This window comes from Staphylococcus sp. HMSC069E10, assembly GCF_001809205.1.
Taxonomy (GTDB): domain Bacteria; phylum Bacillota; class Bacilli; order Staphylococcales; family Staphylococcaceae; genus Staphylococcus; species Staphylococcus hominis.
In genome coordinates, this window is the sequence record NZ_KV796471.1 from 1 (window position 1) to 57671 (window position 57671).

Below are 57671 nucleotides of genomic sequence, written 5' to 3' on the forward strand. Positions count from 1 at the left end.
GTCATTCAGTTTTCAATGTTCATTTAAAATATAATCTATTAAATTATATCAACTTCAATTTCGAAAGTCAATAACTAATTTCGATTACTTTTAATATTTTATATCGTTTTTCAAGATTTTGCAATGGTAAATTTTACACCGAATTTACATTTTTTAAAATGTATTAACACTTCTTGAAAACGACTTTTATATCTTATCAAACAATTCATTTAGTGTCAACAAATTATTTTAATAATTTTATTTTTGTTTTAAGCAATTCTTCTAACTTGCTCACAAAAAGATATTCTATCAGAATTTTTATATTTTGCAATAGAAAAAGCGCTCGAAATGATATTTTTTTCGAGCACTTTTACACTAATGTTTATTTATTATTTTATTGTTGCAGCAATTACTTTTTGCGCAATTGTTTTATAGATTTTTCCTAATCGATCTTCTTCTTGATAAATAGATGGTGAAAAGTCATTAGGATTCCAAGAAGGTTGTTCAAGAGGTAGTTCGCCTAACAATTGGGTATTGAGCTCGTCCGCAAGTTTACGTCCTCCACCTTTACCAAATACATACTCTTTTTTTCCAGTTTCTTTACTTTCGAAATAACTCATATTTTCAATAACACCTAAAATAGAATGCTCTGTATGCTTAGCCATAGCTCCAGCTCTTGCTGCTACAAATGCTGCTGTTGGATGTGGTGTAGTTACTATTATTTCTTTACTACTTGGTAACATTGAATGAACGTCAAGAGCTACATCCCCTGTTCCAGGAGGTAAATCAAGTAATAAGTAATCTAACTCTCCCCATTTAACTTCAACAAAGAAATTCGTCAACATTTTTCCTAACATAGGACCACGCCAAATAACTGGTGCATTTTCTTCAACGAAAAATGCCATTGAAATCACTTTAACACCATGACGTTCTACAGGAATAATCTCTTTTCCTTGAACACCAGGCTTTTCATCTATCCCCATCATATCTGGAACACTAAAACCATAAATGTCAGCATCTATGAGACCTACTCTTTTACCCTCTCTCGCTAATGCTACTGCTAAGTTTACGGCTATAGTTGATTTCCCTACTCCACCTTTACCAGAAGCAATTGCAATAAACTCCACTGGATTATTCTGTGATAATAATCCCTCAATTGTCTTAGGTTTCTCTTTTTCTTTTCCTGTATATTTTTCCACAACTTCAGCAGGTAGTTCCTCAAAACGAATGCCCACTGTATTTGCTCCGTTTTCTTTTAAAGCTTTAACCACTGACATTTGCAAATCAAGCTGTGGTTGTCCTCCTAATTGAGCCATAGCAACTTTAACACTTACATGTTGAATTTCTTCTTTTATTTTTACTTCTACAATTCCCTTTGTTTCTTTTAAAGGCACATTAATAATTGGGTCTTTTAAGTCTCCCACTATTTTTTTTACTTGTTCTACCGTTAACAACTCATTATCCCCCTTAAGTTTCTTTATATTTACATTTTAACAAATTTACTTATAATCTGTGTTGAATTTATCAAGAATTTATAGCTTATGTTTACTTCTTATCATTCAAGTCTTCGCTATCTGGATAAAAAATCATTTTACATAAATATAGTATTCCAATAATTAATGCAATAACCCAAAATTCAATTTTAATATATACGTAATGAATATGAATAACAAAATAGAATAGAATAGTCGTAATCACATATGAAATTAAATGAAATAGTGTTCCATTAAAATATGGATTATTAGGTAATTGCTTTCTAAAATAATCCATTAAATGCTCAATAGCGAATAGCAAAAAGTATCCAAATACTATATAGCTACCGTAATATACTAAATTGCTGAATAAATCCTTATTATATGTAAAGAATCCTAATTTTAAAAAAATAAGAATTCGACTTAATCCAAATAACCCAAATCCTAAAAATATTAAAAATATACAACCTGATAGAATAAAAATAAGAAGAATAAGAAGAGTCGGAAAGATACCATTAAATTTTTGATTAGAAAATTTCATTTCTCTCTTTCCTCCTCTTTTCATCCATACTTTATAATGCCACTTTATCATTTATATATAGTAACTTAAAATTATTATTTTATACCTTCTTTATTCTCTTCAAATAAAAATACCCACATTAAAATTAATATAAGCGCAACAATTGTGCTTACAGTTAATATATTATAGAAGTTACCTCCTAATAAACCAAATTGAAGTGCATATAATGACCCCATCAATGTAGATCCTATAGATGATCCTAAATTTTTAGTTAATGCATAGAATGACATCATTTTTTTCATATATTTAGGACTTGTTTCTTCTTGAACAATCACACTGTCTTTAGTATAAACAAAGCCAAAACTCAATCCTGCAAGAATCACAGCTCCCGCAATAATAAGAGGAATATGAAGTCCAAATACTAAAATCATATTACTTAAAATTAATGATATGAAAGCTCCTATATATAGTTTTTTTCTTGAAAATTTTGATTCTACTTTAGCTAAGTTGAAGTTTAAAGCTAACCATGCAACAGAAAGTGGAAATATCACTAATCCACTTTGTAGTGGAGATAATTTTAAATAATCTTGTAAATAAACAGGTATATATAAGTTATACCCCATTAGACATATTGCTATAAGTAAATCAGTTATAAATACCAGTGAAATTGATTTATTAAATTCACTTATTGGTAAAAAAGGCATATCTGTTTTATTTTCATATTTGAATAAAACGAATAATATAACTATTGCTAGTATTAATGCAATAATATTAAAAGTAACACCTGTTTTATTTAATAAACTAAACATAAGAAGTCCAATAAAAATATAAAACAAAGATAATCCTTTTACATCAAAGTGTATATGTTGTACTTCCGCTTCTTCTGGAAAATGAAAAGTAAGAAAAGCTAAAACAATAGCTATCAATGCAATTGGTATGTTGATATAAAATAACCAATGCCATGTTGCAACTTCTAATATTCCACCACCTAATAATGGTCCAAGAATACTTGAAATTCCCCAGACACTTCCAACGATGCCCATTATTTTGTAACGAAGCGGAATTTCAAATGCTAGTTTTGGTACAATTTGAGTCAAAGACATCATAACTCCTGCGCCAAGTCCCTGGATGGCTCTTGAAATAATTAACATTATAAACGTCTCACTCATGCCTGACATAAAACTTCCAATACCAAATAATAGTATGCCGACTACAGCTATATATAGAATCTTAAATCTTGTGAGAAGTTCACCCACAATAGGATTTGCTACTACAAGTGCTATAAAATAAACGGTAAAGACTAATGGCACTGCTGTACCAGCATTCAAATCTTTACGAATGGTAGGCAATGCTAGTGAAATAATTGAACTTTCAATTGCTGCCATAAACATTGTTAAAACCAAAGTCACTACAATACCTATTGATTTTAATTTCATCTTTGCCCTCCTATATATTTAAAAAGTTCATAATATAGAATATCCTTAATTATATTCATAAACAATTTTAATGTATTATTAAAAAAAGAAAAAACAGGATAGAATTCTTTTTGAATTCATAGTCCTGTTTCTAAATAAGCACTTAATAAACTAAGTTATTCTCAATGATATAACCTTTCAACTAGGTCTACATAAAATATACGATTCCTATAAAATGAAAGAGTGATGCAATAACGATAAAAATATGCCATATCATATGAAAATATGGACGGTTTTTTTGTGCATAAAACCATGCTCCAATAGTATAAGAAAGACCACCTAATACGATAAATAAAATAAATAACCAAGATGTTCTAATAATAATCACAGGTAAAAATATAATACCAACCCATCCCATAACTAAGTAAACAATTAAGCTTAATTTGGAATTTACATGAGTTGAAATTGACTTATATAGAATACCCCATATTGTTGTTCCCCATAATAACAAAAAGACCAGCCATCCTAACCAACCTCCAACAACTGTTAGTAAGACTGGTGTATACGTTCCAGAAATTGCTACATATATCATACTGTGGTCAATAATTCTTAATATATATTTATGCGATGTATTATTTTTCATTGAATGATATACAGTAGAGGAAATAAACATCATGAAAATACTAATAACAAAGATAGAGACACTAATAGAACTTAGTGTTCCATACTCATTATAACTATGTACTGCTGCATAAGGCAGTAAAAATAAAGTCATTAGTGCAGCAACACCATGTGAGGTTGCATTACCAATTTCCTCACCAAAAGATAGTGGAATGATGTCTTTAAATGATTCAATTACATTATCTTTTGTATGCTGAGATGATTTAGACATCGTATTCCACCATCCTTTAAATTACATTCATTCGTTTTAAATCATCAGTTGCAGTTTCTACACTGTCTTTTCCCTCTTTATTTTTCAAGGGTGAAAATTCTTCTTTTCTTGGAACTTGTAATGTAATAAAACTATTCGCATATCGGAAAATATCAAAATAAAATAGTTCAAATTTTAAAGATGTTTTTTCAATCAAACCAAAGTCATCATCCAGTTGTTTCAATTTTTTAATGGCTAAATGATATGGTAAATCATTATTTACCGCTTGATTTATAAATGATAACTTAAATGCGTGAATGCCAATATTTGCATTATCAAATGTATTCGCTACATTTTCATCAAGTTCTGAATATTCAAGTACAGTATCTTTATTATCTTTACTAACTAATCGTCCAACACTTTCACCCTTTTTAGGTTGAATAGATTTAGATGTGATATCTTTATCATTTACTACTGTAAATCCTACAAATACTGGATCAAGAACTTTTACTAACACATTGTCAATATTATTTAAGAAAATGAACTTTACGCCATCTTTCTCCATTTTATCTAAATAACCTTTATGCTCTAGCGATTTAAATATCCCACCATTACCATTAGGTGTTTCCATAATATAGCCTTTTTCATTAAAAATCAGTCTACCATTTTCACTTAGAGCCACAATGTTGTCTTGTTTAAAAAAGTGAATACGTTCTGGGTTATAACCAAAATAATCATGGTTTTCAAAGTAACGTAATGTTTCCTCATGATTAATATCACTAGTCATAATATACCAATTAATACAATGTCCTGTTTCATTTTTTAGATGCAATAGTTGTCTTGCTTGAAGTTCAAATAAGCTTACACCTTCAATTTCAAAAGAACCTTTAGGTCCCTTATAACCTAAACGTGTGCCTTGACCACCAGCCATAAGAACAACAGCAAATTCTCCATTTCTTATTGCTTCTATTCCTTTATGTTCATAATATTCACGATCTTGTTCAGTGAATGCTTCCTTAATTTTATAATCAACTTCAGAAACTGCAGTAACATCTGTAATTGTTTTACGATTAACATATAAACTTTGATAAAGTTCTTGAATAAATTCTAAATCTAATGAGTTCACTTTTTCATCTAATTGCTCTTTTTCATTACTACTCATCATTTTCTCATATTCAATTAAATGTTCTTGATTGTATTTTTCTAATTTACTTTGATCTAGCATTTATAACTCTCCTTATAGATAGTTCGTGTCATTCAAATATATTTATCATATTAATTATAAATTTGATATTAAGACAAGAAAGATGATCCATCATATTCATTGATATCATCCGGACAATGAATGGCTCACATATTTCAAAATTTCATTTATAAACTCTTGAAATATTATGTATATTGCTCCAATACTAAAAGCTGTTGATAAGGATGCATCTAAAAAACCACCAGTTTTGAAAGTAAAAGGAAACTTAATCGCTAAAGGTATTGGATAAAGTAACTTTACCCCTCTAGGTGTCAACATATCTAGTATAACATGAGAAGCCATTGCACCGATAATAGTAACTAAATAATAAGTCGGAGTTTGAATTAAAATAAGTAAAAAACCTATCATACCTAAGAATAACAATGAATGCGTAAATGTTCGATGCCCAAAGATAGTACTAACGAGCAAACTAAGAATTTTAAATTGTCTTCCAATCTTACTTCTTGTATGACAAATATCTGGAAGTAAACTTCCTGCTATTGCTAAACAAATTACTGTTACAGTAGAAAATAGATCTGTATGATAATGGTCAACTGTTATTGCTCCTACAAGCAAACCAGCAGCTACATGCGTTTTTCCTGTCATTTATCTTCTCCTTTATTAAAGATATATTAACATAAATAGTCTTAAAATACGAACATATTTTCGGTATATAGATACCTTTCTTTAAACGTTTATTTTTCTTATTTATTACATGTGTTTTATTTGATATATCTTTGAATTTGTATATTATTAAAATAAATAAGCAAGGAGGTCTGACTATGTTTGTTGTTACAAATCGTATTACTGTAAAAAAAGGATTTGCTGAAAAAATGGCACCACGTTTCACTAAAGGTGGTAAGATTGAACAACTAGACGGTTTCAGAAAAATTGAAGTTTGGCAAATTGACAATACTAATGATGCTGAAGATATGTATGTTAATACATGGTGGGACAATGAAGAAAACTTCAAAGCTTGGACCCAAAGTGATGCGTTTAAAGAAGCACATAAAAATACTGGAAAATCTTCAACAGAAGATTCACCAGTAGTAACAAGTGAAATTGTAAAAGCAAACGTACTATCAACTTTAGAATAGAAAAAGAAGCAGGAAGGAATTGGAATTGCATTCATCAATCCTTACCCTGCTTCTTTTTTATAGTAATAAATGTGCCATTAAAGCAATAATTGGTAATGTGATTGCAGTTCTAATTAAAAATATCATAAATAACTTTCCGAGACTGACCGGAATTTTAGAACCTAAAATCACACCGCCCACTTCAGATAGATAAATTAATTGAGATATACTTAAAGCACCAATCACAAATCGTGTCAATTCACTGTGCACCGTCGCTATTAAGATAGAAGGTAAAAACATATCTGCAAAACCAATAAGTAAAGTTTCGGATGCTTTTGCAGCTTCAGGAATTTGAAGTAATTGTAATATAGGAATAAATGGCTTTCCTATGATTTCAAATACTGGTGTATAATTTGCTATTATCGTAGCAATAGTCCCTATACTCATAACTACTGGTAAAATAACAAACCACATATCAATCACCGTTTTAATTCCCGTTTTAAAAAATTCTTTAACTCCTGGTGCTTTTAGCCCTACAATTGTAGCTTCATCAAAACCGTGAGCTAATGCAGTTTTTCCTTCTGGAAGTTTTTCAAGTCGTGTACTTTCAGATACTTCTTTCGTAAAATCATCCGGAATTTGATTTAGTGGCCATATTCTTGGCATGATCATCGCTGCAACTAAGCAAGAAACAATTACTGTTAAATAAAATACAAAAAACTTTTGTTGTAATCCAATAGTTTGAGCAATAACAATAGCAAATGTGATCGATACAACACTAAAAGTTGTAGAAATTACTATTGATTCTCTTTTTGAATAAATACCTTTTTCATATTGACGACTTGTAATAAGCACGCCTACTGTTCCATCTCCTATAAATGAGGCTAAATTATCAACTGCTGATCGTCCTGGTAAAGTAAATAATGGTCTCATGATTGGTCTAAACAATGGTCCTAAAAATTCTAATAAACCGTATTCCATTAATAAAGGTAAAAATAAGGCAGCAAAAAGAAATACTGCTACTAATGTAGGTAATAAGTCATTAAATACTAATCCACCCGTATCTTCTGAATATATCACTTTACTTCCAATTTTAAAATAAGTCATCCAGGCAAATACAACTGCAAGTACTCTTAGTATCATCCACACTGGGCCAACTTGAAATGCATTCGCGATAAGACCACCTGGTTTTACTTTATCCTTTAAAATTGTTGAAAATAAAATAGTCAAAATAGTCGATAACGTAATGATTGTCATAATGAGAATTGACATTGCAGGTCCTAATAAATCTTTTAACCAATTTGCCAAAAATGCCACTGGTAATGTTGTTTGTTTCTCCCCATCTTGTACAATTGGAATGGGTATTAAAAATAAAATAATACCAATGATTGACATCGATATAAATTTTATTCTTCCTTTTATTTTCTCCTGTTTGTTATAATTCTCCAATATTCACCCTTCTTTCTATTTGTATAGGTAATTGTATTTATTCATTTGTTTTGTATTTTCATCGAAATTAACGCCTATTAATTATATAAATATAACTTTATATGTATTTTTATAAACAATATGTACTTTACTATATCTTATTTTCAAATAACTTGCAATATACAAAAGTTTAAAATTTCACAAAAAATGTGAGATCGTATTCACTGTGAATACGATCTCACTCTTTAATATTTAAATTCTTCTAAGTAACAATAAAAAGTATGGAACACCAACAATGGCAATAACTACGCCTACTGGTATATCAAGTGGCGGATGAATACCTCTTGCTAATCCATCACTAAATAAAATGAGGATTGCTCCAATTAAACCAGACATCATTACGACGTGAACATGACGATATCCGACGATTTTTCGAGCTATGTGTGGCGCAATCAATCCAAGAAAACTGATTCCTCCAACTATTGAAATAGATGATCCTGCTAACATCACTGATAAAATCAACAGTATCATTTTAATACGTTTTATTCGTGTACCTAATGCTATCGCTATTGAATCTCCTAGGTTTAAGATATCGAGTTGATGACTTAAAGCAATGACGATTGGAATCGTAATAATAAACCAAGGTAAAATTGAATATACATTTTCTATCGTATGACCATAAAGACTACCTGTTAACCATATAAGCGCATTATTTGCATCCATGGGATTTCGTATTAGTAAAAATTGTACAATTGCTGTACATATAGTACCAATTGCTAAGCCAATTAATGCCAAGGTAGATCCTTTAATATTAAATTGAGATATTAAAAAAGATAAAATTAAACTGATTATTAATGCACCAACAAATGAACCCATAGGTAAAATGATTAAAGGAGCATTGGGAAAAACCATAATAATTATAATCGCTGCTAAACTTGCACCTTTAGTCATTCCAATAACATCTGGAGAAGCGAGAGGATTTTTTACTACCCCTTGTATGATTGTTCCTGAAATAGCTAAACTACTTCCTACTATTAATCCTAAAAGTGTTCTAGGTATACGATATTCATTTAGAATAAAATCATCTTGTATCAATAAACTATTTATTACTTTAACGGGATTATACATTGTTGCGCCGACGCATAAGCTAATAAATATACTTATGATTAATATCGTAACGACAAGTGCATAACGAATAGCTAATGAGTGGTGTGTCATATTCGTTTCACTCTCCTTAAAGTAATAAATAAGAAATAAAATGCTCCTATAAATGAAGTAACAATTCCAACTGGTGATTCATAGGGATATGTAATTAAACGACTCAATGTATCAGATAATAACAATAAATTTGCGCCAACTATAAATGTTAACGGAATTAAAATGAAGTAATTATGCGGTGCATAACGTTTTACTATATGTGGCACGATTAATCCTATAAATCCAATAGGTCCTACAATAGAGACAGATGTCCCAGCAAATATAATAACAAGTAATCCGATAATGATTCTTATCACTTCAGTTTTTTGACCTAAACTTTTGGCTAGTGTATCACCTAATTCCATTATTGTAAGTTGTCTTGCAAATGCAATTAGTATGATAAGTCCCATAAGAATCCAAGGACAAATTATCATTACATCTTTCCATTTCATTCCATTTAAAGAGCCAACTAACCAAAACATAACAGTAGAATTAGAATCTTCATTAAGTAAAATAATACCTTGTGTAAGACTACTAAAAAACAAATGTACTGCCATTCCTGCTAAAGCTAATTTCACTGGTGTTATTTTTTTCGTAGAACCAGATAATAAATACACAGTTAACCCACCAATAAATGCCCCAATAAACGCTAAATAGGTTGCATAGTTTCCCATCGTAGGCATTAATACTGTCACTAATACGATAATAAATGAAGCACCCGCATTTACCCCAAATATTTGCGGAGATGCTAATGGATTTCTAGTTATAGATTGCATGAGTAAACCAGCCAGAGCTAAGGCACCTCCCACAAGTATGGCAACAATCATCCTTGGCATTCTAACACTTTGAATGATAAACGTCTGCTTGTTTTCAATTGAAGTAAAAAAGTAATGATACATATCTTTAGTTTGAATATTTAAAGTTCCAGTGGCTAAATTAAGATAAACAAAAATAACAAGAAGGCAAACACTCACTGAAAAGGTGAGTGTCATACGCTTCTTGATTGATCTTTTATTAGCAGAAAGACGATTACTTTTTTGTATAGTCATTGTCAATCCATCCTATTTATTTCTATCTTTTTTTGAGATTTCTACGATTTCTTTAGCCATTTCTTCTGAAGAGATTAAACCACGTGCGCGGGCCCATGTATCACGATCAACCACATCTATTTTATGATTTTTAACTGCATCAAGTTTGTTCCAAATAGGATCTTTTTTCAATTCTTGATAAGAAGGTTCATTAGAACTTGCACCATTTGTCATAATAAACATGCGTTCTGGATTGATTTCAGATAATGTTTCTGAATTGAGTTGTAAATAAGGTCCTTGTAAATATTTACTTAATCCTTTCGTCACATCTTTATTTAATGCTTCTTTAAAACCTAATTCACCTAATAACTGTCCCACATAAGATTCACTTGGATGCGCTAGTAACCCAGACTTAGAAGCTACAGCTGGAAGTACTTTTTCATTTTTATCAAATTGAATCTCTTGTTTATATTGAGCTATTTTTTTCTTATGTTCGTCTAAACGTTTTTTACCCTGTTTCTCTTTATTAAGAGATTTAGCTATAACTTTAAACGCTCCGATATTTTCATTATAGTCGCCGTCGAAGCTTTTTAATTCTATTGTTGGAGCAATTTTACTTAATTCCTTATAAATTCCTTTATGTCGATTACTGTCAGCAATAATTAAATCAGGTTTTAATTTACTTATTTCTTCTAAATTTGGTTGTTTACGCGTACCAACAGATGTATAATTTCCAATTTTATCTCTTAACGGTTTAATTATTCTATTCTTTTTATTATCGTCTGCTATTCCTACAGGCTTAACATCCAAAGCTACTAATGCATCAACAAATGAAAATTCTAAAGCTACTACTCTCTTAGCATCTTTAGGTACTTTAGTTGTTCCTAAATCATGTTTAATCTCAATAATATCTTTAGATGACGAAATTTGATTAGATGAATTTGATCCATTGTTACTTACCTTTCCACATGCAGTTGTTAATACTAAAGTCAATAATATTGAAATGATTCCAAAAATTGTTGTTCTTTTCATGATGACACTCCTTAATATGTATTGAGGTATATCTTCATTTTATCGATAACGATTATCATTGTCAATAAAATATAAAAATAAAGATTGGCACAGAATTTATTTTGAATTCGTTGGCCCATCCCGAAAATGTTGACTACTAACGCATAAAGAAATCTGAGACACTATTGATGTCTCAGATTCTATATAATAAGTTATATGTTGTTGATATATTTTGATTGCTTCAAATTGTTAATACGTTGAGAAATAGCTTGTTCTTCACTATAATATTTTTCCATTCTCTGATGATACATTAGTTGTGATAGCGCTTCGTATTCTAATGAAAATGGTATGCAATCTCCTACTTTATAGTTAATTTCTTCTTTTAAATCTATCATTAAATGATCACTTGAAGCGCCCATAATTTCTATTCGATGATTGAGTGGTTTTATTTTTTCAATCACAGTATCAATATATCCCACATCTACAATAGCTTGTAAGTAACTTTCTTTTGTCTTCGTATACCTAGGTTTAATTTCAATAATTTCCGCTTCAAGTAATATTGCATTTTGAAATAACTCGGGTATATTTTGATTAGTAGTTGTATCCACACCACGAAATAATGTTTCTCCTATTCTCAACTCATTAATACATCCTAAATCATATTGTTTTAATAATGGAAGCATACTTGAGTTACCTCCAGAAATAACTTCAAATGATACTCCTGTTTCGTATTGTACATGATGAACAAATTGATTTATTTCGTCGATATCATTTAATGTTGGAGCTTTAGACTTAAAACACATGAAATTAAATGCAAGACCTAAAAGTTTTATATTATTCATTAGTTTTATTTCATGAATATATTCAACTATATCATAAGGTAATACACCTTCACGTTGATCTTTCCAATCGACCATCAATATAACTTGATGTTGATGACTCATTTCATTTGCAATATGATTTAACTGATGTATTGTTGCCATTTCTGTTTGAATACTTACGTAACTCTTTTTAATCAAATCTTCATACTGATGCTTTAAAGGAGATCTCAAAAGTAAAAATTGACAATCTTTTGTAAATTGCTGAGGAATATTTTCTAGTCGAGATTCTGCAAAGTAGTTAAATCCTACTTTCATTAATCGTTTAATGATATGTTCATCTCCAGCAATACTTTTTATCACAGGTATCATGGCTATATTTTTGCTGTCAAACAACATTTTTAATACATGTGCATTATATTCAATCTTTGATAAATTGATTACAATACGAGACACTTAATTCACCTCTCTTTTTATTGGATTATCTAAACTAATATTCAGATATTTTTTCACTTTCTTTTTCATTCTCATTTTCAACAATGCTTTTACTGTAATTGTAGGTCCAAATAAAACTTTTCTTAATGTATCTGCATGAGGCTTAGTATCATTAATTGCTACTTCTATTTCTTCTTGAATTATATTAAAAAGTTCTTCTTCTTTTATAAATTCATACTTTTTAAAATGAAAAATTAATTCTGCTAGTTGATTTTGAACGACTGCGTGTTGAAATTTCATAATGACTTCTTCAATTGAGTCTGCAAGTAAACTTTTATTTTCCACTTCTATATGCTTTAATCTTTGACTTAGGGTTTTAATATCTATTCGAGAGCCACCGAGATCTCGCACTATAAATTGTATTTGATACTTTGGTCCTAAATGCACTAGTGTATTTTGCATATGTGCTTCTAAAGCTATACCATAATCTTGTATTAAAGCTAATAAAGGTGTTACCAGTTGACGAGTATAATTTCGCATAAACTGATGAATGGTATGTTGATTGATGTCATCATTAATCCATTTAAGGTAACTATCTACGGTGATTTCATTATCTACTACATTTTTATTTACTAAAGCACCTGTAACTAATAAAATACCATCGTCCTTTGTAAAAGGCTTTTCACGAATAATACAAGCAAGTTGTCTAGCATCGTCACTATCTGTTTTAGCAAATAAACCATAGGGCTCAAGTGCAACATCTAATTGTGTATACTGATTTAATTCACGATGTAATGCTTGACTTAATTTGGGTCCATCAATTGTTGTTTCTGGAGATACTGTCCTAACTGCACTAGTAGCTTGAACATTGACTGGTAATTTCACATGATAAGGATGATTAATTAGCGACATTGTTCTAAAAGAAGATGTTGCTTTAGATGGAACATGAAATGGAGTAGATATCAAAATATGATTTTGTAGCCACTCCTTAAATTTATTACGAATAGTATGTTCATATTGCCATGGGTGAACTAAAATGACTTTATAGTCTTTAAGCAAACGTTCTCTATTATTCATGAATGTATATAATTCATCAAGATATTCAGGAATAACCTCATTTAAAATGAACTGAGAATGATCAAGAATGGTTGTAACATTTACATACTCATTATGTATTAACATCACTTTCAAATTAATAATCTTTTCAAATTCTGGCGAATAGGTTCTCACTTCTTCCATTGATAAAGGTAATTTTGTTTTAGTAAGTGGATGTGTAGGATGACCTTCAAATATTAAGCTTTCAGAATATAGTACGTCATCTATATCATTATTTTTTTTCAACTTTTCTAGCCAAGTAAAAAAATTTAATCGTTCTGAGTCATTTATATATTTATCATGTCTTTGAAGATACTCATGACGTGTATCAAATTCTTTATATACTTCAATAAAACTATCTCTGCTATGAATAAGTTCACTTCTTAAATGGAATGGGATATCAATATGAAAGTCTGTTACTAGTATGTCTAATAGGTTTTCTAGACTATCCACTGATTCTTTATGTTGATGATTCATATATATTATTGGCCCATCAAATTCATATCGAGATAATGCACTTTCGTATTTATAATGAACGTTTAGAAGCACTTGTTCAAACTCAATCGTTATATAATGATTTTCTTTAAAAATGGTAGTTGAATGAGTCCATATATTTTCCTTTATTAGAGCATTTATTACTCTATATTGCATATTTCGATCTGCATGCTTCCACTCGTTTAACATTTTTAAATCCTCCGCCTTATCATTCATTTTCATAATTAAGTTTAACTAGTTTAATAATTATAAATTTAATTAAGGTTACTAGCAATGACATGAACTTAGAATTTATTAAAATATTGTGTCTTAAATTTAAACTATCTTTTAAAAAGGTTTAATTTTAGAGTTAGATATTATACAAACTATTTATAATTTTGTAGAATGTGGATGAGGTGTTATATGAATAAAAATACAACCATTAATAATCATAACTTACAACTTACTAATGAAGAATATGATGTTTATACATATTTAAATGAATTTTATCCTGATTTAATCAATCATTTTAAACAATATATTTTAATAGGTAGAGATAAAATTTCTCAACGTCTTATTACATCTTTATATCGTGAAAACTTAATACACGCTAAAGATAATAGTCAGATTATTAGACCTACCAAATTAACCATCTCTATGTTTTCTAAAGATAAAGACGTATTATGTATTCATTTTCCAAAATCAAATATCGATATTTACAGTCAAATAAAAGGTAGATATGCCTTCGACCGGGTAGATGTGGAAGGTCCTTTTTATATCTTAAAACATCATAATCATGAATATGAAAGAATCCAACATCCAAATGATATTCTAGATTTAATTTTAGCTGAAGAGCCAAAACTTGATAACGCTGCTAGTGAACAGTTTAGAGAAGATTTAAATAATAGTGCTGCTAATATGATTCTGGCACTAAGTTATCAAGCTAAACATATGCATTCAAACTACGAGTCCTTATGGGAATTGATTGCAAAAAGTGACGATAGTTATTTACGTTCGGAACAATCAGTTATAGAAGGTCATCCCCTTCATCCAGGCGCAAAGCTTCGTAAAGGGATGAGTGCTAAAGAGAATATTCATTATAGTTCAGAATACGGTCAAGAAATCCAGTTAAAATGTGTATTCATACATAATAGTATAGCAAATGTTCAATCCTTATCTTCAACCTATAATGATATGCTTCAACAATCTTTTCATAAATTATTTACTCACCTTTTAAATAAATATAATGATATAAGAATTGAAGATTATCATTTAATGGTTGTCCATCCTTGGCAATTCGAACATATTTTACTTAGTCAATATCAACAAGAACTAGATGAACAACTTATTATTCCTATTGATATGACCTTACCTTATTATGCTGGCTTATCATTCAGAACATTAATGCCAAAATATCCTAAACTATTCCCGCATATTAAACTTTCTACAAATGTTCATATTACTGGGGAAATACGGACGCTTTCTGAACAAACAACGCATAATGGACCTTTAGTTACTAAAATTGTGAATGATATTTTAAAAAACGACCCTGATTTTCAACCTTATCGCATAGAAACATTAGATGAAATTGCTGGCATTCATTTTTATAATTCTAAAGATTATTCAACAATCCAGACTGAACGTAGTGAACAACTAGGAACATTATTTAGAGAAAATATTTATACATTAATCGAAGAAGATACAATACCTGTCATACCGTCTAGTCTTGTTGCTTATTATCCAAACAATACTGAACCGCCAATTGAAAGCTTAATAAAACGATATCAACATACACATCAATTTAAGACATTTGAAAAAGCGGCTTATGCATGGATTCAAGATTATGCGACTCAATTATTAGGACTAGTTATTCCACTATATGTAAAATATGGAATCGCACTAGAGGCACATTTACAAAATTCTATTGCTACATTTAATCAAGATGGTTGTTTAAGTAAAATCTATATTCGAGATTTCGAAGGATTACGTATTGATGAAACTCAATTAAACCAAATGGGGTATAAAACATCACATTTCCATAAGAAATCTAGAATTCTTACTCAATCTACTACCTCTGTTTTTAATAAAGTATTCTATTCAACTGTTCAAAATCATCTAGCTGAATTAATATTAACAATTACTGAAAAAGTAGAAAATATAAATTTTGAAAAAATAATGTGGCATCATATCAGTCATATTATTCAAGATATATTAGCTAAGTTGACTGACGTTGATACAGAACGTATGCAAAAGATTACTCATACTTTATTTGCTGAAACAATTGATTATAAGTGTGTAACCACTATGCGTTTAGAAGATGAAGCACATCATTACACTTATATTAAAGTTAATAATCCACTACATTAAAATTAAGAGACGGAATAATGATATTCCGTCTCTTGTTAAAAAATGATATTAACCATAAAAAAAGACCTTGGAACATTCCAAGGTCTTTTTTTCAATAAGATTATTGTAAATCTGATCTTTCAAAATTATTATTGTTGTTATTATTGTTATTGTTGTTATTATTTTTTTGGTTTTTTTGTGCCCATTCTTTTTTAGTCATTACGTCGTCAACTTGCATGTTAACTTCAACAACATCTAAACCAGTAATGTATTTAACTTGTTCTTTAACTAAGTCAGTTACTTTACGGAAGATTTTTGGAGCTGATTCACCATATTCTAAGATGACTTTTAAGTCTACAGCCGCTTGTTTTTCACCAACTTCAACAGAAACACCTTGTGTTACGTTGTTACCGCTTGAGAATGCGCTAGAAATACTGTCAGTGAATCCGCCTTTCATATCTAAGATACCTCTTACTTCACGAGCAGCGATACCAGCAATTTTTTCGATAACTTCATCAGAGAACGTTAATTTATTTTCAAAATGTTGTTGATTATTTTGACGTTCTTCTCTGTATTGTTGTGCTTGTTCTTGACGTTCTTCTCTTTCTTTTTCATTTACTCCAGTTTGGTTATTATACGCTTGTTTAGCTTTGTTATTATCTACAGCCATGTGAATTCTCCTTTTTAAATAAAATTTAATTTTTAATACTTAATTTTTTAATTTATATGAATTCTTAAATAATGAATGTTAACTCCATCGATTTAAGAAGTTCATGAAATCTTGTGTACGGTCTTTCATATACCCAACGCCAATTCCGATTAAACATAAAACAATAATTAAAATTGTTTTCCAGAACCCTAAAGTCAGGAATAAGATTGCAATAATTAAGAATGCAAAGAAACCTATAATTCGCCATTTATACGACTTTAGGAAGTCGATAATTTGTTGAGTAGAATCTTGACTATTTTGATTATTATCAGCCATGTTATCCCTCCCTTATAGTACGCGTTGTCCGGCAGATTTTTGATCTCTAACATTAATTTCTAATTTTCTAACAGGCATTTCAGTAAAATGCTCAACATTATGTTTAATGTCAGATCTAATGCTTTCAGTTAATGATTTTACTTGCACATCATTAGGTACTAAGAAATCAGCTTTAATATCAATGTAAGAATTGTTTTTCTTATTGTAAAGTTTAGTAACCACGTTTGGTTGTCTGATTTCATCGTATTTAGTTAATGTATCGTATGCAGACTTTTCGACTGCTTTACGTGATACATAAATATGTCCATCATTATAATCTTTATAAAGACCTGGTTTTCTATATGTTGGTTTAAAGATGCTAAATACCAATATAATACCAATTAATACGAGTAAAGCAGATAAACCAATTAATAGTGGTTGGAACCAATTGAATTGTAAGAAATAGTCTTGATAACGCTTAATACGACTATCATCTATGTACATAAACAATAAGAAACCAACAATCGCAACTATTAATAGGCCAAGGATAAAGTTTTTAAATCTATGCACCTCTAAACACACCTCCTTAGTCATTGTTGAAATTATTTAATTATAAAATTTAAGTACCCTTTAAAAATTTTTTAAAACGTTAACATTAAAATTTTTTATTTAATTTTTTTAAATTTATTAAAGTTTACCTTCTAGATTAAATATTCCCAAATTTAACACAATAAAAACCTGTTTTTCATAATTATTTTCGCTTTTTTATATTATTCGTTTTTTTGTATTTTAAATTATCTTTTTTCATTAAAACATCTTTCTTTGATACCCGCGGATGATCTGAACTCAACGTTTTAAATAAAGACCATATCATAAGAATAATAACTACGGAAAATGGGAGTGCTGCAATAATTAATAAGTTCTGAATTGCTTGTGTTCCTCCGGTGTAAATCATTATCATCGCAAATAAGGCCATAATAATACCCCAACTTACTTTAACGAAAGAGTTAGGATTAATATCTCCTTTACTACTTAACATTCCAAGTACATAAGTAGCCGAATCTGCAGAAGTTACAAAGAAAATCATAACAACGATTAAAGTAACAATACTTAATACAAATCCCAATGGAAAATGCTCTAAAGTGGCAAATGTTGCAGTTTCTGCTGCTTCTTTAGCAATATTAGCAATTCCACTATGCTGAAGATACACTGCTGCTCCTCCGAACACTGCAAAGAAAAAGAAAGATACAAGAGCTGGAGCAAATAACACTCCTAAAATAAATTCTTTAATTGTTCTACCACGTGATACACGTGCAATGAATATTCCTACAAATGGTGCCCAAGACACCCACCATGCCCAGTAAAATATAGTCCAATTTTGTACCCATTGAAATTTTGCGCCACCATCCATTGGAATACGCAAACTCATACTAAAGAAATTAAAAATATAATTTCCTAATCCGTTAGTAAATGTATTTAAAATATATAAAGTAGGTCCTACTAGAAATAATCCTATTAATACAATAAAAGCTAAAATCATATTAATATTACTTAAAGTTTTTATTCCCTTATCAATTCCGGACCATGCAGACCAACTAAATAAAATAGTTGCAATAATAATAATGATGACTTGTGTGCCGAAATGACTCGGTACTTTAAACAAGTAGTGAAGACCTTCATTAATTTGTAAAGCACCAAAACCTAAGGTAGCTGCTACACCTGTAACCGTTGCAATAACAGCTAAAACATCTATAGCACTTCCGATTGGTCCTCTCATTCTTTTTTCTCCAAAAATTGGAACAAGCGTTGCGCTTACTAAACCTGGATACCCTTTATGAAAATTAAAATAAGCAAAAACTAATGCAACAATGCTATACACTGCCCACGCATGAATTCCCCAATGGAAGAAAGCAAACTGGAACGCATCATTAATTGCTGCTTGTGTACCAATTTTATGTATAGGCGTTGCTTTATAGGCATGACTAACTGGCTCAGCTGTAGTCCAAAACACTAATCCTATTCCCATTCCTGCACTGAACAACATAGCAAACCAAGAAAGTAATGAAAATTCTGGCTCTTCTCCTTCCACACCTAACGTAATGGATGCATATCTTGAAAATAATAAGTATACGCAAATAAAAAATATAATTAAAACTAGTAAAAGATAATACCAAGAAAAATTAACTGCAATAAACGATGTAATATTTTGCGTGATTGCTTCTAATTGCTTAGGTAATATCGCTCCATACACTACAAATAATGTACAGATAGCTAATGCAATCCAAAATACAATGCTTATAGATTTTTTTCGCATTATATTATTCTCCTTTCTGATAGTTAGAAATTCTATACCCTATTCATGTTATATCTAACGATATATTGGAATTTTTATAATTAATCAAATTGATATATTATAAAATAATAAAAACGCCTCTTAATGTCTTATTTATAGACACTAAGAGGTGTTAAATCATTCTCTATTCTTCTACATTTATAACAAGTTTTCCTATCATGGAATTGGATTCTAATATTTGATGTGCTTCATATAAATGTTCTGCTGTTAAGCCATTGATGACTTTTGTCGTTGTATTTTGATACGTACCATTCTCAATTTTTTTAGCAATATCCTCTAAATAATAATGATGTTTAATCATGTCTTCTGTTTGAAAAATAGGTCTTGTAAACATAAATTCATGTGTAAAGGAAACACTTTTTGTTTTTAATAAATTTAAATCTTGTGATCCTTTAAAAGCTACAATCGTAGCAACATGTCCTCTTGGTTTCACTATATCTATCATTGTTTCATAATACATGTCTGTATCAAACGTGCAAAATACGAAATCTACCGCTTCAATGTGCTGTTGTTCTAATTGAGATTTTAAATCTTCTTTATGATTGAGTACGATATCTGCACCCATCTTTTTTGACCAATCGATTGTTTCTTGACGTGACGCAGTTGTAATGACTTTTAGACCATATGCCTTAGCAATTTGAGTCGTAATGCTTCCAACACCACCTGCGCCATTGATAATAAGTAATGTTTTCCCTTTATTTTGATTTGGATTCTCTGAAATTTTAAACACATCAAATAAAGTTTCTGACGCTGTAATACCAGTTAACGGAAGACTAGCAGCTTGTTCTGCCGAAAGATTTTTAGGTGCTTTTGCGACTAATCGTTCATCAATAAGTTGATATTCCTGATTTGAACCATGTTGATTAGGCGCACCAGAATAAAATACAATATCGCCTTCCTTAAACATTGTAACCTCTATTCCAGTTTTTTGAACCGTCCCTACTGCATCAAAACCTAAAATTCTCGGAGAATTTTTAACTTCAGTAAGGCGTTGTTTTGTATCAACCGGATTTACACTTATACTTTGTATTTTAACAAGCAACTCTCTAGAAGATGGCTGGGGCATATCTAATTCAAATGGTTCAAATACATTTCCTTCTTCTAATTTAAATGGTTGTTTAAATCCTATAGCTTTCATAAGTATATACCTACCTTTTACTGAATTTTAAATTATACATTCTCTGACACTTTAACGATCTGTTTGCCAAAGTTTTCACCTGTAAATAAGTTTCTGAACGCTTTTGGTAAATATTCAAATCCTTCTTCTATAGATACTTTTGTTTTAATTTTTCCTTCTTGTATCCACGTTGCCAGTTCTTTACTTGCATGTTCAAAGTCATCGGAAAATTCCGCTACCAAGAAACCACGCATCAGTGCTTGATGTTTAATTAATGTGCTTTGTACACGTGGACCTTTTTCTTGTTCAGTATTATTATAATTAGAAATCGTATCGCAAACAGGAATACGTGCATGACGGTTGAGATGTTTCATAACTTCATCGGCTATTGTGCCACCTACATTTTCAAAATAAACATCTACGCCATTCGGTACGGCTTTTGCTAATGCTTCTGCAAAATCATCCTTTTTATAATCAATGCCTGCATCAAAACCCAATTCTTCTGTTAGATAATTCACTTTTTTATCTCCACCAGCTATACCTACTACTGTAGCACCTTTGATTTTAGCAATTTGACCAACCACAGCACCTACTGCACCAGAAGCTGCTGAAACTACTACAGTGTCGCCTTCTTTTGGTTGACCAATCTCTAATAAACCGTGATAAGCTGTTTGACCTGTCATACCTAACGTACTTAAATATAAATAAAGTGGTACATCTGTATTAGATATTTTACTTACATTCTCTTCATTTACTGTATTAATACGCTTCCATGGTAACATACCTACAATAATGTCATCTTCATTAAATTTTTCAGAATTTGATTTAATAATTTTGCCTACAATGTGACTTTGAATAGGTTCGCCAATTTTAAAAGGCTCCACATAAGAATCAGCTTGAGTCATTCTTCCACGCATATATGGATCGACAGATATATATAAAGATTCAATTTGAATTTCATTTTCTTTCGGATCAACTATGTCAATATTTTCATATTTAAATGTATCATCTTGGGGGATACCTTCAGGATATTTTGCTAATAAAACTTGCTCATTATTCATTATAAAAGACTCCTTTCAGTATTCAAAAACAGTGTCATATCACAAACAATTTTATCGCAATTCAACTGCTTTCACTTTATAATGTCTAGTATGATAACACTTAATACTTTATTATACCAAGCAAAGTGAGGTCTTAAACTTGAAATTAAGTATCTTAGACTATGTACCACTCTTTGAAGGTGATACACCACAAGAAGCTTTAAATCATTCAATTGAACTTGCTCAACTATCAGAGAAACTTGGTTATGCACGTTATTGGGTAGCAGAACATCATCAAGTTCCTTCTGTTGTATCAAGCGCTCCTGAAATCGTAATGGCTATGTTACTTGAACATACACACTCTATTCATATTGGAAGTGGCGGTGTGATGCTCCCCCATTATAGTGCTTACAAAGTTGCAGAACAATTTAAAATTATGGAAGTCAAACATCCTGGCCGAATTGATATGGGAATTGGGCGATCTCCTAGCTTCAAAAATGTAAACGAAGCGCTAAATGAATTTAAAACTCAAAAACCCAAACTATCTCAACAAATAGATGATTTGAACAAATACTTTACGAATGACACTATTCATTCACATCGTTTCAAAACTTTAGAAGCCACTCCATACACAGAGCATTCACCTGAGATGTTTATTTTAGGAATGAGTGAACAAAGTGCTGAGCTTGCCGCAAAAAAAGGCTTACCTTTTGTGATTGCTCATATGGGTCAATCGCACGCAAATTTAACACATGTCATTCAACATTATAAATCGCGTTTTACAGAGTATCATGGTCATTCGCATTCACCCTATATTATTTTAGCTACTTTTGTCGTTACGGCAGAAAATGAATTAACGATTAAGCAATTAGTAGATACATTAAATTTGTGGTTAATACGTATTAATTATCTTAAACAACCTAAAGTATATCCTTCTATTGAAACAGCACAGCAACGTCATTATTCTGAAAGAGATCGAGAAAAAATAGAAAAAAATAAACGTCGAATGATTAGTGGCTTACCACATGAAGTAGCTCAGCAGTTAATACAATTACAAAACGAATTAGAAGTCGATGAAATCATGATTCTTCCTAATGTATACGGACATACTCATCGTACTAAATTAATTGAACTTATAGCTCATGCTTGTCTAGATAATTAGGAGAGTCAGTATTATGAACGCTCCTAATTTTTATTTGTTTCATAAACTTTAATGTTTTTATTTGCAACATCTTTATTTTCATGAAGTTGGCTATGTTGAGTCGTTGATTCTATATATTAAGAATTTTTATACGTTTTTGGACTTGCTTCTAACAAAGATTTTAATGGCCGAGACGAGCTATTAGATACTTTAACGTCAAAATGCATACCATTTTAATTATCTTCATAAATGTTTAAATCTTCTATTTGTTTACCTTTATAAATAGTTTTTAATCCAAGTCACTTTTTATCATCTTCACTCATTTTGTTTGGTTTGCCATTTTGATCAACTTGAATTTCATTCACCTTTTCATTTAAATTAAGAATGCCATTATATGTTCTAGCAATATTGACTTCTTTTTTAGTGTCGGAAATAGCAGATGATTATCATCATTTTTCTTAAAATACGTGAAAGATAAATACTCCATAGAATATACGAGAAAATTATACTCCTTATTTTTTAATACTAGTATCTCAATAAAATAAGAAACAGGACAGAAATGAAAATTTCTGTCCTGTCAAATTTATAAAATTACTTAATTTCTTTAGATTCAGCTAATGCTTTATACCAATATGCACTTTTTTTCGGATAACGTTCTTGTGTGTCAAAATCAACGTAGAATAGACCATAACGTTTTTCATAACCATTAGACCATGAGAACACATCCATAAGTGACCATAAGAAATAACCTTTTACATTGGCACCATCACGTATCGCATCAGCAATGACTTCAAGATGTTTTTTAACATAGTCGATACGTGCATCATCATCAACTGTCTTACGTTCTTCGTCGAATTCATCTTTATAACCAAGTCCGTTTTCAGTAACATAAATTTTGTGATAGTTAGGATAATCTTTTATAACACGCATAATTTGATCATAAAGACCTTGTGGATAAATCATCCAATCCCAATCAGTACGAGGAACATCTATGTCAAATTCACGTTGTCCTACACCTTTAAGTTGATACTTAGAGCCACCTTTATCTCCAGTAGCATTGTGTGTAATTTCTGATTCTCCTTCATATCCTCTCATCCAATCACTCATATAGTAATTGATACCTAAGAAGTCATTTAAATCTTTTGCAGCATCTAATGTAGCATAATCTTCATCGGTAATATCTAATTTACCGCCATTGACAGAAAGAATATGTTGTACACCTTCCATAGTTTCACGAGAATATTTTCCTAAATATGTTGCATCTAAGATAAATTTATTATGAATAATATCTTCAAGTTCTGCTGCTCTTACATCTTTCGGATTTGAAGGATCATATGGATACTTAGTTGGTAATGCATGAACTACTCCAATTTCCCCATTATATCCATTATCTTTAAATAATTTAACTGCTTTTGCATGTGCGACCATCATATTATGATGAGATTGGAATACTTTTGCAAAATCATATTTAATTCCTGGTGGGAATTTACCGACTAAATACTGGCCATCACCAATAGGACCAATTTCATTAAAAGTAGTCCAATAGTTGACTTCAGTAAATTCTTCAAAGCAGAATTTTGCATAGTCTACAAAATAATCAATCGTTTTACGGTTTAAGAAATCTCCATCACTGTGAAGTGTTTCTGGAGTATCAAAATGATGTAATGTAACAAACGGTTCAACGTGTCGTTTATGACACTCTTTAAATAAATTGTGATAGAATTCTACACCTTTTTGATTAACTTCTCCATAACCTGTTGGAAAAATTCTTGACCACGCGATAGATATACGGATACCATTAACACCAAATTTTTCACTTAATTCTAAATCAACTGGATATTTATGATAAAAGTCACTTGCAGGTTCAGCTGTATACCAATAGTTTTCTTCTAGATAAGTGTCCCAGGCTACACGACCTTTTCCGTCTGTTTGAGTCGCACCTTCTGCTTGATAAGCTGCTGTTGCACCACCGAAAATAAAATCTTCTGGTAATTTTTTCATTATACTTTCATCTCCTAATTATTTTTCAAATTGTTGTTGAACGAAGTCTAATGCTGCTTTGCCATCACGAGTTAAGTTAATGTATTCAACACCTTGAGTTTTTGCTAATTTAATACCTAATCGATCTGTATCTTGTTTTATATCTTCATAGTTAGAAGCAACTTGAGGCGCTAAAATAATTAATTGATAGTCTTTCATAATATCCATATGTGCACCATAACCACCAGCTGCCGCTTTTACAGGTACCTGATATTCTTCAGCAGCCTTGTTTAACGCATTTGCAAGTAATCCACTTGTACCGCCACCGGCACATAAGACTAAAACGTTAGTTTGTTCGTTAATTGAATTTGATGACTCTTTAGCCGATACTTCCTCATCGGAAGGTGCTGATTCATTTGTTGTCGCTTCATTTGCACCAGCAGTTGCTAAAATTGCATCTGCTTTTTTCGTATCAAAGTTTGCTGATACTTTTTCTTTTAATTCATTATTTACTTCTTTATTGCCTCGTTCTTCTTCAAGAATTTGTTCATCATATACTTTTAAAAATGGATAATAAATCATAACGTCAACTACGATTAATACAATCGCTAACACAAATGACCAAAAAGCAAAGCCTGTACCCATCACAATACCAAGAGGCCCTGGTGTCGTCCATGGTAAGAAGATGCTAAAACTATTCATTTTAAGTACATCAACAAAGAATTTAAAGATCCATACGTTTACTATTGGTGCAAAAATAAATGGTATGAAAAATACTGGATTTAATACGAGTGGTGCACCAAATAAAATTGGTTCATTTACTCCAAAGAATGTTGGTACAACCGATGCTCTACCAATGGCTTTATTTCTTTTTGATTTAGTTAACCACATAAACATAAATGGTACGACTAATGTAGCACCGCTACCCCCCATAGTTGCAACGAACATTTGTGTACCAGGTGTAATAATTTTATCTGCATGTTCTCCTGCTTGAATCAAATTTAAGTTTGTTTCAAGATTTGCATAAGTAATTGCAGCGATTGCTGGTTCAACAATAGATGGACCATGTATACCTACAAACCAGAAGAATGCGAAAGCACCGAAGATAAGTGTGACACCAATCCAGCCATCTGCCGCAGTAAATAATGGTTCAAAGATTTTTAATACGGCGTTCGCTACATTTGTATGAATAAATGTTCTTGATAATAAATCTAATGCATAAATAATGATAATAACCGCTGACAACGGGAAGATATCTTTAAATACCTGGGAAATATTTGGTGGTACTTCTTTAGGCATTTTTATTGTAATATTTCTTTTAATAAAGAAATTATAAACAATTACGGTAATAAAGGCTGAAATAAAAGCTGTTAATAATCCTTTTGTGCCCATAAATGCACTTAAAAATCCACCCTCTTTAATAGGATCTGCTGCTAAGAATAAAAATCCACTCATCGCAGCCATCATTGTAGAAATAAAGTTAATTTGATTGGTTTTATCTAATTTCCTGTTGTAGGAATCGGTTAAAGACTTAGCTGTTGTTCCAGCTACAATCAAACCAACAATTCCCATGGTATAGTTATATGGTTTCATCAATATACCTTCCATCGTTTTACTCCAAGTAAAGCCAAACACGTTAGGTACATATGTGATTAAAATAAATATACTTGAGAACAAGATAATTGGAATTGCTGCAATAAATCCATCACGAATCGCTCTTAAATAAATATTACGGGATATTTTTTCAAAGAACGGCTTTCCTTTTTCTATCCATGCTATTAACTTATTCATAGGGGTCAGCTCCCTTTTTTGTATAATTCAATTAAATGCTTCATTAAATCTTTTAATAATAACGTTGTCATTAAATGGTCTTGTCCGTGAATCATTGTAATACTAAATGCAATGTCATCACCTTGCGCTTCTTGAGCTAATAAGTTTGTTTGAGCTTTATGTGCATTTGCAATACATTCATTTGCTTCCTCGGTAAGTTGTTCAGCTTTTTCAAAATCACCTTCATTAGCAGCGTTTAAAGCCTCTAATAATTTTGAACGTGCATCTCCTGCATATGCGACAATTTCAAAACCAAGTAATTGTACTTCTTCTCTGTTCATATGAATAACCTCCCCTAAGTTATTTTGCTTTCCAAGATGTTGCAGTTGTTTTTAGTACTTTATTTAAATCATCAATGTTTTTATATCCAGTTGTACGTAACCATTCTCTTGCGGCTTGTTCTCCTTGTTCAATATAAACTTTAACTGCACCAGACCATGTCGCACGTCCGCATAACACACCATTGAAATGTGCACCTGCATCATGTGCAAATGTTAATGTTTCTTGGAATAATTCAGCTGATACACCAGCACTTAAATAAATATAAGGTAAATGTGTCGCTGCATCTTGATCACGGAAATGTTGTGCTGCTTCTTCTTTTGTGTATACAACTTCACCCTCTGTAAATCCTTCGACAAAATTCATATTTACGGGTACTTCAACTTTAAGCACATCAACATTGAATCGCTCTTCTGAGAATAACTTCATTGCTTCATTTACTTTACGAGGTTTTACTTTTGCAAATTCAGCACTTTTATTATCTGGAATATTATCATCATAAGTTAACACTTCTAAGAAAAATGGAATGTCTTCAGCAACACATTCTGAACCAATTCGTTCAATATAAGCTTTCTTTTGAATGTTAATCTCTTCTGAATCATCTACATCATAATAAAGTAAGAATTTAACTGCATTGGCACCCTGTTCTTTTAAACGTTTAGCAGACCATTCTACTAAGCAATCTGGTAAACGACCTTTTGCATTCACGTCATATCCAGTTTTTTCATATGCAAGTAATAAACCACACTCTTTATTACGTGCATCAGAAGCAGGTAAGCCATATTCAGGATCTAAAAGAATAGAAGATGCATATTGTGTTAACTCTTCTGATACAAGTACTTTTAATTGTTCGATTTGTTCAACTGTAGGAGGTTCTGTTTGATGTTCAGCCATCATTCTTTTTAATGCCCCACGTTGATCAAATGCTAAAGCTGAAATAATCCCATCTTGATTACTTAATTGTTCGATTGATGCTAGTTTTTGTTGTGATTTTGTCATGAATTACACCTCTATAACTTCAATTTGTTTGAATAGTTCTTTAAATTTATCTACATTGATATGACCTGTTTGATGCTCCATTGCATTTAACATTCCAAATGCATTCGCTTTTTTCAGTAAATCTTCATCGGATTGTTGATGAACAAGACCTGATGCAATACCTGCCACTGTAGAATCACCAGACCCTACAGGATTAACGACTTCTATTTTTGGGATATTTACTTTATAAAATGTTTGATGATGTTTAGCGAAAGCGCCATCGCCACCTAAAGAAACAATAATCCATTCAATACCTTTGAAGATGGGGTGAGTAACCGCTTCTTTTAAACTATCGATATCTGTAGTGACAGTAGTGTGTAATAATTGAGATAATTCATCAATATTAGGTTTTATCACTGAAGGCTTACTTTCGCTCAACAATACATCCATTAATGATTGACCAGAACTATCTAAAATCGTGGGTAGCCCTTGTTCATTTGCTAATTTCACAATATCAGCGTAGTAATTGGTATTAAGACCTTTAGGTAAACTTCCAGACATCGCTATAACATTGGCTTTTTTAAATAGTTCTAAAAGATGTGCTTTATAGCTGTCTGCTTCTCTCTTGTCAATAGTTGGTCCTTGTTCGAGTATTTCAGTTTGTTGTCCTTCATGTAGAATAGCGATACAATTTCGCGTTTCTCCTTTTATTTTGAAGAAAGACTGTTCAATTTGAGCATCCATTAATTGTTCTTCAATAAATTGACCTAATGCGCCACCTAAAAAGCCACTTGCTAACACATTTTCGCCAAATTCTGATAATACACGTGTTACATTTAATCCTTTTCCTCCAGCAGTTTTACTCGTCTTTTTAACTCTATTCACAGTATCTAGATGAAACTGTTCTAATGGGTAAGAGATATCAACTGAAGGATTTAAAGTTAATGTTAGAATCATTTCACATCTTCCTTAATCGTGATATTCACCTTTGTCCCATTTTTCTAAGAATTCATCAAAGAAGTGAGGATTAGCTTGATTATCGTTATGTGCTTCTAAATGATTAATTTTAGCAATTAATTTTTTATTTTCTTCAGTAGGTTTGTATTCCGCTTTAATAAATGCATCAACGATATCGAAAATAAATAATTCACCTGCTACTTTACCGCCGAAACTAACAACATTAGCATTCAATTCTTCTTTTGAATAAAGTGCTGATGTCATATCACGTACTAATGCTGTTCTTACACCTGGGACTTTGTTTGCTGCATTACTAATACCAACGCCAGTACCACAAATACATACGCCTAAATCTGCTTCTCCACTAGCAACTTTTTCTCCTACTTTTTTACCGAAGATAGGATAATGTGTACGTGTAAAATCATACGTACCTACATCAATAACTTCGTGTCCTTGAGCTTTTAAGTGTTGTGAAACTTCCATTTTTGTATCAGTTACAATGTGATCGCAACCTATAGCAATTTTCATTATTTATTCCTCCAATTAGCACATTTTATTTAACATATCTACACGGATTTGGTGACGTCCGCCATCATAGTGTCCATTTACAAATTCTTTAGCAATATTTTTAGCTAATGTATCGCCTACAATTTCAGCACCCATTGTAATCATGCGTGCATTGTTGTGACTACGTGTCATATATGCTGAACGTTCATCTGATACTTCAGCAGCAATCATTCCTTTTACTTTTGTAGCAACAATAAAACTACCTGCACCATAAGCATCCACTGCAATTCCTAAATTATCATCGTTCTTTTGTACTTCGTGTACAACTGCTAATGTTGAATCAACAAAGTCTAATTCTTTTCCTTCTGTTACATCTACTACATCATGGTTATTTTCTTTTAAAAATGTTTTCACAACATCTTTAAGACGTTGACCAGCGACATCTGAACCGATAAAAATTGTCATAATGATTCTCCTTTGAAAATAAGATAATTAAACACATGTGTTTGAAAAAGCGCTTTCAAATCTTTACACCTAAATTATAAACATAAATAAACAAATAATCAACAATAAATGTTCGAATATTGTTTGAAATTTCATTTTTTTAAACAAAATATTTTGTTTTTATGTTTAATTGCGTTCAATTATCTAAAAAAAATACCAAGATTGTTTATTTAAACAATCTTGGTATCATTCAATTAATATATCACTTCTGTGTAAGCTTTTAATTTTTGTACATTATCTTCATCATTTTTATCAACAACTACTGCTGTTAAATCTTCTAAATGACATAATTGGGTAAAATCTTCTTTTCCAATTTTTGAAGTATCAATTAATAAGTATTTTTCAAGTGAACGATGAAGTGCAAGTTGTTGTGTATACGCTTCGTCAATTGTAGAAGTGAGTACATCTGCATCTTTTATTCCATTACAACTAAAAAACATTTTACTAAATCGTTTTGTTTTAAGGAGCGTATTTGTCATTTCACCTACAAATGATTCAGTAAGTTCTCTCATTTCTCCACCTAATAAGTAAACTTTAAAATTTAGCGAACGTTTTTCAAATAATATTTGAAATACTGGAAAACAATTCGTAATCACTGTTAATGACTCTCGTTCTATTAATTGAGCCAGTAACTCGATTGTTGTTCCAGGTCCTAAAAAAATCGTATCATTTTCTTCAATTAAGTTAACAGCTTTCCTTGCGACAGCACGTTTTTCTTCAATATTCTCTGTGTGCTTTTCTTGATGAGACTTTTCTTTAATTTGAAAAGCTGAATTACTACGTGCACCACCATGTATTTTAGTTAGTAATCCTTTTTCTTCTAGTTCAGCTAAATCACGACGTACTGTCATGTCAGATACATTAAGTTCCTCAACGATTTCATTTGTCCTAACCGTTCCTTTTTGATTTACGAGTTTAGTAATTTCTTCTAAACGATCGTATTTATTCATTCAAATTCTCACATCCAACTTATTTTATTAAACATGTCCATATAAAATGAACATATATTTCATAAAGATTTTAAACGCAATTTCATTCTATACTATTACTTGTCTTAAAACTAGAAAATAAAGGTAAAAATATGTTGTAATAATAGTATAAAATTCATTTTAAAAAAGTTATATTAGTCATTATTATAAACGAGGTGCTCAGATTGAGTAATAAAATTGAAAAATTAAAAGAAATTGTTGATAAATCAAACAAAATTGTATTTTTTACTGGTGCGGGTGTATCAGTTGCAAGTGGTATACCTGATTTCCGCTCCATGGGTGGATTATTTGATGAAATTTCAAAAGAGGGTTATTCACCTGAATATTTATTAAGTATTGATCATTTAAATGATAATAAAGAAAGCTTTATCGACTTTTATCATAAACGACTACTAGTAGCAGATAAAAAACCTAATATCGTCCATGAATGGATTGCAGAGTTAGAAAAAGAAGGCAAATCTTTAGGTGTGATTACCCAAAATATCGATGGGTTACATGAAGATGCTGGAAGTGAACATATTGATGAAATTCATGGTACACTGAATCGCTTTTATTGCATCAATTGTGGAAAAGAATATACGAAATCATATGTTATAGAACACAAATTAAGATATTGTGAGAACTGCGGTGATGTCATTCGCCCTGATATCGTATTATACGGTGAAATGCTCGATCAGCCTACTGTCTTTAGAGCATTAGATAAAATCCAAAAAGCAGATACTGTCATTGTGTTAGGTTCATCCTTAGTCGTACAACCTGCTGCTGGCTTTATTTCTAACTTTACAGGAGACAATCTTGTAATTATTAATAGAGACGCTACACCGTATGATAGACAAGCAAGTTTAGTTATTCATAATGACATGACAGAAGTGGTTGATGAAGTTATGAAAAATAAATAGATATACATGTGGCTAGTGTTTTTTAGAACGACTAGTCTTTTTATATAAAAAAGCACTTCTCAAAGTTGAGAAGTGCTTTAATCGTTCTAATGGAACACAAATTGCTGATGCGATTTGCATACTGAACTTGTAAGCAAACAAGCTTGCAACAATTCCAATATTAACGTTTTGAGAATTGTGGAGAACGACGTGCTTTTTTAAGACCTGGTTTTTTACGTTCTTTCATACGTGGGTCACGAGTTAATAAACCTGCGCGTTTTAAAGAACCTCTGTATTCTGGATCAGCTTCTAATAATGCACGAGCGATACCATGACGGATAGCTTGAGCTTGTCCAGTGAAACCACCACCGTATACGTTAACTAATACATCATAGTTACCTTTAGTTTCTGTAACATCGAATGGTTGGTTTAAGTCTAAGATTAATGATTCGAATGGTAAGTATTCGCGTACGTCACGATCGTTAACAGTGATATTACCTTCACCTGGTACTAAACGTACACGTGCTACTGAGTTTTTACGACGGCCTGTGCCTCTATATTCAACTTGTGCCAATGTAATTTCCTCCTTCTAATTAACCACGTAATTCGTAGTTTTCTGGTTGTTGTGCAGCGTGTGGGTGTTCAGCGCCACTGTATACAAATAATTTTTTACCTTGTTTTTCACCTAAACGTGAACTTGGTAACATTCCTTTGATAGAAGTTTCAAGTAAACGAGCAGGGTTATTACGTTTTAATTCACCAGCAGTCACTGATTTAATACCACCTGGGTGATTTGAGTGACGGTAGTAAACTTTATCTTGTTCTTTTTTACCAGTTAATTCGATTTTTTCAGCGTTGATGATGATTACATAGTCACCAGTATCAACGTGTGGTGTATAAGTTACTTTATTTTTACCGCGTAAGATAGATGCTACTTCTGATGATAAACGACCTAATGTTTGGCCTTCAGCATCGATAACATACCATTTGCGCTCAATGTTTGATTCATTTGCCATAAATGTTTGACGCATAATAATTATCCTCCTAAAAATAAATGCTTCGTCTTAGATTACAGGTACTCATCGCAGTCGAACCTACGAACGAGGCCTGCAATCTAGGTCATTCTGTTACGATTTCAAAGCGTAATGTTCATTTATTTTATTCCTGTCTAATCTGCTTATATATCTTGTAACACAATAAGTTTCCGGGGCTTATCGTGGGATGATATAAAACAATACCGTTAACTATCTTATATTTTATAAGCCCATTTGTCAATGCATATTAGTCATTTTGTAATGATTTTTTGTAATGTATTTTTATATCCTCACCAAAGTCATTTTTAAGTGCTTCTGGATCTAAATATATCTTTTCAAGATATAATCCTTCAGCGGGTGCTGTAAAAGGGACATTATCTCTATTTTTAGCTTTAAGCAGTTCAGGAACTTCGTTAGGTTGTCGCTTCCCTTTACCTACTTCTATTAAAAAAGCTACAAGTACGCGCACCATATTATATAAGAAACCAGAACCTGTGACGATATAGTCAAAACCTTCGTCCGTTTTGACAACTTCACTTTGGTATAGTGTACGTTCTTTACTTTCAACTTCAGTCTTTTGTGAACAAAATCCAGTAAAATCATGAGTTCCAATAAAGTGTTTAGCCGCTTCATTCATCTTATCTAAATCTAAGTCATCTTTTATAAATGTCTTAAGACCACTTTCAAATGGATTGCGATGTTCCGCTTGATACACTTTATAGCGATATCTCTTACCTACACAATCATAACGACAATGAAACGTGTCATCTACTTGTTTTACACTATTCACGTAAATATCCTCAGGTAACGCACTATTCATCGCATATTTCCATTGTTTAGGCTCAATATTCAATTCTGTGTCAAAATGAAAATACTGTTCATAAGCATGCACACCACGATCTGTGCGACTTGATGGATGTATACGCACATGTCGGCGATGCATACGTTTTAAAATTTTTTCAAATTGTTGTTGAACAGTTCTACCTTGTTGTTGAATTTGAAAACCAAGAAATCCATGTCCTTGATACGCAATATTTACTAGTATGCGCAATGTCTTACACTCCCATATATTTTAATATAAATAATATCATTCCAATAGGTATCAGACTGAATAGACTCAAAGTATCTCTCTTATGCCATGACAACTTACGATAACTTGTACGTTGTACATTAGCATCATATCCTCTAACTTCCATTGCAATGGCTAATTCATCAGCTCTTTGAAAGGCAGAAATAAATAGCGGTATCATTAATGGGATGAAAGCTTTAATTCTTGTCATTAAACTCCTCGAACTGATTTCAGAACCTCTTGATTTTTGAGCAAGAATAATTTTATCTAATTCATCCATCAATGTTGGAATAAACCTTAAAGCAATTGACATAATCATACTTAATTGATGCACAGGAATTTTAAATAGTTTCAATGGGGCCATTAACTTTTCAAAAGCATCAGTCAAGTCAATTGGACTTGTTGATAATGTCATAATTGTTGCAACCATAACAATCGTTATTAATCTTAAAGAAATAAAAATACCTTCTAATACCCCTGTACTATCAATTTTAATAAAACCTATTTCTAATAGCGTAGTCCCGCCGTGAGTAAAGAAGATGTGCATTAAAAACGTAAAGATTAAGAAGAAAAATATCGGTGTTAATCCTTTAATTAAAAACCAAAATTGAATTTTAGCCATTTTCATAAAACATAGAATTAATAATATTATCCAAGCGAATGTAGCAAAAGAATGAGCAAAAAAGATAAAAATAATAAATACAAATACAAAAATCAACTTTGCTCTAGGATCAAGACGATGTATCACGGAGTTATTAGGTAAATAACGTCCTATAATAAGTTTATTTTTCATGTTCTTGCCACTCCTGATACAATGTTACAAACTCATCTTCATTTAAGGCAATATCATTAAACATGGTTTGATATTTATCTTCAACATCATATTGCAGTTGTACTACATCAGGCAATGCAATATGCCAATCTTTCAGTTTTTCGTGTTGTCTGAATAATGATTTAGGAGAGCACTGTTCTATTACTTTCCCTTGCCTCATTACAATGATTTCTTCTGCATATCGCGCCACATCATTCATATCGTGTGACACTAATATGACAGTTTTATGATGATTGACTTGAATTGATTTTATTAATTCCATCACTTGCTGACGACTTTTTGGATCAAGTCCAGCAGTAGGCTCATCAAGAATAATTATATTCGGTTTCATTGCAAGGATAGAAACTAATGCAATTTTACGCATCTGACCACCTGACATTTCAAATGGCGATTGTTCCATAATATGATGATCAAAACCTAAATCTAAGAGTAACTGATACGCATAAGACTTAACTTGTTCCACATTCATCTTAAAATTTTTAGGACCAAATGCTACTTCTCTTTCCACACTATCTTCAAACAATTGTGATTCAGGAAATTGAAAAACCAAACCTACTTGTTGTCTTAATTCTCGTAGATGCTTGTCTTTTGTTTTATGAGTAATCTCCTTATTATCAAAAGTAATACTACCTTTTGTTGGTTTTAATAGCCCATTAAAATGTTGAATGAGTGTGGATTTACCACTTCCTGTTTGACCAACAATCGCATAGTATTTACCTTGCTCAATTTTGAGATTGATATCATTTAAGGCTTGATATTCATAAGGAGTGCCTTTTTGATAAATATATGAAACATGATTAAATTGAATGGTCATAATTTATCAACCAGCCCTTCATATGTAGTGAATTCATCTTTAAAGCCTAGCTTTTGATTCATTTTCATTGCAAATGGTAAATCTAAGCCAATCTCTACTAAATACTGTGTATTTAAAAAAATAAAATTTGGCTTGCCTTCTTTGTAAACTTTACCTTTATTCATAATGACGACATGGTCGCTTTCTAACGCTTCACTTAAATCATGAGTAATAGAAATAATCGTTAAATTTTTCTCTTGTTTAACTTGTCTAATTAATGAAAGTAAAGACTGTTTACCTTGGGGATCTAACATAGAGGTTGCTTCATCAAGAATGATGACATCTGGACTTAGTGCTAAGACTCCTGCAATAGCCACGCGTTGCTTTTGGCCTCCCGATAAAGAATGTGGTTCATATTCCATATATTCTTTCATATCTACATTATCTAAAGATTGAATGACGATTGCTTTCATTTTGTCATGAGATACTGCGTGATTCTCGAGTCCAAAAGCTACATCATATTCCACAATTGAACCTACAAATTGATTTTCTGGATTTTGAAAGACAATACCAATATGGCGTCTAACCTCTCTTAAATAATCAGGCGTAACTAAATGATTGTTATAAAAAATTTCTCCTTCAGTTGCTTGTTCTATTCCAACTATAAGTTTTGCAATTGTAGATTTCCCCGAACCATTATGTCCTACAATGGATGTCCATTGATGTTTTGGTATATTAAATGACACATCTTCTAAAGTGAAGGCCGCATCTTTTTGATATTGAAAATGTACATGTTTAAGTTCGATGATATTGTTATTATCAGTTTTCACAGCCTTCCTCCTTTATTAATAGTTACTACATTAGTTTACATGAATAAAAACTAGATGTACATGAGTAAACGTCTTTCATATATAAAAAGAGTCATGCCTCAAAAGCACGACTCTTTTTAATCATTATAGATTCATTAAAATTAAAAAAGCGCGCACCCCATCACATTTTAGTTGAGTTCACGCTTTATATTAGTATTTAGTTGATGGGGTACTCTGAGCTAGACAATATTTGTATGTGGCAAACATTATCGTTGCACTCATTTGCTTTAAATACAAGTAGTTAGTGTATTTATATATAAAATTAATCTACTAATTCGATGATAACTGATTCAGCACCGTCACCACGACGAGGACCTACTTTAAGAATACGAGTGTATCCACCTTGACGTTCTGCATAACGTTCAGCAATTTCACCAAATAATTTTTGAAGTGCAGTTTGTGTAGTTTCATCTTCATTTAAGATTTCAACATTACGTAATGTTTTAGCAGCATTACGACGAGATGCTAAGTCACCTTTTTTACCTAAAGTGATTAATTTCTCAACAACACTACGAACTTCTTTTGCACGAGCTTCTGTAGTTTCAATACGCTCACTTACGATAAGTGATGTAGCTAAGTCACGTAACATAGCTTTACGTTGATCAGAAGTACGACCTAATTTTCTGTAACCCATGAGTTAACCTCCTTTAACTTATTAATCTTCTTTTCTTAAACCTAATCCTAAATCTTCTAATTTATATTTAACTTCTTCAAGAGATTTACGACCTAAATTACGCACTTTCATCATATCAGCTTCAGACTTGTCCGCTAATTCTTGAACAGAATTGATGCCTGCACGTTTTAAACAGTTGTATGAACGTACTGATAAGTCTAATTCTTCGATAGACATTTCAAGTACTTTTTCTTTTTGATCTTCTTCTTTTTCAATCATGATTTCAGCATTTTGCGCTTCATCTGTAAGACCAACGAAAATATTTAAATGTTCAGTCATAATTTTAGCAGCTAATGAAACAGACTCTTGTGGAGTAATTGAACCATTAGTCCAAACATCTAAAGTTAATTTATCAAAATCACTACTTTGACCTACACGTGTATTTTCAACTGTATAGTTTACACGTTCAACAGGTGAATATAGTGAATCTACAGGAATTACACCAATTGGTAAATCACTAGTATTATTTTGTTCTGCTAATGCGTAACCTCTACCCTTATTAGCAACAAGACGAATTTTTAAATGTCCATCTTTAGACACTGTTGCAATTTTAAGTTCTGGGTTTAGAACTTCAACATCACTATCGTGAGTAATATCACTTGCTGTTACTTCGCCTTCATCTCTCACATCAATTTCTAATGTTTTATCTTCTTCAGAATAGATTTTTAATGCTAATTTTTTGATGTTCATAATAATTGTAGAAACATCTTCAACAACATTGTCTATAGCTGAAAATTCGTGTAAAACACCTTCAATTTCGATGTACTTAACGGCTGCACCTGGTAATGAAGATAGTAGGATACGACGTAAGGAGTTTCCTAGTGTAGTACCGTAGCCACGTTCAAGTGGTTCAACAACGAACTTACCGAATTTAGCATCTTCACTAATTTCAATTGTCTCAATTCTAGGTTTTTCAATTTCTATCATTTACAAAATCCTCCTTAATAACGTCGAATTAATTTTAAAATTGTTTCGCTCAGTGATTTGTAACAATAACAATCAATAAAAATTATACGCGACGACGTTTTGGTGGACGACAACCGTTGTGAGGTACTGGAGTAACGTCTCTGATTGCTGTTACTTCTAAACCAGCTGATTGTAATGCACGAATAGCTGATTCACGACCTGGTCCAGGTCCTTTTACTGTTACTTCAACAGTTTTCAAACCATGTTCCATTGCTGATTTTGAAGCAGTTTCAGATGCCATTTGAGCAGCGAATGGTGTTGATTTTTTTGATCCTTTGAAACCTAATGCACCAGCTGATGACCAAGATAAAGCATTACCAAATTCATCAGTGATAGTTACGATTGTATTGTTGAATGTTGAACGGATGTGTGCTACACCATTTTCAATATTCTTTTTAACTCTACGTTTACGAGATACTTGTTTACGTGCCATTTATATTTTGCCTCCTTTACCTATTATTTTTTCTTATTAGCTACAGTTTTAACTGGGCCTTTACGAGTACGAGCATTGTTTTTAGTTTTTTGACCACGAACTGGTAAACCACGACGGTGGCGAATACCACGGTATGATGAAATTTCCATTAAACGTTTAATGTTTAAGTTTTGTTCACGGCGTAAGTCACCTTCTACTTTATAACCGTCAACTACTTCACGGATACGACCTAATTCGTCATCTGTTAAATCTTTTACACGTGTATCAGCTGATACGTTAGCTTCTTCAACAATTTTTTTAGCTGTTGAAGTACCGATACCATATACGTAAGTTAATGAAATAACTACGCGTTTTTCACGTGGAATATCTACTCCTGCAATACGTGCCATATATTTTTACACCTCTCTTTTATTAACCTTGTCTTTGTTTGTGCTTAGGATTGTCACAAATTACCATAACTTTACCTTTACGTTTAATGACTTTACATTTTTCGCAAATAGGTTTTACTGATGGTCTTACTTTCATTTTTATACCTCCCTATATTATGGAGTGACGATTATTTATAACGATACGTAATTCTACCGCGTGATAAATCATACGGAGACATTTCTACTGTTACTTTGTCGCCAGGTAGAATACGAATATAATTCATTCTAATTTTACCACTTACATGTGCTAAAATTTCATGACCATTTTCTAATTCTACTTTAAACATAGCATTTGGTAAAGTATCAAGTACTGTACCTTCTAATTCTATTACATCTTGTTTCGCCATTGATTAACTTCCCCCTTTTTACAATAGTAAGGTAATCGTCAATAGACAACTTCAACGATACGAATCTAATATAGTGAATAGTTATTATAAGTTTAACAAAATGCGGGAATTATGATCGTCATACGACACTCAAAAAATAAATTCTTGCCAGAGAAACCTAATCAAAGTTCACATAAATCTAGATCGCACATTAGTTGACCTATTTTAATTGATCTAAGATATCAATGACATCTTTGGTTACTTCGTCAATATCTTTCGCACCATCAATGTTTTTCAATACGCCTTTTTCATCGTAATACTCTAAAATTGGCTTGGATTGTTTAACATTAACGCTTAAACGATTAGATACTGTTTCTGGATTATCATCTTTACGTTGATAAAGTTTTCCACCATCGATATCACAAACACCATCAACCTTTGGAGGATTAAATACAAGATGATAAGTTGTACCACATTTCTCACAGATACGACGACCTGTAAGACGATTCATTAGCTCTTCCTCAGGAACTTCAATATTGATAACAGCATCAATATTTCTGTCAAGCTCAGACATAATGTTGTTTAATGCCTCAGCTTGCTCAATTGTTCTAGGGAATCCATCTAATAAGAAACCTTTTTTTGCATCGTCTTCAGAAATTCTTTCTTTAACGATACCTACAGTAACTTCATCAGGGACTAATTCTCCACGATCCATGTATGATTTAGCTTCTTTTCCTAAATCAGTTTCATCTTTAATCGCTTTTCTGAACATGTCACCAGTAGATATATGTGGTATTGGGAATTTCTTAACAATTTCACTCGCTTGAGTACCTTTACCAGCTCCAGGTAAACCCATTAAAATGATATTCATAAATTGCCCTCCTACAAATTATCTACCACCAAAGCCTTTATATTCTTTTTGACTCACTTGTGCTTCAAGTGATTTCATAGTTTCAATTGCTACACCAATAACGATTAATAAACTTGTACCACCAATTTGAATTGATTGAGGTAAATTCATAAATTTTGTCGCTATAATTGGAAGAATAGCAATAACTGCTAAGAAAATAGAGCCTACAAAAGTTAAGCGATAAAGTACTTTAGTAATATATTTTTTTGTTTGTTCCCCAGGTCTAATTCCTGGTACATAACTACCTTGTTTTTTCAAGTTGTCAGCCATTTTTTCAGGATTAACTTGAACAAAGGCATAGAAATATGCAAATGCAATAATTAATATAACATAAACAATCATACCATAAGTGTTTGAAGGGTTAGCATATTCTGCAATACTTTGCGCCCAATCAGCTTTAGGGAAGAACAATGTTAATGTTCTTGGCAATAAGAAGAATGCCATCGCAAAGATGACTGGAATAACCCCTGCAGAGTTTACTTTTAAAGGTAGATATGTTGCTTGTGATCCTAAACGTTGTGCAGATTGTTTTTTAGCATACTGAATTGGAATTTTACGTTTCGCTTCCAATACATAAATCGCTCCAATTGTTAATAAAATTAATCCAACAATTAAACCGATGACTTTTAACCATGCTAACGTTGTATCGTCATTACCAACAAATGCTTGTTGCACAAATTGGATAATTGATGATGGCAACGTTGATAAAATACCTGCAAAGATAATGATTGAAATACCATTACCTACACCAAATTGTGTAATTTGATCACCAAGCCAAATTAAAAATGCAGTTCCAGTTGTTAAAACTACAGCAATCAATAAATAACTCATGACAGATTGATGAATAATCAATTTACCGCCTAAATAGTTATTAAATTGAAATGCCATACCAATTGACTGTATAAATGCCAATATGATAGCGAAATAACGTGTTACATTGCTAAGCTTTCTTTTACCTACTTCACCTTGTTTAGCCCATTCAGTAAATTTAGGGACAATGTCCATTTGTAATAATTGCATTACGATAGAAGCAGTGATGTACGGCATTATACCCATAGCAAAGATAGAAAAGTTCTTTAAGGCTCCGCCACCAAACGTATTAAGAAGAGCAGCGACACCTTGATCAGAACCTTGCTGTTCAAAAGGCTCAGGATTAACTCCAGGAGCCGGAATATAAGTTCCTATTTTGAATATTACTAACATTGCTAATGTGAAGAAAATCTTGTTTCGAACTTCTTTAGTTTTAAAGAAGCTCATAAACGTTTGAAACATTAGATCACCTCGTGTGCTCCACCTTTAGCATCGATAGCTTCAACCGCTGAAGCTGAGAATTTGTGAGCTTTCACTGTCAATTTTTTATCAAGTGAACCATTACCTAGTACTTTAATACCAGATTTTTCATTCTTAACCACACCAGTTTCAACTAATAAAGCTGGAGTTACTTCAGTACCATCTTCAAATTGATTAAGTTGGTCTAAGTTAACAATAGCATATTCTTTACGATTAATGTTAGTGAAACCTCGTTTTGGTAAACGACGGAATAAAGGTAATTGTCCACCTTCAAATCCTGGTCTTACGCTACCACCTGAACGTGCTTTTTGACCTTTTTGACCGCGACCACTAGTTTTACCATTACCTGTACCAGCACCACGACCTACACGATTACGTACACGACGTGAACCTTCAGCTGATTTTAACTCATGTAATTTCATTATTTAGGCACCTCCTTAATTATTTTTCTTCAACTGTTAATAAGTGTTTAACTTTGTTGATTTGCCCACGAATTGCAGGGTTATCTTCAACAACTACTGAACTATTAGTCTTTTTAAGACCTAACGCTTCAACAGTTTTACGTTGTGTTTCAGGACGACCAATAACACTACGAGTGAGGGTAATTTGTAATTTAGCCATTATTTATTTTCCCTCCTTAATTATATAATTCTTCTACTGATTTGCCACGTAATTTCGCAACATCTTCAGCGTTTTTAAGGTTTTGTAAACCATTTAATGTCGCACGTACCATGTTGATAGGTGTATTTGAACCTAATGATTTACTTAAGATATCAGTGATACCTGCTAATTCTAATACGGCACGTACTGGACCACCAGCGATAACTCCTGTACCAGGTGCAGCTGGTTTCATAAATACGCTACCAGAACCATAACGGCCAGTGATAGTGTGAGGAGTTGTTCCTTCTACACGTGGAACTACTACTAAATCTTTTTTAGCTGCTTCTACAGCTTTTTTAATAGCTTCTGGTACCTCTTGAGCTTTACCAGTACCGAAACCTACACGACCATTTTTATCTCCTACTACTACTAATGCAGTGAAACGGAAACGACGTCCACCTTTAACAACTTTAGCAACACGATTAATTGTAACAACGCGTTCTTCAAATTCTTTCGTTTCTTCTTCTCTACGAGCCATGTATTTGTCCCTCCTTTAAATTAAAATTCTAATCCGTTTTCTCTCGCAGCTTCAGCTAACGCTTTAACGCGACCATGATATAAATAGCCACCACGATCAAATACGATTTCTTTGATACCTTTATCTGAAGCTTTTTTAGCGATTACTTCACCAACTTTAGTTGATAAATCAACTTTAGAAGTAGAATCACTAGCGATATCTTTATCTTGAGATGAAGCTTGTACTAAAGTTTCACCTTTAACATCATCAATAATTTGTGCATAAATATGTTTGTTTGAACGGTATACATTTAAACGTGGTTTTTCAGCTGTACCTGATAATTTAGTACGCACACGAGCATGTCTTTTCAAACGCACTTTGTTTTTATCAATTTTACTGATCATTGTATTACTCCTTTCTTTAGAGAGTTATCTATTATTTACCAGTTTTACCTTCTTTACGGCGAACATATTCACCTTGGTAACGGATACCTTTTCCTTTATAAGGTTCTGGAGGTCTTACTGAACGAATATTAGAAGCGATAGCTCCAACTTGTTCTTTAGATACACCAGATACTGTAACAGTTGTATTTTTCTCTACTGCGAAAGTAATGCCATCTTCAGCTTTAATTTCAACAGGATGAGAGTAACCAACGTTTAATACTAAGTCATTACCTTGCATTTGAGCACGGTAACCTACACCAACAAGTTCAAGAGTTTTAACAAAACCTTGAGAAACACCTTGTACCATATTATTTAATAACGCACGAGTTGTACCGTGAACTGTTCTATCTTCTTTAGAATCAGTAGGTCTTACAACTTCTAGAGTGTTTTCATCTTGTTTAAAAGTCATTCTTTCATCAAAAGTTCTAGTTAATTCACCTTTAGGACCTTTTACAGTAGCTGTTTGTCCGTCAAAAGTTACTGTAACGTCACTAGGGATGTCAATAATTTTCTTACCAACACGACTCATGTTATGGCACCTCCTTATTTATTATTACCAAACGTATGCGATGATTTCTCCACCAACGTTACGTTTTCTAGCTTCTTTATCAGTGATAACACCTTCAGAAGTTGAAACTAATGCGATACCTAAACCATTTAATACTTTAGGCACTTCGTTCGCTTTAGCATATACACGTAAACCTGGTTTTGAGATACGTTTTAATCCTGTGATAACACGTTCATTGTTTTGACCATATTTTAAGAATAAACGAATAACACCTTGTTTATCATCTTCAACGTATTCTACGTTTTTAATGAAACCTTCATTTTTTAAGATTTCAGCAATTTGTTTTTTAATATTTGATGCAGGTAATTCTAATTTCTCGTGACGCACCATGTTTGCGTTTCTTACACGAGTAAGCATATCTGCGATTGGATCTGTCATAGTCATTTATTGTTGCCTCCTTTCAAACTCTTTTATCTTACCAGCTAGCTTTACGTACGCCAGGAATTTGGCCTTTATAAGCTAATTCACGGAAACAAATACGGCATAATTTAAATTTACGATATACAGAATGTGGACGACCACAGCGTTCACAACGAGTATATTCACGTACTGCATATTTTTGTTTTTTCTGTTGCTTAGCAACCATAGAAGTTTTAGCCACTTAATTAGCCTCCTTTTAGAGATTATTTACGAAATGGCATACCGAAGTTTGTTAACAATTCACGAGCTTCCTCGTCAGTGTTAGCAGTTGTTACGATAACAATATCCATTCCTCTTACTTTACTTACTTTATCATAATCGATTTCTGGGAAAATTAATTGTTCTTTAATTCCTAAAGTGTAGTTACCACGACCATCGAAAGCTGTTTTAGAAACACCTTGGAAGTCACGTACACGAGGTAATGAAACTGCGATTAATTTATCTAAGAATTCATACATTCTTTCTCCGCGAAGTGTTACTTTTGCACCGATTGGCATACCTTCACGTAAACGGAATGTTGCAACTGATTTTTTTGCTTTAGTGATTAATGGTTTTTGTCCAGTGATTAATTCTAACTCTTCAACAGCATTATCTAACACTTTAGAGTTTTGAACTGCATCACCAACACCCATATTTACAACGATTTTTTCGATTTTTGGTACTTCCATTACTGAACTATAGTTGAATTTTTTAACTAAGTTTTGAGTAACTTCAGTATTATATCTTTCTTTTAAACGGTTCAAAGTGGATCCTCCTTTCAACTAGTTATTAATTATTAGATTTGATTTCTTCGCCAGATTTTTTAGCGATACGAACTTTTTTACCATCTACAAATTTGTAACCAACACGAGTAGGTTCATTTGTTTTAGGATCTAATAATTGTACGTTAGAAACATGGATTGCTGCCTCTGTTTCTAAGATTCCACCTTCAGGATTTAATTGAGTTGGTTTTTGGTGTTTTTTAATAACGTTAACACCTTCCACAACGACGCGGTCTTTTTTAGGTTCAGTAGCGATTACTTTACCTTCTTTACCTTTATCTTTACCTGCGATAACTTTAACGTTGTCACCTTTTTTGATATGCATGTGGGCACCTCCTTAAATATTATGGTTTTAATAAATTATAGTACTTCTGGTGCTAATGATACGATTTTCATGAAGTTACCTTCACGTAATTCACGAGCAACAGGACCAAAGATACGAGTACCACGTGGGCCTTTGTCATCACGAATAATGACACATGCATTTTCATCAAATTTGATATAAGAACCATCGTTACGACGTACGCCTGATTTAGTTCTAACAACAACAGCTTTCACAACGTCGCCTTTTTTAACAACGCCACCTGGTGTTGCATTTTTAACAGTACATACGATGATATCGCCAATGTTCGCTGTTTTGCGACCAGATCCACCTAATACTTTGATTGTAAGTACTTCACGAGCACCAGAGTTGTCTGCTACTTTTAAACGCGTTTCTTGTTGGATCATTAGTTAAACCTCCCTTATCTCTAATCTTGTATTAAATAATTACTGATTCTTCAACAATTTCTACTAAACGGAAACGTTTTGATGCTGATAAAGGACGAGTTTCTTGAATTCTAACAATATCTCCTAATTTAGCTGAATTGTTTTCATCATGAGTTTTATATTTTTTAGAGTATTTTACTCGTTTACCGTATAATTTGTGTGTTTTGTAAGTTTCAACAAGTACAGTAATTGTTTTGTCCATTTTATCAGAAACAACTTTACCTACATAAACTTTACGATCGTTTCTTTCACTCACTTTTGTAACCTCCTCTTTCTTATACTTTATTGATTAGCTTTACTTTGTTCAATTTCTCTTTCACGAGCAACAGTTTTTAGACGTGCAATTGTTTTTCTAACTGTACGAATACGTGCAGTTTCTTCTAATTGACCTGTAGCTAACTGAAAGCGTAGGTTAAAAAGCTCTTCTTTTGAAGATTTGATTTGTTCTTCGATTTCTGAAGTGGTTAAGTCTCTAATTTCCTTAGCTTTCATTTGTTTCACCACCCAATTCTTCACGTTTTACAAACTTAGTTTTTACTGGAAGTTTGTGACTTGCTAAACGTAATGCTTCACGAGCTACATCTTCAGATACACCAGCGATTTCAAATAAAATACGACCTGGTTTTACAACTGCGATCCAGCCTTCAACAGCACCTTTACCAGCACCCATACGTACTTCTAAAGGTTTTTTAGTGTAAGGCGTATGTGGGAAGATTTTAATCCAAACTTTCCCGCCACGTTTCATGTAACGTGTCATAGCGATACGAGCAGATTCGATTTGACGAGATGTGATCCAAGAAGTTGTTGTAGCTTGTAAACCATACTCACCAAATGTTACAAAGTTACCGCCTTTAGAACGACCAGTTGTTTTTGGACGATGTTGACGACGATATTTAACACGTTTTGGTAGTAACATTATTATTTTCCTCCTTCACTAGTATTCTTAGTAGGAAGAACTTCACCACGATAAATCCATACTTTAACACCTAATTTACCATAAGTAGTGTCTGCTTCAGCATGTGCATAATCAATGTCAGCACGTAAAGTATGAAGTGGAACAGTTCCTTCTGAATATTGTTCAGCACGAGCGATGTCAGCTCCGCCTAAACGACCTGATACTTGAGTTTTGATACCTTTTGCACCAAGTTTCATAGCTCTTGTAATAGCTTGTTTTTGTACACGACGGAATGAAGCACGATTTTCTAATTGACGTGCGATATTTTCTGCTACTAAACGAGCATCCATATCAACTTTTTTAATTTCCACAACGTTGATGTGTACTTTTTTATCAGTTAAGTTATTTAATTTATTACGAAGTTTTTCAATTTCTGAACCGCCTTTACCAATTACCATACCAGGTTTACCAGTGTGGATTGCGATGTTAATACGGTTAGCAGCACGTTCAATGTCAACGTGAGAAACTGACGCTTCTTTTAATTCGTTATCAATGAATTTACGGATTCTTAAATCTTCGTGTAATAAAGAAGCGAAATCTTTTTCAGCGTACCATTTAGCTTCCCAATCACGGATAACTCCAACACGAAGTCCGATAGGATTAATTTTTTGACCCACAGTATTCCCTCCTTAAATAGTTATTAAGCTTCTTTAGCTTCTTCTTTACCGTCACTTACGACGATTGTAATGTGGCTTGTACGTTTGTTGATTGCACTTGCACGACCTTGTGCACGTGGACGGAAACGTTTTAAAGTTGGTCCTTCATTTGCATATGCTTCTTTAACAACTAATTCATCTGTATTCATGTCATAGTTATGTTCAGCATTTGCTAAAGCGGACATTAATACTTTTTCAATTACTGGTGATGAAGCTTTATTAGTTAATTTTAAAATAGCAATAGCTTCTCCAGCATTTTTACCTCTAATTAAGTCAAGAACTAATCTTACTTTACGAGGTGCGATTCTGATTGTTCTAGCAACCGCTTTTGCTTCCATTAGGATATCCTCCTCTACTTATATATATTATTATCTACTAGTTTTTTTATCGTCAGCTGCATGTCCTTTAAATGTACGAGTTGGAGCAAATTCACCTAATTTGTGACCAACCATATCTTCAGTTACATAAACAGGTACATGTTTACGACCATCATATACTGCAAAAGTATGACCGATGAAATTTGGGAAAATTGTAGAACGACGTGACCATGTTTTGATTACTTGTTTCTTTTCACTTCCGTCTTGAGCTTCTACTTTTTTCATTAAATGATCATCAACGAAAGGTCCTTTTTTAATACTACGAGCCATTTGGGCGCCTCCCTTCTTATTGTGTGCGTGCAGCTGTTAAGCCGCACACTCAAATAAGTTGTTATTATTTTCTCTTACGTCCACGAACGATAAGTTTATCAGATGATTTTTTACCGCGACGTGTTTTCTTACCAAGCGTTGGTTTACCCCATGGTGACATTGGAGATGGTCTACCGATAGGAGCACGACCTTCACCACCACCGTGTGGGTGATCGTTAGGGTTCATTACAGAACCACGAACTGTTGGACGGATACCTTTCCATCTTGAACGACCAGCTTTACCAGCGTTAACAAGTTCATGTTGTAAGTTACCAACTTGACCGATTGTAGCACGGCAAGTAGATAAAATCATACGTACCTCACCAGAACGTAATCTGATTAATACATATTTACCTTCTTTACCAAGTACTTGTGAACTTGCACCTGCTGAACGAGCAATTTGTCCACCTTTACCAGGTTTTAATTCGATATTATGAATTACAGTACCAACTGGAATATTTTGTAATGGTAAAGCATTACCAACTTTGATATCTGCTTCAGCACCACTTTCAACTGTTTGGCCTACTTGTAATCCTTTTGGTGCAATAATGTAACGTTTTTCACCATCAGCATATACTAATAAAGCAATGTTAGCTGAACGGTTTGGATCATATTGAATTGAATCAACTTTAGCAGTGATTCCGTCTTTATTACGTTTGAAGTCAATTACACGATATTGACGTTTATGTCCTCCACCATGGTGACGAACTGTTAATTTACCTTGATTGTTACGACCCGCTTTTTTCGGTAGCGGTTGTAATAATGACTTTTCAGGTGTAGTCTTCGTGATTTCAGCGAAGTCTAACGTAGTCATATTACGACGACCATTTGTAATTGGCTTATATTTTTTAAGAGCCATTGTCGCTTACCTCCTTAATGGTAATATTATTTTATTTTAGTTGAATAAGTCGATTGAACCTTCTTTAAGTTTTACAATCGCTTTTCTTCTTTTATTTGTATAGCCTTGATAACGGCCCATACGTTTTTTCTTTGGTTTGTAGTTGATGATATTTACACTTTCAACTTTAACGTCGAAAATTTCTTCAACTGCAATTTTAACTTGAGTTTTGTTAGCACGAGTATCTACGTCAAAAGTATATTTATCTTCAGCCATTGCTTCAGAAGATTTTTCAGTGATTACGGGGCGCTTAAGAACATCTCTAGCTTCCATTATCCGAGCACCTCCTCAACTTTTTTCGCAGCTGATTCAGTAATGATTACACTGTCAGCGCTAGTGATATCTAATACGTTTAATCCTTGAGCAGTACTTACTTGTACGCCAGGAATATTACGTGCAGATAATTCAACATTTACATCTTCGTTTTCTGTTACTACTAACACTTTTTTAGGTTGTTCAAGTGTAGTTAAAACGTTTTTGAATTCTTTTGTTTTTGGTGCATCAAAGCCAAAAGTATCAACGATTGTAAAGTTGTTTTCTTGAACTTTGAAAGATAATGCAGAACGTAATGCTAAACGACGCATTTTCTTAGGCATTTTGTATGAATAGCTTCTTGGAGTTGGTCCGAAAACGATACCACCACCACGCCATTGTGGAGCACGGATTGTACCTTGACGTGCACGTCCTGTACCTTTTTGTCTCCATGGTTTACGTCCACCACCACGAACAGCTGAACGATTTTTCACTGCGTGTGTACCTTGGCGTAAAGAAGCACGTTGTAAATTGATTGCTTCGAAAAGAACACTGTTGTTTGGTTCGATTGCGAAAACTGAATCGCTTAATTCAACTGAACCAGATTTTGATCCGTCTACTTTTAATACATCATAATTAGCCATTATGCTTTTTCCTCCTTTCGCTACTTATTATTTATTACCTTTTTTAATTGAAGATTTAATTTCTACAAAACCTTTTTTAGGTCCAGGTACATTACCTTTTACTAAAATAACATTGTTATCAGTATCAACTTGAACAACTTCTAAGTTTTGAACTGTAACTGTGTTACCGCCCATACGTCCAGGCATTTTTTGACCTTTAAATACTCTTGAAGCATCTGAAGCCATACCTACTGAACCTGGAGCTCTATGGAAATGAGAACCGTGAGCCATTGGTCCACGACCTTGACCATGACGTTTAATTGCACCTTGGAAACCTTTACCTTTTGAAGTTCCTGTAACATCAATAATGTCTCCAGCTTCAAAAGTATCTACTGTGACTTCTTGACCTACTTCGTATTCATCAACATTAACGTTTCTGAATTCACGAATGAAGCGCTTAGGTGCTGCGCCAGCTTTTTTAGCGTGACCTTCAGCTGGTTTATTTGCATATTTATTTGATTTAGCATCTTTTTTATATGCTTGTTTGTCTGCAAAACCTACTTGGATAGCATTGTAGCCATCAACTTCTTCAGTTTTCTTTTGTAATACTACGTTTTGATTTGCTTCTACTACTGTAACAGGGATTAATTCACCGTTTTCTCCGAATACTTGTGTCATCCCAATTTTTCTTCCTAAGATTCCTTTGGTCATCAAAAGTCCACCTCCTAAATTGATCTATTATAATTTGATTTCGATGTCTACACCAGATGGTAAGTTTAAGCCCATTAAAGCATCAACTGTTTTTGGTGTTGGGTTAACAATATCGATTAAACGTTTATGTGTACGTTGTTCGAATTGTTCACGAGAATCTTTATCCTTGTGCACCGCACGAATAATTGTATAAACAGATTTTTCTGTTGGTAACGGAATCGGTCCAGATACATCTGCACCAGAACGTTTAGCAGTTTCAACAATCTTTTCTGCTGATTGATCAATTACACGGTGATCATAAGCTTTTAATCTGATTCTGATTTTTTGTTTTGCCATAATTTTCCCTCCTTGTTCGTCTACATTGAAGTGATAGACTTCTCCACGAAAACTATCTCACACAACGCCATGGCAAAGCGGCCGGGTGTGTCAGTAACCTTTCGCTTCATCGCTTTCTTCAAGTCCAACATTAAACATGTTACAAGAAAAACACTAATAAATCAAGGTTTTTCTTTAACTTTTTTATTTACGTCTAACACATACTTAAGTATTGTACTGAAAATTTTTATGTAGTTCAACCATTTTGAGTAAATTTTTTCCCTTTTTTCTATAAACCTTTATAATAGATATAGAGAGTAATGAATTTTAAAATTGTGACTATACATTTTTAATGCTAATTTATTTTAAAATTCATGAACTTTATCGGAGGTGAATATAATATAAATGAAAAGAAATGTGAAACTTACTTTAGCAATTATTAGTATTTTCTTAATAGCTAGTGAATTTTTCTATGGTATTCCTTTTTTAGGAGGCTCAGTTATTCTTAGCTTTGGTTGGCAACCTTTATTATTAAATGCTTTACTTTATCTTATTTTAGGAATCATTCTATTAGTAGATTCTCAAAACACAATTAAGCCAATGGCAATGATTCCATTTATTGGATTAATTGGATCATTTGTTGCTTTTCTACCTATTATTGGTATGTTTACGCATTGGATACTATTTTTCTTAATGGTATTCTTTATATTTGTTGTGCTCAACGCACCAACTTACATTCCAAATAAAGATTCTAAAGTTATTTATACACAATACAAAAAAGATGATAAAAATAATTAATAATTTCAATATTAAAAAGACACATTTAATTCAAAAATTAAATGTGTCTTTTTATGTCTAACCGTGTACAAACACGAAGTATAAAATAAATAATACCATTAATACATACATGATAGGATGAACTTCTTTATGTTTTTTAGTAATTAACATTGTTATTGGATAGAAGATAAACCCACATGCAATACCTGTAGCAATTGAATATGATAAAGGCATCATAATGATTGTAATGAATGCTGGTACTGCTACTTCAAATTTTTTCCAATTAATTTCAGCAAAGTTTGCCGCCATTAAAATACCAACTACAACTAACGCTGGTGTTGTTACTGCACTTGTAACGACTTCGATTAGCGGACTAAAGAATAATGCTAATAAGAAACAAAAACCAGTTATGATACTTGCAAAACCTGTACGTGCTCCTACTGCAACACCAGAAGTAGATTCAATATAAGAGGTTGTTGTTGTTGTACCAAAAATAGCTCCAACAATTGTAGCAAGCGAGTCTGCAAATAATGCTCTTCCAGCCCTTGGTAATTTATTGTCTTTCATTATACCTGCTTGGGTTGCTACTGCTACTAAAGTACCTGCAGTATCAAAGAAATCAATAAAGAAGAACGTTAAAATAACAATAAGAAATTGGATTGTAAATAATTGGCCTGGATCTTTAAATGCTTCAAAAGCTGCTCCAAATGTAGGTGTAATACTTGGAATTTTACCTACAATACCTGATGGTGTATGAATTTGACCCGTAATCATCCCTACAATTGCAGTTATAATCATACCAATAAAGATTGAACCTGGAACCTTTCTAGCATATAAAATGATTGTTATAGCAATCCCAAATATAGCTAAAAGTACTGATGGTTTAGTTAAATGACCTAATGTTACAAGCGTTGAATCATTTTTTACAATAATACCTGCACTTTGTAAACCTACAAAAGTAATAAATAGCCCTATACCTGCCGAAACCGCCATTTTCATTTCATAGGGTATTGCATTAATAATTATTTCCCTCAATCCAGTTGCTGTTAATATCGCAAAGAATATACCTGAAAATAGCACACCTGTTAAACCGATTTGCCAAGGAATTCCCATTGTTAAAACAACTGTAAATGCAAAGAACGCATTTAACCCCATCCCTGGGGCAAGCGCAATCGGATATCTTGCAATCAGTCCCATGAATAAAGATCCTACAAAGGCTGCTAATGCTGTCGCTACAAAAATGGCACCTTGATCCATTTTCATATCACCAGATATACCTTTAACACCTGCTAAACTTAAGACTTGAGGATTCACGGCTAATATATAAGCCATTGATAAGAAAGTTGTGATACCACCGATGATTTCTCTTTTGTAGTTAGTACCATACTCGTCGAATTGGAAGTATTTTTTCACAGCTTTAAACTCCTTTTTTTGAAATACTTTAATAGTTTAATATTACTTACTTAAAAAAACAATACTAAAAACGAACTTTTATCGACTTATTTCATTATAAGTTCGATTTTAGTTAAAATTTTAAGTTCTTTAATGCATCTTTAAAAGGATTATTATCCAATTCATCATGATTATTCATATATTTTTTCATATCTTTTTTAGAAACTTTACCATTATTTTTATTTTTCAATCGTTGATCCATTTGTGCTTGGGTTTCAGTATGACCGCATACACATCGGTAGACCGCTTCTTTTCCTCTTCCAAACAATGTCATTTTCTTTTTACAGTTAGGACAACGTGCATTCGTTTTACGTTGAATATTCTTTTTTGTATGACAGCTAGGATCTTGACACACTAGCATTTGTCCGTTTTTAGTTTTTACTTTTATCATAAATTTACCGCAATTGGGACATTCAGTAGAAGTTAAATTATCATGTTTATATTTTTGATCACTATGTTTGATTTCCCCAACAATTTCTTTAGTAAAATCTTTCATCTCATTAATAAATTGTTTAGCGTTATATTTACCTTTCTCAATAGAAAGTAATTTTTCTTCCCATTCTGCAGTCATTAAAGGAGAAGTCAGCGCTTTAGGAGAAAGCTCTAATATTTGTTTTCCTTTAGATGTCACTTTTAATTTTCCATCTTTTGATTCTATTGCATTAATATTGAATAGTTTTTCAATAATATCTGCACGCGTCGCTACTGTTCCAATTCCTCCCGTTTTATGAAGGGTATTAGCGTACTTTTTGTCATTCAATTGAATATAATTTTGTGGGTTTTCCATCGCCTTAAGTAAGCTACCTTCATTGAAATATTCAGGTGGTGTTGTTTCATGTTCGCTTACTTTGACTTGTTGTACATGATAGGTCTCATCCTTGCTAAAAGTGATAGTCTTATTAAAAGTTGAATCATTATTACTAAGTGCTTTAAATCCTAATTTACGTGTGACGTTTTTGGCATGTTTAAATTGATATTCTCCTACTTTTAAAATAACCTGTGTCGCTTCATACTGATAAGGATCCATTAATGTTTCTAAAAATCGTTGTGCAACCATTAAATATAGTTTTGTTTCTCTGTTAGTTAATGTATCAAAGTTGGGTCTAATTTCAGTTGGGATAATCGCATGATGGTCTGACACTTTTTGATTATTAAAAATATGCATCTTAGTTGTAAATGACTTAGTCAATAACTGACGAGCATGTGATTTATAATCAGTTGCTAATAAGGCTTGGAGACGTTCTTGTATGGTATCTGTCATATCGTTAGACAAGTAGTTAGAATCTGTTCTTGGATATGTTAATAGTTTATGACGTTCATACAGACTCTGTAAGGTATTTAAAGTTTCTTTGGGTCCCATTTTAAATCGCTGGTATGATGCTTGTTGTAAATCAGTTAAATTATATAAAGGTTTTGCGTAAGATTTTTTTTGCTTAATTGAAACATCTTCAATCTGACCTGATTGTCCTTCTATTTTTTTAGATAATTTTTGTATTTCTTCTTTATTAGTAAATCTTTGATTCGTTTGAATATCAAATATAGCGTCATTTACATTTAAAGAAAGTGTGTAATACTTTTGAGGTTTAAAATGATTAATTTCTTGTTGTCGATGATAAACCAGTTGAATCGTTGGTGTTTGTACTCTTCCTAATGAAAGTTGAGCATCATATTTAGTTGTCAGTGCTCTAGTAGCATTAATACCCACTATCCAGTCCGCTTCACTTCGTGCAAGAGCTGCTTGATACAAGTGATTATATTCACGTCCATCTTTTAAATGTTTAAAGCCTTGTTGTATTGCTTTTTTAGTCACCGAACTAATCCATAAACGTTTAATTGGCTTTTTATTTTTTACTTTATCTAAGATGAGACGTGCTACCAGTTCTCCTTCACGTCCAGCATCTGTAGCAATAATAATGTCTTTCACATCTTTATTTAATATTAAAGATTTTACAATTTTAAATTGTTTACTTGTCTTACCTATGACCACAGTATGCATTTGCTTAGGTAATATAGGTAAATCTTCTAATTTCCATTCTTTATATGTTTTATCATAATGTTCTGGTTGCGCATTTGTTACTAAATGACCTAAAGCCCATGTCACTATATAGCAATGATTTGCAATATATCCATTATGTTTTTCTTTAATATTTAGTGCTTCTGCAATATCTCTCGCTACTGAGGGTTTTTCCGCTAGAATTAATGATTTCATTCAAATTTCCTTTCGCATTCTTACTTTTTATTTTCATACGTTTAATATTGTAACATGTATAGCAATAGTGTTACTTTCCATCTCAACTTATTAATTTAAAGTAAAACTCCTATATTAAATTCAGCTTACTAAAATACTTAGGCTATACATTTTTATAATATTAGTCTTTTATATTTTATAAAAAAATGAGCAATTGCGTTTTATATCAATCACAAATAATATAAAATATTCACCAAGTGTTATGGAAAGGAAAGCACTTATTTTTGAAAAGGAGAGTGAGTAATAAATGCAGATTATTAACATATTAATCGCCTTATTACCTGCATTATTTTGGGGAAGTCTCGTATTAATCAATGTATTTGTAGGAGGAGGTCCATACAATCAAATTAGAGGTACAACGTTAGGTACATTGGTTATTGGTTTAATCTTACTTCTTACAGGTCATGCACAATTTGATAACCCTACTGTCATCATTGTAGGGTTAATTTCTGGTGCAATGTGGGCATTCGGTCAAGGAACTCAATTACAATCTGTTAACCTTGTCGGCGTATCTAAAACAATGCCTATTTCTACTGGTTTACAATTAGTAGGTACAACTTTATTTAGTGCTATCTTTTTAGGTGAATGGAGTACTGGATTACAAGTTACTTTAGGACTTATTGCAATGGTTTTATTAGTAACAGGGATTGCCCTTACATCACTAAAAGGAAAAAATGAGCGTTCTACAAAAGATCCTAATTTTAGTAAAGCAATGGTGATTCTAGTTGTAGGTACATTAGGTTATGTAGGTTATGTAGTAATCGGGAATATATTTGGCGTAAATGGTACTGATGCCTTATTCTTCCAATCAGTTGGTATGGCTATTGGTGGATTTTTACTTTCAATGAGACATGAAACAAATATTAAATCTACCACACTTAATATTATTCCAGGGATTGTTTGGGGAATAGGTAACTTATTTATGTTCTATTCTCAACCTAAAGTTGGTGTAGCAACAAGTTTCTCATTATCACAATTATTAGTTATAGTTTCTACTCTTGGTGGTATATTCTTATTAGGTGAGAAAAAAGATCGACGCCAAATGATTGGGATTTGGTCAGGTATTGCGTTGATTATCATCGCAGCAATTATATTAGGAAACTTAAAATAAGTATATTGAGGAGGTCATACAATGTTTTCTGAATTAGAAAATAAAGTTGTTGTTATTACTGGCTCTGGCAGTGGCATAGGAAAAGCAATGGCGGAAGTTTTTGGTAAAGAAAAAGCGAAAGTAGTCTTAAATTATAGATCAGAAAGTCATATGAAAGAACTTGATGCCCTTCAAGAAACAATCAAAAAATCTGGCGGTGACTCAATTACGGTGCAAGCCGATGTTTCAGTCGAAGAAGATGTGAAACGATTAGTAGAAACGGCTGTTAAAGAATTTGGAACAATTGATATCATGATTAATAATGCTGGTTTTGAAAAAGCCACTCCAAGTCATGAAATGTCTATGGCTGAATGGCAAAAAGTTCTTGATATTAACTTAACTGGTGCATTTATTGGTTCACGTGAAGCGGTAAAGCAATTTTTAAAAGAAGATAAGAAAGGTATTATTATTAATACTTCAAGCGTGCATGATACCATTCCTTGGCCAAATTACGTTAACTATGCTGCAAGTAAAGGCGGTCTTAAGTTAATGATGGAAACAATGTCAATGGAATATGCCCAACATGGCATTCGTATTAATAATATCTCTCCAGGTGCCGTTGTGACTGAGCATACAAAAGAAAAATTCTCTGATCCAAAAACACGTGCCGAAACATTAGAAATGATTCCAGCTAGAGAAATCGGTGATGCAAAAGATGTAGCAAACGGTGCATTGTTCTTAGCTTCTAATTTAGCTAGTTATGTTCATGGAACAACATTATATGTTGATGGTGGTATGATGAACTATCCTGCATTTATGGGGGGAAAAGGGTAATCATACTATAAAGTAAAAAAGCAAGCGATGATTAAAAATCGCTTGCTTTTTTCATATATATATAGTTTTTATACAAAGATAGCTTGATAAATATATATAATAATAATACTTATCACAATAGAAATATTAGTAACCATTCCAACTAATGGTAATGTTTTATATTTAAATTGAATTGAATATGGAATAATTGCCACACCCACAGGAAGTAACCATGTAATTAATAACGTTGTTTTAATCATATCATCCGATGTTGGTAAGAAAAAGTGGACTAATAAACCAGCAATACATCCAAGTCCGTAATGGACAATTAAATATTTCACTGCAATTGGTAAAAATTGTTTTTCAATTCTGAAGCTCAACATAATTCCAAGTAAAATCATTGATAATGGCATGTTCGCTTTAGAAATAATGGTAAAAAAGTCAATTGAAGCTTTTGGTAAATGAATATTAGCCATATTAAGTATAAACATTACAATATAAGTAACGAGTGGTACTGAAGAAATTAACTTTTTCCCTAAAAATTTGAAATTAAATTGATCACTACCTTCA

General features: G+C 32.3%; 72 protein-coding genes (1 of these 72 running past the window's edge). 7 read left to right on the forward strand and 65 right to left on the reverse strand.

Features of this window, described 5'->3' with window-relative positions; all coding sequences use genetic code 11:
* Positions 1 to 368: 368 nt before the first annotated feature.
* From HMPREF2561_RS01265 to HMPREF2561_RS01290, 6 genes are all read right to left on the reverse strand, one after another.
* Positions 369 to 1433 carry an Mrp/NBP35 family ATP-binding protein gene (locus tag HMPREF2561_RS01265; protein WP_048762029.1) on the reverse strand — a complete coding sequence of 355 codons (1065 nt, stop codon included), beginning with the start codon at positions 1431 to 1433 and terminating at the stop codon, positions 369 to 371.
* 91 nt (positions 1434 to 1524) lie between these two features.
* Positions 1525 to 1992: a SepA family multidrug efflux transporter gene (locus HMPREF2561_RS01270; RefSeq protein ID WP_017175365.1), complete on the reverse strand. Its 468-nt coding sequence runs from the start codon at positions 1990 to 1992 to the stop codon at positions 1525 to 1527.
* Positions 1993 to 2066: 74 nt separating this feature from the next.
* A complete protein-coding gene (gene sdrM / locus HMPREF2561_RS01275; protein ID WP_048762031.1) occupies positions 2067 to 3407 on the reverse strand; it encodes a multidrug efflux MFS transporter SdrM in 1341 nt (446 codons plus the stop codon).
* Positions 3408 to 3594: 187 nt separating this feature from the next.
* On the reverse strand, positions 3595 to 4278 hold the full coding sequence (locus HMPREF2561_RS01280; RefSeq protein WP_019835206.1) for a PAQR family membrane homeostasis protein TrhA: 684 nt from the start codon (positions 4276 to 4278) through the stop codon (positions 3595 to 3597).
* A gap of 16 nt (positions 4279 to 4294) precedes the next feature.
* Positions 4295 to 5482 (reverse strand): UTP--glucose-1-phosphate uridylyltransferase, encoded by a 1188-nt coding sequence (locus HMPREF2561_RS01285; protein ID WP_019835205.1) that lies wholly within the window; start codon positions 5480 to 5482, stop codon positions 4295 to 4297.
* A 105-nt stretch (positions 5483 to 5587) separates the two neighbouring features.
* Positions 5588 to 6106: a metal-dependent hydrolase gene (locus tag HMPREF2561_RS01290; RefSeq protein WP_017175369.1), complete on the reverse strand. Its 519-nt coding sequence runs from the start codon at positions 6104 to 6106 to the stop codon at positions 5588 to 5590.
* Between the two features lie 176 nt (positions 6107 to 6282).
* Here HMPREF2561_RS01290 and HMPREF2561_RS01295 point away from each other — a divergent pair, with 176 nt between their 5' ends.
* Entirely contained in the window at positions 6283 to 6597 is a 315-nt protein-coding gene (locus HMPREF2561_RS01295; protein WP_019835203.1) for a heme oxygenase, read from the forward strand.
* 57 nt (positions 6598 to 6654) lie between these two features.
* Here HMPREF2561_RS01295 and HMPREF2561_RS01300 read toward each other — a convergent pair whose 3' ends face one another.
* From HMPREF2561_RS01300 to HMPREF2561_RS01325, 6 genes are all read right to left on the reverse strand, one after another.
* Entirely contained in the window at positions 6655 to 7971 is a 1317-nt protein-coding gene (locus HMPREF2561_RS01300; protein WP_019835202.1) for a YjiH family protein, read from the reverse strand.
* Between the two features lie 285 nt (positions 7972 to 8256).
* The gene (locus tag HMPREF2561_RS01305; protein ID WP_070468254.1) at positions 8257 to 9222 is read right to left on the reverse strand and encodes a FecCD family ABC transporter permease; all 966 of its coding nucleotides are present in this window, start codon (positions 9220 to 9222) and stop codon (positions 8257 to 8259) included.
* Positions 9219 to 10250: a FecCD family ABC transporter permease gene (locus HMPREF2561_RS01310; RefSeq protein WP_017175372.1), complete on the reverse strand. Its 1032-nt coding sequence runs from the start codon at positions 10248 to 10250 to the stop codon at positions 9219 to 9221. Before HMPREF2561_RS01310 ends, HMPREF2561_RS01305 begins: the two co-directional genes overlap by 4 nt.
* Positions 10251 to 10262: 12 nt before the next feature.
* Positions 10263 to 11261 carry an ABC transporter substrate-binding protein gene (locus HMPREF2561_RS01315; RefSeq protein ID WP_049419948.1) on the reverse strand — a complete coding sequence of 333 codons (999 nt, stop codon included), beginning with the start codon at positions 11259 to 11261 and terminating at the stop codon, positions 10263 to 10265.
* 191 nt (positions 11262 to 11452) lie between these two features.
* The gene (locus HMPREF2561_RS01320; RefSeq protein ID WP_049419949.1) at positions 11453 to 12514 is read right to left on the reverse strand and encodes an alanine racemase; all 1062 of its coding nucleotides are present in this window, start codon (positions 12512 to 12514) and stop codon (positions 11453 to 11455) included.
* Entirely contained in the window at positions 12515 to 14272 is a 1758-nt protein-coding gene (locus tag HMPREF2561_RS01325; RefSeq protein WP_049419950.1) for an IucA/IucC family protein, read from the reverse strand.
* Between the two features lie 213 nt (positions 14273 to 14485).
* On the opposite strand from HMPREF2561_RS01325, the gene HMPREF2561_RS01330 reads away from it, so the two are divergent.
* The gene (locus tag HMPREF2561_RS01330; RefSeq protein WP_049419951.1) at positions 14486 to 16429 is read left to right on the forward strand and encodes an IucA/IucC family protein; all 1944 of its coding nucleotides are present in this window, start codon (positions 14486 to 14488) and stop codon (positions 16427 to 16429) included.
* Positions 16430 to 16529: 100 nt separating this feature from the next.
* On the opposite strand, the gene HMPREF2561_RS01335 is transcribed toward HMPREF2561_RS01330, so the two are convergent.
* The 6 genes from HMPREF2561_RS01335 to HMPREF2561_RS01360 form a co-directional block, all read right to left on the reverse strand.
* On the reverse strand, positions 16530 to 17078 hold the full coding sequence (locus tag HMPREF2561_RS01335; protein ID WP_002448598.1) for an Asp23/Gls24 family envelope stress response protein: 549 nt from the start codon (positions 17076 to 17078) through the stop codon (positions 16530 to 16532).
* A gap of 78 nt (positions 17079 to 17156) precedes the next feature.
* Positions 17157 to 17393: a DUF2273 domain-containing protein gene (locus tag HMPREF2561_RS01340; protein ID WP_002448488.1), complete on the reverse strand. Its 237-nt coding sequence runs from the start codon at positions 17391 to 17393 to the stop codon at positions 17157 to 17159.
* A gap of 12 nt (positions 17394 to 17405) precedes the next feature.
* Positions 17406 to 17942, reverse strand: a complete 537-nt coding sequence (amaP, locus tag HMPREF2561_RS01345) for an alkaline shock response membrane anchor protein AmaP (protein ID WP_002448415.1) — start codon at positions 17940 to 17942, stop codon at positions 17406 to 17408.
* 181 nt (positions 17943 to 18123) lie between these two features.
* Positions 18124 to 19686 (reverse strand): BCCT family transporter, encoded by a 1563-nt coding sequence (locus tag HMPREF2561_RS01350; protein ID WP_017175377.1) that lies wholly within the window; start codon positions 19684 to 19686, stop codon positions 18124 to 18126.
* 163 nt (positions 19687 to 19849) lie between these two features.
* Entirely contained in the window at positions 19850 to 20863 is a 1014-nt protein-coding gene (locus HMPREF2561_RS01355) for a zinc-binding alcohol dehydrogenase family protein (protein WP_017175378.1), read from the reverse strand.
* Between the two features lie 32 nt (positions 20864 to 20895).
* On the reverse strand, positions 20896 to 21903 hold the full coding sequence (locus HMPREF2561_RS01360; RefSeq protein ID WP_070468256.1) for an NADP-dependent oxidoreductase: 1008 nt from the start codon (positions 21901 to 21903) through the stop codon (positions 20896 to 20898).
* 139 nt (positions 21904 to 22042) lie between these two features.
* Between HMPREF2561_RS01360 and HMPREF2561_RS01365 the strand changes: the two genes are divergently transcribed.
* Positions 22043 to 23044, forward strand: a complete 1002-nt coding sequence (locus HMPREF2561_RS01365) for an LLM class flavin-dependent oxidoreductase (protein ID WP_048762040.1) — start codon at positions 22043 to 22045, stop codon at positions 23042 to 23044.
* Between the two features lie 278 nt (positions 23045 to 23322).
* Here the strand turns inward: HMPREF2561_RS01365 and HMPREF2561_RS11040 are convergent, their stop codons facing one another.
* The 9 genes from HMPREF2561_RS11040 to HMPREF2561_RS01405 all read right to left on the reverse strand — a co-directional run bounded on the left by HMPREF2561_RS11040 (position 23323) and on the right by HMPREF2561_RS01405 (position 31008).
* On the reverse strand, positions 23323 to 23457 hold the full coding sequence (locus tag HMPREF2561_RS11040; protein WP_171991291.1) for an alpha/beta hydrolase: 135 nt from the start codon (positions 23455 to 23457) through the stop codon (positions 23323 to 23325).
* Between the two features lie 157 nt (positions 23458 to 23614).
* Positions 23615 to 25027, reverse strand: a complete 1413-nt coding sequence (lacG, locus tag HMPREF2561_RS01370; RefSeq protein ID WP_131565995.1) for a 6-phospho-beta-galactosidase — start codon at positions 25025 to 25027, stop codon at positions 23615 to 23617.
* Positions 25028 to 25042: 15 nt separating this feature from the next.
* Positions 25043 to 26794 carry a lactose-specific PTS transporter subunit EIIC gene (locus HMPREF2561_RS01375; RefSeq protein WP_070468258.1) on the reverse strand — a complete coding sequence of 584 codons (1752 nt, stop codon included), beginning with the start codon at positions 26792 to 26794 and terminating at the stop codon, positions 25043 to 25045.
* A gap of 5 nt (positions 26795 to 26799) precedes the next feature.
* Positions 26800 to 27114 carry a PTS lactose/cellobiose transporter subunit IIA gene (locus HMPREF2561_RS01380; RefSeq protein WP_017174827.1) on the reverse strand — a complete coding sequence of 105 codons (315 nt, stop codon included), beginning with the start codon at positions 27112 to 27114 and terminating at the stop codon, positions 26800 to 26802.
* Between the two features lie 19 nt (positions 27115 to 27133).
* Positions 27134 to 28111, reverse strand: coding sequence for a tagatose-bisphosphate aldolase (lacD, locus tag HMPREF2561_RS01385; RefSeq protein WP_019835810.1), 978 nt, complete (start codon positions 28109 to 28111; stop codon positions 27134 to 27136).
* Positions 28112 to 28114: 3 nt separating this feature from the next.
* Positions 28115 to 29047 (reverse strand): tagatose-6-phosphate kinase, encoded by a 933-nt coding sequence (locus HMPREF2561_RS01390; RefSeq protein ID WP_049419991.1) that lies wholly within the window; start codon positions 29045 to 29047, stop codon positions 28115 to 28117.
* 12 nt (positions 29048 to 29059) lie between these two features.
* A complete protein-coding gene (gene lacB / locus HMPREF2561_RS01395; protein WP_002448324.1) occupies positions 29060 to 29575 on the reverse strand; it encodes a galactose-6-phosphate isomerase subunit LacB in 516 nt (171 codons plus the stop codon).
* Between the two features lie 15 nt (positions 29576 to 29590).
* Entirely contained in the window at positions 29591 to 30019 is a 429-nt protein-coding gene (lacA, locus tag HMPREF2561_RS01400; protein WP_002448540.1) for a galactose-6-phosphate isomerase subunit LacA, read from the reverse strand.
* Positions 30020 to 30252: 233 nt separating this feature from the next.
* Complete coding sequence (locus HMPREF2561_RS01405) at positions 30253 to 31008, reverse strand: DeoR/GlpR family DNA-binding transcription regulator (RefSeq protein ID WP_049414052.1); 756 nt, start codon at positions 31006 to 31008, stop codon at positions 30253 to 30255.
* 203 nt (positions 31009 to 31211) lie between these two features.
* Here HMPREF2561_RS01405 and HMPREF2561_RS01410 point away from each other — a divergent pair, with 203 nt between their 5' ends.
* On the forward strand, positions 31212 to 31946 hold the full coding sequence (locus tag HMPREF2561_RS01410; protein ID WP_070468260.1) for an NAD-dependent protein deacylase: 735 nt from the start codon (positions 31212 to 31214) through the stop codon (positions 31944 to 31946).
* A gap of 160 nt (positions 31947 to 32106) precedes the next feature.
* Here HMPREF2561_RS01410 and rpsI read toward each other — a convergent pair whose 3' ends face one another.
* The 35 genes from rpsI to rpsJ form a co-directional block, all read right to left on the reverse strand.
* Positions 32107 to 32499 (reverse strand): 30S ribosomal protein S9, encoded by a 393-nt coding sequence (gene rpsI / locus HMPREF2561_RS01415; RefSeq protein ID WP_002448344.1) that lies wholly within the window; start codon positions 32497 to 32499, stop codon positions 32107 to 32109.
* Between the two features lie 19 nt (positions 32500 to 32518).
* The gene (rplM, locus tag HMPREF2561_RS01420) at positions 32519 to 32956 is read right to left on the reverse strand and encodes a 50S ribosomal protein L13 (protein WP_002448612.1); all 438 of its coding nucleotides are present in this window, start codon (positions 32954 to 32956) and stop codon (positions 32519 to 32521) included.
* Positions 32957 to 33206: 250 nt separating this feature from the next.
* Complete coding sequence (gene truA, locus HMPREF2561_RS01425; RefSeq protein WP_048679181.1) at positions 33207 to 34010, reverse strand: tRNA pseudouridine(38-40) synthase TruA; 804 nt, start codon at positions 34008 to 34010, stop codon at positions 33207 to 33209.
* A 4-nt stretch (positions 34011 to 34014) separates the two neighbouring features.
* Positions 34015 to 34821, reverse strand: coding sequence for an energy-coupling factor transporter transmembrane component T family protein (locus HMPREF2561_RS01430; protein WP_070468262.1), 807 nt, complete (start codon positions 34819 to 34821; stop codon positions 34015 to 34017).
* Positions 34811 to 35674, reverse strand: a complete 864-nt coding sequence (locus HMPREF2561_RS01435) for an energy-coupling factor transporter ATPase (protein WP_019835776.1) — start codon at positions 35672 to 35674, stop codon at positions 34811 to 34813. Before HMPREF2561_RS01435 ends, HMPREF2561_RS01430 begins: the two co-directional genes overlap by 11 nt.
* The gene (locus tag HMPREF2561_RS01440) at positions 35671 to 36483 is read right to left on the reverse strand and encodes an energy-coupling factor transporter ATPase (RefSeq protein WP_048762077.1); all 813 of its coding nucleotides are present in this window, start codon (positions 36481 to 36483) and stop codon (positions 35671 to 35673) included. Before HMPREF2561_RS01440 ends, HMPREF2561_RS01435 begins: the two co-directional genes overlap by 4 nt.
* Before the next feature lie 301 nt (positions 36484 to 36784).
* Positions 36785 to 37156, reverse strand: a complete 372-nt coding sequence (gene rplQ / locus HMPREF2561_RS01445) for a 50S ribosomal protein L17 (protein ID WP_002448491.1) — start codon at positions 37154 to 37156, stop codon at positions 36785 to 36787.
* 21 nt (positions 37157 to 37177) lie between these two features.
* On the reverse strand, positions 37178 to 38122 hold the full coding sequence (locus tag HMPREF2561_RS01450; RefSeq protein WP_070468264.1) for a DNA-directed RNA polymerase subunit alpha: 945 nt from the start codon (positions 38120 to 38122) through the stop codon (positions 37178 to 37180).
* Positions 38123 to 38204: 82 nt separating this feature from the next.
* On the reverse strand, positions 38205 to 38594 hold the full coding sequence (gene rpsK / locus HMPREF2561_RS01455) for a 30S ribosomal protein S11 (protein ID WP_000101625.1): 390 nt from the start codon (positions 38592 to 38594) through the stop codon (positions 38205 to 38207).
* A gap of 23 nt (positions 38595 to 38617) precedes the next feature.
* A complete protein-coding gene (gene rpsM / locus HMPREF2561_RS01460) occupies positions 38618 to 38983 on the reverse strand; it encodes a 30S ribosomal protein S13 (RefSeq protein WP_002448629.1) in 366 nt (121 codons plus the stop codon).
* Between the two features lie 22 nt (positions 38984 to 39005).
* Positions 39006 to 39119, reverse strand: coding sequence for a 50S ribosomal protein L36 (rpmJ, locus tag HMPREF2561_RS01465; protein WP_001829709.1), 114 nt, complete (start codon positions 39117 to 39119; stop codon positions 39006 to 39008).
* Between the two features lie 31 nt (positions 39120 to 39150).
* Positions 39151 to 39369: a translation initiation factor IF-1 gene (gene infA, locus HMPREF2561_RS01470; protein ID WP_001829792.1), complete on the reverse strand. Its 219-nt coding sequence runs from the start codon at positions 39367 to 39369 to the stop codon at positions 39151 to 39153.
* A gap of 199 nt (positions 39370 to 39568) precedes the next feature.
* Entirely contained in the window at positions 39569 to 40219 is a 651-nt protein-coding gene (locus HMPREF2561_RS01475) for an adenylate kinase (RefSeq protein ID WP_002448556.1), read from the reverse strand.
* An 18-nt stretch (positions 40220 to 40237) separates the two neighbouring features.
* Positions 40238 to 41530 carry a preprotein translocase subunit SecY gene (gene secY / locus HMPREF2561_RS01480; protein ID WP_017174841.1) on the reverse strand — a complete coding sequence of 431 codons (1293 nt, stop codon included), beginning with the start codon at positions 41528 to 41530 and terminating at the stop codon, positions 40238 to 40240.
* On the reverse strand, positions 41530 to 41970 hold the full coding sequence (rplO, locus tag HMPREF2561_RS01485; protein ID WP_017174842.1) for a 50S ribosomal protein L15: 441 nt from the start codon (positions 41968 to 41970) through the stop codon (positions 41530 to 41532). Before rplO ends, secY begins: the two co-directional genes overlap by 1 nt.
* Before the next feature lie 19 nt (positions 41971 to 41989).
* On the reverse strand, positions 41990 to 42169 hold the full coding sequence (gene rpmD, locus HMPREF2561_RS01490) for a 50S ribosomal protein L30 (RefSeq protein WP_001096576.1): 180 nt from the start codon (positions 42167 to 42169) through the stop codon (positions 41990 to 41992).
* A gap of 16 nt (positions 42170 to 42185) precedes the next feature.
* A complete protein-coding gene (gene rpsE, locus HMPREF2561_RS01495) occupies positions 42186 to 42686 on the reverse strand; it encodes a 30S ribosomal protein S5 (RefSeq protein ID WP_002448405.1) in 501 nt (166 codons plus the stop codon).
* A gap of 20 nt (positions 42687 to 42706) precedes the next feature.
* Positions 42707 to 43069: a 50S ribosomal protein L18 gene (gene rplR, locus HMPREF2561_RS01500; RefSeq protein ID WP_017174843.1), complete on the reverse strand. Its 363-nt coding sequence runs from the start codon at positions 43067 to 43069 to the stop codon at positions 42707 to 42709.
* Positions 43070 to 43100: 31 nt separating this feature from the next.
* On the reverse strand, positions 43101 to 43637 hold the full coding sequence (gene rplF, locus HMPREF2561_RS01505) for a 50S ribosomal protein L6 (RefSeq protein WP_002448579.1): 537 nt from the start codon (positions 43635 to 43637) through the stop codon (positions 43101 to 43103).
* A gap of 24 nt (positions 43638 to 43661) precedes the next feature.
* On the reverse strand, positions 43662 to 44060 hold the full coding sequence (gene rpsH, locus HMPREF2561_RS01510) for a 30S ribosomal protein S8 (RefSeq protein ID WP_002448514.1): 399 nt from the start codon (positions 44058 to 44060) through the stop codon (positions 43662 to 43664).
* Between the two features lie 31 nt (positions 44061 to 44091).
* A complete protein-coding gene (locus HMPREF2561_RS01515; protein WP_001140799.1) occupies positions 44092 to 44277 on the reverse strand; it encodes a type Z 30S ribosomal protein S14 in 186 nt (61 codons plus the stop codon).
* A 22-nt stretch (positions 44278 to 44299) separates the two neighbouring features.
* Positions 44300 to 44839: a 50S ribosomal protein L5 gene (rplE, locus tag HMPREF2561_RS01520; RefSeq protein WP_002448593.1), complete on the reverse strand. Its 540-nt coding sequence runs from the start codon at positions 44837 to 44839 to the stop codon at positions 44300 to 44302.
* Between the two features lie 25 nt (positions 44840 to 44864).
* Positions 44865 to 45182, reverse strand: coding sequence for a 50S ribosomal protein L24 (gene rplX / locus HMPREF2561_RS01525; RefSeq protein ID WP_002448459.1), 318 nt, complete (start codon positions 45180 to 45182; stop codon positions 44865 to 44867).
* A 35-nt stretch (positions 45183 to 45217) separates the two neighbouring features.
* Complete coding sequence (gene rplN / locus HMPREF2561_RS01530; RefSeq protein ID WP_002432661.1) at positions 45218 to 45586, reverse strand: 50S ribosomal protein L14; 369 nt, start codon at positions 45584 to 45586, stop codon at positions 45218 to 45220.
* A gap of 31 nt (positions 45587 to 45617) precedes the next feature.
* A complete protein-coding gene (gene rpsQ / locus HMPREF2561_RS01535) occupies positions 45618 to 45881 on the reverse strand; it encodes a 30S ribosomal protein S17 (protein WP_002448443.1) in 264 nt (87 codons plus the stop codon).
* A gap of 26 nt (positions 45882 to 45907) precedes the next feature.
* A complete protein-coding gene (gene rpmC / locus HMPREF2561_RS01540; RefSeq protein WP_000644737.1) occupies positions 45908 to 46117 on the reverse strand; it encodes a 50S ribosomal protein L29 in 210 nt (69 codons plus the stop codon).
* Complete coding sequence (gene rplP / locus HMPREF2561_RS01545) at positions 46107 to 46541, reverse strand: 50S ribosomal protein L16 (RefSeq protein ID WP_002448374.1); 435 nt, start codon at positions 46539 to 46541, stop codon at positions 46107 to 46109. Before rplP ends, rpmC begins: the two co-directional genes overlap by 11 nt.
* Before the next feature lie 2 nt (positions 46542 to 46543).
* Entirely contained in the window at positions 46544 to 47197 is a 654-nt protein-coding gene (gene rpsC / locus HMPREF2561_RS01550) for a 30S ribosomal protein S3 (protein WP_017174845.1), read from the reverse strand.
* A gap of 23 nt (positions 47198 to 47220) precedes the next feature.
* Positions 47221 to 47574, reverse strand: a complete 354-nt coding sequence (rplV, locus tag HMPREF2561_RS01555) for a 50S ribosomal protein L22 (RefSeq protein WP_001829734.1) — start codon at positions 47572 to 47574, stop codon at positions 47221 to 47223.
* Positions 47575 to 47604: 30 nt separating this feature from the next.
* Positions 47605 to 47883 (reverse strand): 30S ribosomal protein S19, encoded by a 279-nt coding sequence (gene rpsS, locus HMPREF2561_RS01560; protein ID WP_002448348.1) that lies wholly within the window; start codon positions 47881 to 47883, stop codon positions 47605 to 47607.
* Between the two features lie 64 nt (positions 47884 to 47947).
* Positions 47948 to 48781 carry a 50S ribosomal protein L2 gene (rplB, locus tag HMPREF2561_RS01565; protein WP_002448473.1) on the reverse strand — a complete coding sequence of 278 codons (834 nt, stop codon included), beginning with the start codon at positions 48779 to 48781 and terminating at the stop codon, positions 47948 to 47950.
* A gap of 36 nt (positions 48782 to 48817) precedes the next feature.
* Positions 48818 to 49093: a 50S ribosomal protein L23 gene (rplW, locus tag HMPREF2561_RS01570; RefSeq protein ID WP_002448403.1), complete on the reverse strand. Its 276-nt coding sequence runs from the start codon at positions 49091 to 49093 to the stop codon at positions 48818 to 48820.
* Positions 49093 to 49716: a 50S ribosomal protein L4 gene (gene rplD, locus HMPREF2561_RS01575; protein WP_002448327.1), complete on the reverse strand. Its 624-nt coding sequence runs from the start codon at positions 49714 to 49716 to the stop codon at positions 49093 to 49095. The genes rplW and rplD overlap by 1 nt, the downstream gene beginning before the upstream one ends.
* Positions 49717 to 49743: 27 nt before the next feature.
* Positions 49744 to 50406, reverse strand: coding sequence for a 50S ribosomal protein L3 (gene rplC / locus HMPREF2561_RS01580; RefSeq protein WP_002448523.1), 663 nt, complete (start codon positions 50404 to 50406; stop codon positions 49744 to 49746).
* A 27-nt stretch (positions 50407 to 50433) separates the two neighbouring features.
* Positions 50434 to 50742, reverse strand: coding sequence for a 30S ribosomal protein S10 (gene rpsJ, locus HMPREF2561_RS01585; RefSeq protein ID WP_001118666.1), 309 nt, complete (start codon positions 50740 to 50742; stop codon positions 50434 to 50436).
* Between the two features lie 384 nt (positions 50743 to 51126).
* Between rpsJ and HMPREF2561_RS01590 the strand changes: the two genes are divergently transcribed.
* On the forward strand, positions 51127 to 51519 hold the full coding sequence (locus tag HMPREF2561_RS01590) for a hypothetical protein (protein ID WP_049416123.1): 393 nt from the start codon (positions 51127 to 51129) through the stop codon (positions 51517 to 51519).
* 57 nt (positions 51520 to 51576) lie between these two features.
* Here the strand turns inward: HMPREF2561_RS01590 and HMPREF2561_RS01595 are convergent, their stop codons facing one another.
* Complete coding sequence (locus HMPREF2561_RS01595; protein WP_002448576.1) at positions 51577 to 52911, reverse strand: NCS2 family permease; 1335 nt, start codon at positions 52909 to 52911, stop codon at positions 51577 to 51579.
* A gap of 112 nt (positions 52912 to 53023) precedes the next feature.
* Positions 53024 to 55159: a DNA topoisomerase III gene (locus HMPREF2561_RS01600; RefSeq protein WP_070468266.1), complete on the reverse strand. Its 2136-nt coding sequence runs from the start codon at positions 55157 to 55159 to the stop codon at positions 53024 to 53026.
* 286 nt (positions 55160 to 55445) lie between these two features.
* Here HMPREF2561_RS01600 and HMPREF2561_RS01605 point away from each other — a divergent pair, with 286 nt between their 5' ends.
* Positions 55446 to 56309, forward strand: coding sequence for a GRP family sugar transporter (locus tag HMPREF2561_RS01605; protein WP_017174849.1), 864 nt, complete (start codon positions 55446 to 55448; stop codon positions 56307 to 56309).
* Between the two features lie 21 nt (positions 56310 to 56330).
* The gene (locus HMPREF2561_RS01610; RefSeq protein ID WP_019834801.1) at positions 56331 to 57122 is read left to right on the forward strand and encodes a glucose 1-dehydrogenase; all 792 of its coding nucleotides are present in this window, start codon (positions 56331 to 56333) and stop codon (positions 57120 to 57122) included.
* Between the two features lie 68 nt (positions 57123 to 57190).
* Here HMPREF2561_RS01610 and HMPREF2561_RS01615 read toward each other — a convergent pair whose 3' ends face one another.
* On the reverse strand, positions 57191 to 57671 hold the 3' portion of the coding sequence (locus HMPREF2561_RS01615) for an AEC family transporter (RefSeq protein ID WP_048762087.1). It continues 428 nt past the right edge of the window; only the last 481 of its 909 coding nucleotides appear in the window; its start codon lies beyond the right edge, outside the window; its stop codon occupies positions 57191 to 57193.

Coding starts and splice junctions, on each gene's coding strand:
- HMPREF2561_RS01270 (WP_017175365.1), bottom strand. CDS start 1,992: ATGAAATTTTCTAATCAAAAATTTAATGGTATCTTTCCGACTCTTCTT.
- sdrM (WP_048762031.1), bottom strand. CDS start 3,407: ATGAAATTAAAATCAATAGGTATTGTAGTGACTTTGGTTTTAACAATG.
- HMPREF2561_RS01280 (WP_019835206.1), bottom strand. CDS start 4,278: ATGTCTAAATCATCTCAGCATACAAAAGATAATGTAATTGAATCATTT.
- HMPREF2561_RS01285 (WP_019835205.1), bottom strand. CDS start 5,482: ATGCTAGATCAAAGTAAATTAGAAAAATACAATCAAGAACATTTAATT.
- HMPREF2561_RS01290 (WP_017175369.1), bottom strand. CDS start 6,106: ATGACAGGAAAAACGCATGTAGCTGCTGGTTTGCTTGTAGGAGCAATA.
- HMPREF2561_RS01295 (WP_019835203.1), top strand. CDS start 6,283: ATGTTTGTTGTTACAAATCGTATTACTGTAAAAAAAGGATTTGCTGAA.
- HMPREF2561_RS01300 (WP_019835202.1), bottom strand. CDS start 7,971: ATGTCAATCATTGGTATTATTTTATTTTTAATACCCATTCCAATTGTA.
- HMPREF2561_RS01305 (WP_070468254.1), bottom strand. CDS start 9,222: ATGACACACCACTCATTAGCTATTCGTTATGCACTTGTCGTTACGATA.
- HMPREF2561_RS01310 (WP_017175372.1), bottom strand. CDS start 10,250: ATGACTATACAAAAAAGTAATCGTCTTTCTGCTAATAAAAGATCAATC.
- HMPREF2561_RS01315 (WP_049419948.1), bottom strand. CDS start 11,261: ATGAAAAGAACAACAATTTTTGGAATCATTTCAATATTATTGACTTTA.
- HMPREF2561_RS01325 (WP_049419950.1), bottom strand. CDS start 14,272: ATGTTAAACGAGTGGAAGCATGCAGATCGAAATATGCAATATAGAGTA.
- HMPREF2561_RS01330 (WP_049419951.1), top strand. CDS start 14,486: ATGAATAAAAATACAACCATTAATAATCATAACTTACAACTTACTAAT.
- HMPREF2561_RS01335 (WP_002448598.1), bottom strand. CDS start 17,078: ATGGCTGTAGATAATAACAAAGCTAAACAAGCGTATAATAACCAAACT.
- HMPREF2561_RS01340 (WP_002448488.1), bottom strand. CDS start 17,393: ATGGCTGATAATAATCAAAATAGTCAAGATTCTACTCAACAAATTATC.
- HMPREF2561_RS01350 (WP_017175377.1), bottom strand. CDS start 19,686: ATGCGAAAAAAATCTATAAGCATTGTATTTTGGATTGCATTAGCTATC.
- HMPREF2561_RS01355 (WP_017175378.1), bottom strand. CDS start 20,863: ATGAAAGCTATAGGATTTAAACAACCATTTAAATTAGAAGAAGGAAAT.
- HMPREF2561_RS01360 (WP_070468256.1), bottom strand. CDS start 21,903: ATGAATAATGAGCAAGTTTTATTAGCAAAATATCCTGAAGGTATCCCC.
- HMPREF2561_RS01375 (WP_070468258.1), bottom strand. CDS start 26,794: ATGAATAAGTTAATAGCATGGATAGAAAAAGGAAAGCCGTTCTTTGAA.
- HMPREF2561_RS01380 (WP_017174827.1), bottom strand. CDS start 27,114: ATGAACAGAGAAGAAGTACAATTACTTGGTTTTGAAATTGTCGCATAT.
- lacD (WP_019835810.1), bottom strand. CDS start 28,111: ATGACAAAATCACAACAAAAACTAGCATCAATCGAACAATTAAGTAAT.
- HMPREF2561_RS01390 (WP_049419991.1), bottom strand. CDS start 29,047: ATGATTCTAACATTAACTTTAAATCCTTCAGTTGATATCTCTTACCCA.
- lacB (WP_002448324.1), bottom strand. CDS start 29,575: ATGAAAATTGCTATAGGTTGCGATCACATTGTAACTGATACAAAAATG.
- lacA (WP_002448540.1), bottom strand. CDS start 30,019: ATGACAATTTTTATCGGTTCAGATGTCGCTGGTCAACGTCTTAAAGAT.
- HMPREF2561_RS01405 (WP_049414052.1), bottom strand. CDS start 31,008: ATGAATAAATACGATCGTTTAGAAGAAATTACTAAACTCGTAAATCAA.
- rplM (WP_002448612.1), bottom strand. CDS start 32,956: ATGCGTCAAACATTTATGGCAAATGAATCAAACATTGAGCGCAAATGG.
- HMPREF2561_RS01430 (WP_070468262.1), bottom strand. CDS start 34,821: ATGAAAAATAAACTTATTATAGGACGTTATTTACCTAATAACTCCGTG.
- HMPREF2561_RS01435 (WP_019835776.1), bottom strand. CDS start 35,674: ATGACCATTCAATTTAATCATGTTTCATATATTTATCAAAAAGGCACT.
- rplQ (WP_002448491.1), bottom strand. CDS start 37,156: ATGGGTTACAGAAAATTAGGTCGTACTTCTGATCAACGTAAAGCTATG.
- HMPREF2561_RS01450 (WP_070468264.1), bottom strand. CDS start 38,122: ATGATAGAAATTGAAAAACCTAGAATTGAGACAATTGAAATTAGTGAA.
- rpsK (WP_000101625.1), bottom strand. CDS start 38,594: ATGGCACGTAAACAAGTATCTCGTAAACGTAGAGTTAAAAAGAATATT.
- rpsM (WP_002448629.1), bottom strand. CDS start 38,983: ATGGCACGTATTGCAGGAGTAGATATTCCACGTGAAAAACGCGTAGTT.
- rpmJ (WP_001829709.1), bottom strand. CDS start 39,119: ATGAAAGTAAGACCATCAGTAAAACCTATTTGCGAAAAATGTAAAGTC.
- infA (WP_001829792.1), bottom strand. CDS start 39,369: ATGGCGAAACAAGATGTAATAGAATTAGAAGGTACAGTACTTGATACT.
- HMPREF2561_RS01475 (WP_002448556.1), bottom strand. CDS start 40,219: ATGAATATCATTTTAATGGGTTTACCTGGAGCTGGTAAAGGTACTCAA.
- secY (WP_017174841.1), bottom strand. CDS start 41,530: ATGTTTCAAACGTTTATGAGCTTCTTTAAAACTAAAGAAGTTCGAAAC.
- rplO (WP_017174842.1), bottom strand. CDS start 41,970: ATGAAATTACATGAGTTAAAATCAGCTGAAGGTTCACGTCGTGTACGT.
- rpmD (WP_001096576.1), bottom strand. CDS start 42,169: ATGGCTAAATTACAAATTACCCTCACTCGTAGTGTTATTGGTCGTCCT.
- rpsE (WP_002448405.1), bottom strand. CDS start 42,686: ATGGCTCGTAGAGAAGAAGAAACGAAAGAATTTGAAGAACGCGTTGTT.
- rplR (WP_017174843.1), bottom strand. CDS start 43,069: ATGATCAGTAAAATTGATAAAAACAAAGTGCGTTTGAAAAGACATGCT.
- rplF (WP_002448579.1), bottom strand. CDS start 43,637: ATGAGTCGTGTTGGTAAGAAAATTATTGACATCCCTAGTGACGTTACA.
- rpsH (WP_002448514.1), bottom strand. CDS start 44,060: ATGACTATGACAGATCCAATCGCAGATATGCTTACTCGTGTAAGAAAC.
- rplX (WP_002448459.1), bottom strand. CDS start 45,182: ATGCATATCAAAAAAGGTGACAACGTTAAAGTTATCGCAGGTAAAGAT.
- rplN (WP_002432661.1), bottom strand. CDS start 45,586: ATGATCCAACAAGAAACGCGTTTAAAAGTAGCAGACAACTCTGGTGCT.
- rpmC (WP_000644737.1), bottom strand. CDS start 46,117: ATGAAAGCTAAGGAAATTAGAGACTTAACCACTTCAGAAATCGAAGAA.
- rplP (WP_002448374.1), bottom strand. CDS start 46,541: ATGTTACTACCAAAACGTGTTAAATATCGTCGTCAACATCGTCCAAAA.
- rplV (WP_001829734.1), bottom strand. CDS start 47,574: ATGGAAGCAAAAGCGGTTGCTAGAACAATCAGAATCGCACCTCGTAAA.
- rpsS (WP_002448348.1), bottom strand. CDS start 47,883: ATGGCTCGTAGTATTAAAAAAGGACCTTTCGTTGATGATCATTTAATG.
- rplB (WP_002448473.1), bottom strand. CDS start 48,781: ATGGCTCTTAAAAAATATAAGCCAATTACAAATGGTCGTCGTAATATG.
- rplW (WP_002448403.1), bottom strand. CDS start 49,093: ATGGAAGCTAGAGATGTTCTTAAGCGCCCCGTAATCACTGAAAAATCT.
- rplD (WP_002448327.1), bottom strand. CDS start 49,716: ATGGCTAATTATGATGTATTAAAAGTAGACGGATCAAAATCTGGTTCA.
- rplC (WP_002448523.1), bottom strand. CDS start 50,406: ATGACCAAAGGAATCTTAGGAAGAAAAATTGGGATGACACAAGTATTC.
- rpsJ (WP_001118666.1), bottom strand. CDS start 50,742: ATGGCAAAACAAAAAATCAGAATCAGATTAAAAGCTTATGATCACCGT.
- HMPREF2561_RS01590 (WP_049416123.1), top strand. CDS start 51,127: ATGAAAAGAAATGTGAAACTTACTTTAGCAATTATTAGTATTTTCTTA.
- HMPREF2561_RS01600 (WP_070468266.1), bottom strand. CDS start 55,159: ATGAAATCATTAATTCTAGCGGAAAAACCCTCAGTAGCGAGAGATATT.
- HMPREF2561_RS01605 (WP_017174849.1), top strand. CDS start 55,446: ATGCAGATTATTAACATATTAATCGCCTTATTACCTGCATTATTTTGG.
- HMPREF2561_RS01610 (WP_019834801.1), top strand. CDS start 56,331: ATGTTTTCTGAATTAGAAAATAAAGTTGTTGTTATTACTGGCTCTGGC.